Origin of the sequence: Nocardiopsis sp. CNT312, assembly GCF_000515115.1 — a bacterium.
Lineage (GTDB): Bacteria > Actinomycetota > Actinomycetes > Streptosporangiales > Streptosporangiaceae > Nocardiopsis.
On record NZ_AZXF01000010.1, the window covers coordinates 1 to 56890 of the forward strand.

The window sequence follows — 56890 nt, forward strand, 5'->3', positions numbered from 1 at the left end:
ACCCTCACACTCCGCTGATACGAAGTGTCGGGGCCAAAACAAACATGGCTTAAAGAAAATCAAACACGCGCTGTTGAGTTCTCAAGAAACAGCCGCTCTTCCCGTACAAGCCCCGGTCCCGGTATCCCGCTCCCGGTCGCTCTTCCGTGGAAGGCGCCCGCGTTTCCACCGCGTCAGCGGCTTTACGCTTTGTTGTGTTTCCACTTTATCAGCCGTTCCGTGTCCCCGCCAAATCCGGCGGTTCGTGCGAAACACCCGAACGGGGTGAATCCCGATTCGCTCCATACTTTTCCGACTCGAAGTCGAATTCGTACGAAGCGACTCCCCGACCTTACCGGACCCGAGCAGATACTCAGACCGCTACAGCCGAGAAAAGGTATGTGATCGCGGCTCGGCTCCCGAGCCGACTCCGTGGGTTCACACCCACAAGGAGGGCTCGCCGGTACCGCGGCGACTTGGTTACTATAGGCGTTGGGCCCGGCGGCGTCAACTCGCCTGTTCGATGGGGGGTATCCCCCACCTCTTCAGACGATCCGCCTCGGCTACCTCCAGCAGCTCTACCGCGGACGACGCCCCCGGGCGAGTCGATCTCCTCACGGAAACCGGCTGTCTGTGGTCCGACCCCAGGGCCGGGTAACCCTCATCGTCCCCCGGTTCCCCGGTGCCCAAACACCGGGGAACCGGATTCTTCGCAGAGGCCGAACAGACCCTGAGCAGCCGTCCTCCTAGCCGCTCGGAAACCGGGTCACAGCATGTCGGCCAGATCCCGGGCGAGCGCGCGGAACGCGATCCCCCGGTGGCTGATCGCGTTCTTCTCCTCCGACGACATCTCCGCCGTGGTCTGGCTTCCCCCCTCGGGAACGAACACCGGGTCATAGCCGAACCCGTTCTCCCCGCGGCGCTCTCGCAGGATCCGTCCGCGCAGCACCCCCTCGGTCACCGCCTCGACGCCGTCGGGCAGCACCAGCGCCGCCGCGCACACGAACCGGGCGCCCCGGCGCTCCGGCGGGGTGTCCGTGAGCTGGTCCAGCAACAGGTCCAGGTTGGCGCGGTCCCGGTCCGACCCACCGAACCTGCCGGCCCACCGGGCCGACAGCACACCCGGCATCCCGTTGAGTTCGTCCACGCTGAGGCCGGAGTCGTCCGCCACCGCGGGCAGACCGGTGTGCGACGCGATCGCCCGCGCCTTGAGCAGGGCGTTGCCCGTGAACGTGGGTTCGGTCTCGGGAACCTCCGGCGCGTCCGGAAAGGCGTCGAGCGCCCTCACGCGTGCTTCGACGCCGGCACCAGAGAGGATCTCCCGCAGTTCCGGGACCTTCTTCGCGTTCCGGGTGGCCAGGACGATCTGCACCGTTCCACCTCCTGTGGGCAGGCCGCCGATGCGCCTGCCGACACCGCTCTGCGTGGTCACTCCGCCAGGGCCTTCTTCTGGAGTGCGGTCAGCTCCTCACATCCGCCGACCGCGAGATCGAGCAGCGAGTCGAGCAGTTTCCGGTCGAAGGGGGCGCCCTCCGCGGTGCCCTGCACCTCCACGAACTCGCCGCCCCCGGTGACCACGACGTTCATGTCCGTCTGCGCAACCGAGTCCTCCAGGTAGTTCAGGTCCAGGCGGGGCTGGCCCTGGACCACGCCCACGCTGACCGCGGCCAGGGAGCCGGTCAACGGGTTGTTCTTGAGCTTGCGGCGCTTGCGCAGCCACTTCATCGCGTCGGCCATCGCCACGTACGCCCCGGTGATCGCGGCGGTGCGGGTGCCACCGTCGGCCTGAAGGACGTCGCAGTCGAGCGTGATGGTGTGCTCACCCATCGCCTTGAAGTCCACGACCGCGCGCAGGGAGCGGCCGATGAGGCGGGAGATCTCGTGGGTGCGCCCGCCGATCTTGCCGCGTACGGACTCCCGGGCGCCCCGGGTGTCGGTGGAGCGGGGAAGCATCGCGTACTCCGCGGTGACCCATCCCTCACCTGTGCCCCGGCGCCACCGTGGGACGCCGTCCTCCACTGTGGCCGCGCACAGCACACGGGTCTCCCCGAACTCGATGAGCACGGAGCCCTCCGCGTGGCGGAGCCAGTTTCGGTTGATGGTCACGGGTCGGAGTTGGGTCGGAACGCGTCCGTCAGGTCGAGCCATGCAAAGAGCGTATATCCGCGAGGTGCCCGTCGGCGCGGGAGTCACCGGGTGTGCGTCCGCGGAGCCCGAGGCCGGATGGGCTCCTCTGAGCGGCTTTCACGCGTGTCGTCCGGTTCCCCGGTCACTCCCCGAGCGTGTGGACCTGGCCGCTGCGCGCGAGGCCGATGGGTCCGCTGTAGGCGGAGCGCGCTTCCGCCAGGGTCACCTCGTCGTCGTTCCACGGCACCAGGTGGGTGAGGATCAGGCTCCGCGCCCGGGCCCGGCTGGCGTGCTCCCCGGCCTCGCTGCCGGTGAGGTGCATGTCCTTGGGGTGCTCGCGGTGGTCCTGGAAGGCGGCTTCGCACAGGAACAGGTCGGTGTCCGCTGCCAGCGCCACAAGGGAGTCGCAGGGGCCCGTGTCCCCGGAGTAGACCAGGCTCCGCCCCCGGTGCTCCAGCCGGATACCGAACGCCGTCACCGGGTGGTTGACCCGGTCCACGCGGGCGGTGAACGGGCCGATCCCGAACTCACCGGGGGCGAGTTCGTGGAAGTCGAAGGCCCCCGTCATACCGGGGTCGGCGTCGAGCCCGTAGGCCTCGGCCATCCGCGAGGCGACGCCTTCCGGGCCGTAGACCGGGATGCGGTGTTTGGGCCCCTCCGGGTGGTACGTCCTGGCGACCCAGTAGGAGCAGAGGTCGAAGCAGTGGTCGGCGTGCAGATGGCTCAGGTAGACGGCGTCCACGGAGTAGATGTCGATGTGGCGCTGCAGCGTACCGAGCGACCCGTTGCCCATGTCGAGGAGCAGGCGGAAGCCCTCCGCCTCGACCAGGTAGCAGGAGGCCGAACTGTCCGGTCCGGGAAAGCTCCCGGAGGACCCGATAATCGTGAGTCGCACGTCGTCGCCTTTTCGATGGGCCGCGCGGCGTCCTTGGCACCCCGTCGTCTGTCGACACTGAGCGCGGATGGCGGCTGGTTCTGCGGATGTACCCGTTGTTACGGGTCTACCCCAACGACCAGCCCGGTGGCACAAAATGTGGTGCGCATCTCAAGCGGGGCCCGTCACGTGCGCCCCCTCGTCCTGTCTGCCCAACTCCACCCGGTTCGCTCACCGCACTCCGGACCACCCCACGAACACGACGGAGGCCGGTGCCCGCCGGCACCGGCCTCCGCGGAGGTCTCCCGAACACGTGGAGGTCAGGCCCAGAGCTGCCCCTCCAGGCGCTCCTCGGCCTCTTCGAGCGTCCCCTCGTAGGCCCCCGTGGACAGGTACTTCCACCCGGCGTCGGCGATGACGAACACGATGTCGGCGCGCTCGCCCGCCTTCTCGGCCTTCTTCGCCATCCCCATGGCCGCGTGCAGGGCACCACCCGTGGAGATACCCGCGAAGATGCCCTCCTGGTCCAGGAGCTGGCGGGTCCGCTTGAGAGCGGCGTCCGAGGGCACGGAGAAGCGGGTGGTGAGCACGCTCTCGTCGTAGAGCTCGGGGACGAACCCCTCGTCCAGGTTGCGCAGGCCGTAGACGAGCTCGCCGTAGCGCGGCTCGGCGGCGACGATCCGGACGTCCGGCCGGTGCTCACGCAGGTAGCGCCCCACACCCATGAGAGTCCCGGTGGTCCCGAGGCCAGCCACGAAGTGGGTGATCTCCGGGAGGTCGGCGAGGATCTCCGGGCCCGTCGTCTCATAGTGGGCACGGGCGTTGGCCGGGTTGCCGTACTGGTACAGCATCACCCAGTCGGGGTGCTCCTCGGCCATCTCCTTCGCGACGCGCACGGCCTCGTTGGAACCGCCGGCCGCGTCGGAGAAGTGGACCTCGGCGCCCCACATCGAGAGCAGTTGCTTGCGCTCGGCGGAGGTGTTCTCCGGCATCACGCACACCATGCGGTAGCCGCGCAGCTTCGCGACCATGGCCAGGGAGATCCCGGTGTTCCCCGACGTCGGCTCCAGAATCGTGCAGCCCGGGGAGAGCAGCCCGTCCTTCTCTGCCTGCTCGATCATGAAGAACGCCGCGCGGTCCTTGATCGAGCCGGTGGGGTTGCGGTCCTCTAGCTTCGCCCACAGACGGACCTCCGGGGAGGGCGAGAGCCGGGGGAGCCCGACCAGGGGCGTACCGCCGAGGGAGTCGAGCAGCGAGTCGTAGCGCATGTCCCCGAACCCGGCCCTAGCGGCTTCCGCCGGCTACCGCCGGCAGGATGGTCACGCTGTCGCCGTCGGAGAGCTTGGCCTCCAGTCCGCCGACGAAACGGACGTCCTCGTCGTTCAGGTACACGTTGATGAACCGGCGCAGCTTCCCGCCGTCCACCAGGCGCTCACCGAGGCCGGGGTAGCGGCTGTCCAAGTCGGTGAAGAGCCCTCCGAGGGTGTCACCGGACCCCTCGACGACCTTGGCGTCCCCGGTCAGGTTGCGGAGGATGGTGGGAATACGGACCTCGATGGCCATGAAGATGTCTCCGTTAGCGGTGATGGTTGTGCGTTCATTCCCAACGGGCGCCGCGCCGGTCCCATTCCGGGCGGCGGCCCGCCGGTGCGGACCGGGCGGTCCGCGAAAGGACGGGCTACTCTCCGGTCCCGGCCCCGGCGACCTCGACCGGTTCCTCGGTGACCCGGCCGTCGACGATCCGGTAGGAGCGGAACTCGACGGTCTCGGGGTCGCGTGTGGACACCAGGACGTAGTGGGCGCCGGGTTCGGACGCATAGGAGATGTCGGTACGCGAAGGGTAGGCCTCGGTGGCGGTGTGCGAGTGGTAGATGACGACGGGTTCCTCGTCGTTGTCGTCCATCTCACGCCAGACCTTCAACTGTTCGAGAGAGTCGAACCGGTAGAAGGTGGGCGATCTCTCGGCGTTGATCATCTCGACGAACCGCTCGGGACGGTCGGAGCCCTCGGGCCCGGCCACAACGCCGCACGCCTCATCCGGGTGGTCGCGGCGGGCGTGGGCGACGATCTTGTCGTAGATCGAGCGATCAATCCTCAGCATGGTCCCAGGGTACCCACATCCCGTTCCCTACCAACCAGGTGGGTATTAATACGGACCTCGCCAGACTCGCCGCCGGTGGGGCACCCCCGCTCCACCGTGCCACACCGGACTAGGCTTTCGGACATGAACCAGGACAGCAGCGGGCTGCTCACCGACCACTACGAGCTGACGATGCTCCAGGGGGCCCTGTCCAGCGGCACCGCCGGACGGCGGTCGGTCTTCGAGATGTTCGGGCGCCGTCTGCCCGAGGGCCGCCGGTACGGCGTCGTCTCCGGGACCGGACGCTTCCTGGACCTGCTGGAGCGGTTCCGGTTCTCCCCGTCCGAACTCGACTTCCTCTCCGACCACGGCGTGGTGGACGAGGCGACCCTGGAGTGGCTGTCCACCTACAGGTTCACCGGAGACATCTGGGGCTACGGCGAGGGCGAGGCGTACTTCCCCGGCTCGCCGATCATGGTCGTGGAGGCCTCCTTCGCCGAGGCCGTCATCCTGGAGACCCTCGCACTCTCGGTGTTCAACCACGACAGCGCGATCGCCTCCGCCGCTTCGCGCATGGTGGCCGCGGCGGGCGAGAGGCCCATCATCGAGATGGGGTCGCGCCGCACCCACGAGCGGTCGGCGACGGCCGCCGCGCGCGCCGCCTACCTGGCCGGGTTCGCCAGCACCTCCAACCTGGAGGCGGGGCGCTCGTTCGGGGTGCCGACCGGGGGCACAGCCGCCCACGCCTTCACCCTCCTGCACGACAACGAGCGGCACGCCTTCGAGACGCAACTGGCGGCGATGGGCCGGCAGACCACCCTTCTGGTCGACACCTTCGACGTCCACCGCGCCGTGGGCACCGCCGTGGAGCTGGCCGGGCCCGAACTGGGTGCGGTGCGCATCGACTCCGGCGACCTGGGCACGACCGCCGCCAAGGTGCGTGAGCAACTCGATGACCTGGGTGCGCGCGAGACGCGCATCGTGGTCACCGGGGACCTGGACGAGTACGCGATCCAGGCGCTGGCGGTGGCGCCCGTGAACGGCTACGGCGTGGGCACGGCCCTGGTCACCGGTTCGGGCGCGCCGACGGTGGCGCTGGTCTACAAGCTGGTGGCACGGGCGCGCGGCACCGCGCCGGACTCGCCTCTGGAGCCCGTCGCCAAGCGTTCGATCGGCAAGCCGAGCCGGGGCGGACGCAAGTGGGCCCTGCGGCGGCTGGACAGCCGGGGAACGGCGGTGAGCGAGGAGGTCTACCCGTACGAGCCGCCGGAGGCGAAGGGGACGCGGCCGCTGCTGCGTCCGCTGGTGGAGGGCGGCGAGGTGGTCGGGCGCGAGAGCGTGCACCAGGCGCGCCAGCGCCACCGGGAGACCGTGGCCGAACTGCCCGAGGAGGCGCTGCGGATGTCGCGCGGCGACGCCGCACTGCCCACCGTCTTCCATTGATTCGCGAAGAGACGAGGAGGCCGTCATGAAGGCACTGATCGTGGTGGACGTGCAGAACGACTTCTGCGAGGGGGGCAGCCTGGCTGTGCGGGGCGGAGCCGGGACCGCCGCCGCCGTCACGGAGTACCTGCGCGCGAACGCTGACGACTACAACCACGTGGTGGCCACACGCGACCACCACATCGACCCGGGGGACCACTTCTCCGACGACCCCGACTTCGTCAGGAGCTGGCCCCGGCACTGTGTGGCCGGGACCGAGGGCGCGCGGTTCCACCCCGCCTTCGACGCCGCGGCCGCCGACGAGGTGTTCAGCAAGGGACAGTACTCCGACGGGTACAGCGGGTTCGAGGGCACCGGCGACGACGGCTCCTCGCTGGCCGCATGGCTGCGCGCCCACGACGTGGACGAGGTGGACGTCGTGGGGATCGCCACCGACCACTGTGTGCGCGCCACGGCTCTGGACGCGGCGGGCGAGGGGCTGCGTACCCGTGTCCTGCTCGGGCTCACCGCCGGGGTGGCGCGCCCGACGGTGGACGCGGCGCTGGAGGAGTTGCGCGCGGCCGGGGTCGCGCTTGAGGGCGAGCCCCGGATCGGCTGAGGCACGGGACCCGCGTGACGGACGCCGACCGGGGCCCGGCCGGCGTCCGCGGGTGCGCTCAGGCGACGCCGATGGCGTCGCGCACCCTGTCGACGGTGGCCCGGGCACGCTCGCGGGCGCGTTCGGAGCCCTCCAGCAGGATCGCGTCGATGCGCTCGGGCTCGGCCATGAGCTCCTCGTAGCGCTCGCGCTTGGGGGCGATCTCGGCGTTGACCGCCTCGAATAGTTCGTTCTTGAGTTCGCCCCAGCCCATCCCGCCCTTCTCCAGGCGCGCGCGCACCTCGGCGACCCGGACGGCGTCGGCGAAGTGCCGCAGGAGCTGGAAGGGGACGGAGCTGTCGGGGTCCTTGGGATCCTCGACCGGGGTGGAGTCGGTCGGGATCCGGCGGATCGCCTTCTTCAGCTTGTTCTCCGGCAGGAACAGCGGGATGTGGTTGTCGTAGGACTTGCTCATCTTGCGGCCGTCCACGCCGGGGAGGATGCTCGCTTCCCCCGCGTCGATGACGCCCTCGGGGAGCGGGAAGGTGTAGCCCTCCCCGAAGCGGTGGTTGAAGTACCCGGCGATGTCGACGGTGTACTCCAGGTGCTGTGTCTGGTCGCGGCCGACCGGCACGTGCGTGCTCTCCATGACGAGGATGTCGGCAGCCATGAGGATGGGGTAGTTGAACAGCCCCATGTTGATCCCGGCGTCCAGGTCGGTGATCCCGGCCTCGACGTTGCGGTCGCGGGCGGCCTTGTAGGCGTGCGCCCGGTTCATGAGGCCTTTGGGGGTGAGGGTACTCAGGATGGTGGTGAGCTCGAAGGTCTCGGGTACCCGCGACTGCTGGTAGACGACGGTCCGCCGCGGGTCGAGCCCGCACGCGATCCAGGTGGCAGCTCCGGACCGGATGCTGTGCCGGAGCTCCCCGGCGTCCTTGACGGTGTTGAGTGCGTGGTAGTCGGCGATGAAGTAGTACGTGTCGTACTGTTCGGCCGCCGCGAGGGCGGGCTTGATCGCACCGACGTAGTTGCCCAGGTGGAAGTCGCCGGTGGGCTTGATCCCGGTCAGGTAGGTGTTCGCTGCCATGGCAACAGACTATCGGCGCGCGGAGGCCTTCCCCGCGCGGAAGGCCGTCCAGTGCTGGACCATCCGGTCGGCCTGGCCCTGGGTGAAGTGGGTCATGCAGCCGTCGTGCGAGTAGTTCATGAAGTTGGTGACGGGGTCGGCCCCACGCCGCTCGCGGCAGCTGTCGCGCCCGCGCGGGCAGCCCGCGGCGGCCTCCCGCTCGTAGGGGGTGTCGTCGACGTAGTCCCCCGGCCGGGCGCAGCCATTCTGGAAGGTGTGGAACAGGCCCAGCCAGTGCCCGATCTCGTGTGTGGCGGTGTGGCCCAGGTCGAAGCCCCGGAGGGACCCACCCGGCAGCGACCTGTAGGAGATCACCACCCCGTCCTGCTCGGGCCGGTCCTGCTGGTCCTGGGGGAAGGTCGAGTATCCGAGGAGGTCGCCCGCCAAGTCGGTCGTGTAGAGGTTGAGCGTCTCGGCACCGCCCCGGTGCAGGTCTGCGCGGATCTCGTCGCGGTGGGCGGTGAAGTCGCCGAACCAGGTGTCGTCCACCGTGCGGGTGATCTCGCGCAGACTGAAGCGGAACCCGGTGTCGACGCCCTGGTCGGCGAAACCGCCGCCGTAGGCCTGGTTGAGCACATGGATCTGCTGTCGGATCCGGTGGTCGCTCACCCGCCCGCGCCCGTCCGAGGCGGAGACGACGTGCACCACGACCGGGACCTCGCGCGAGTCCGCGACCGCGGACCTCTGTCCGTGCATCGACGACAGGGCGTCTTGGAGCCGGCGTTCGTACTCGGCGGCCTGGTGCGGGGTGAGTTCGGAGCCGACAGGAAGCCGGGAGGCCGCGGCGGGGTCGGCCACACGCGCCGCCGCGGCGGGGTCGCACTCCTCGTGCCGCTCGCCCGGGTCGGCGGTGCCACTCCCGTTCCCGGGGGCCATCGCCACCGTTCCCGCCAGAGCGACGCCGCACAGCACCAGTCCCGACCACAACGCGGCTGATCCGCCGCCAGAGCATCGTGCCATCACCTCACTTAATGTATATGGGTGATTACTCTGGGTCGATACACCGTGCGCGGACTTGCGAACTGTTTGCTAACTACGGCCCACGGCCCAGTCGCGGATCTTGGCGATCCTCTCCCGGATCTGCGACGAGGAGGCCTGCGCCACCGGCGGGCCGCCACAGGCCCGGCGCAGCTCGTTGTGGATGACGCCGTGCGGCTTGCCGGTCCGGTGGTGCCAGGCACCCACGAGCCCGCTGAGCTCCTTGCGCAGCCCCGCCAGGACCTCGTGCGCGGCCCCCTCCCGCTCGGGTTCGGGCTCTCCGGTCTTCCTCGCCCTGATCTCCCCGGCCTTGAGGTCGGCCTTGCGCTTGCGCAGCAACTGAGAGACCTGTTCGGGTTCGAGCAGCCCCGGAAGGCCGAGGAAGTCCTCCTCCTCGGAGGAACCGGGCACCCTGCCGTACTCGGCCCCGTCGTAGAGCGCACGGTCGAACTCCGCAGCGGACTCCATGGTCTCGAACGGCAGCTCCTCCCCCGCCTCGGGGGTGTCGCGCCTCTTGTTCGCCTCCTTGAGCAGGTCCTCCTCGGGGAAGTCGTCCTCCGCGGGTGTCCTGTCCAAGACGTGGTCGCGCTCGCGCTCCATCTCACCCGCGTACTCCAGCAGGGTGGGCACCGAGGGCAGGAACACCGACGCGACCTCGCCGCGCTGGCGCACACGCACGAAGCGGCCGACCGCCTGGGCGAAGAACAGGGCGGTGCTGGTGGAGGTCGCGTACACGCCCACCATCAGACGGGGCACGTCCACCCCTTCCGAGACCATGCGCACCGCCACCATCCACCGGTCGTCGCCGTCGGCGAACCGGGAGATCTTCTTGGAGGCCGCAGGGTCATCGGACAGGACCACGGTCGCGCCCTTGCCGGTGATCTGGCGCAGGATGCGCGCGTAGGCGCGGGCGTTCTCGTGGTCGCTGGCGATGACCAGGCCGCCCGCGTCCGGGTGGGTCTTGCGAACCTCGGTCAGGCGGCGGTCGGCGGCGTGGAGCACCTTCTTGATCCAGTCGCCCTTGGGGTCGAGCGCGGCGCGCCACGCCTGGGAGAGGGCGTCCTGGGTGAGCGGCTCGCCCAGGCGGGCGGCGAGCTCGTCGCCCGCACGGGTGCGCCAGCGCATCTCACCGGAGTAGGCCATGAAAATGACCGGGCGCACCACCCCGTCCTCCAGCGCGGGAGCGTACCCGTAGCTGTAGTCCCAGGAGCACCGCCGCACCCCGGCCACGTCCTGGACGTAGTCCACGAAGGGGATCGGGTTGACGTCGGAGCGGAAGGGGGTACCGGTCAGGCTCAGCCGCCGCGCCGCCGGATCGAAGGCCTCCCGGACCGCCTCGCCCCAGGACAGGGCGTCGCCCGCGTGGTGGACCTCGTCGAAGATGACGAGGGTCTTGCGCGCCTCCGTGCGGTTGCGGTGCAGCATGGGGTGCGCCGCGACCTGGGCGTAGGTGACCGCCACCCCGACGTACTGGCGGCCCGGGGCGCCCTGCCCGTTCTTGAAGTCGGGGTCGATCGCCAGACCGAAGCGGGCCGCAGCCTGGGCCCACTGCTTCTTCAGGTGTTCGGTGGGGCACACGATCGTGATCGCGCGCACCGCGTACCGCTGGAGGAGTTCGCTCGCCAGGGTGAGGGCGAACGTGGTCTTGCCCGCCCCTGGCGTCGCCACCGCGAGGAAGTCGCGCGGCTCCCGGCGGAAGTACTCCTCGAACGCCTCCAGTTGCCATGCGCGGAGCCCGCGCAGGCGTTCCTCCGTCGTGGCCTGCGTCACCGTCATTCGATCGATCCCCCATCGCTCACCCGCTAGAGGTTAGCGTCCCCGACGGACCGAACCGGGGGCGTGTCCGTGGCACCCGCCACGTCAGCCCTCGGCGGCCTCCCCCGCGCCGGAGCCCCCGACCGGGGTTCCGGCACCCTCGGCCTCCACAGCGCCGTCGTTGAACGGCATGTGCGGCGAGATCTCGGGGAAGGCGAAGAACCACAGGAGGGCGAGCACCCCGAACAGCAGGCCGATCGCCATGATCAGCTTGGACGGCCACGGGCCGGGAAGCACACGCCAGATGAGACCGTACATCGCCCTACTCCTCCTCGGCTTCCGGTGCCATGTGCGCGATCTCCTCCGGCATGCCGTCGGACTTGGGGGTGGTCTCGGCGAGTTCGGCCCAGACGATCAGACGGTGCGTGTTGTTCAGCTTGGGGGCACAGGTGGTGAGCGTGATGAGGCTGCGCTCGGGGGCCTCGTCGGTGGCGTCGTCGAAGGGGTCGGGCTCGATGACCCAGACGTCCCCGGGAAGGACCGTCTGCTCCTCGAACACCCTGTAGGTGTAGAAGTTCTCGGCGTCCTCCAGGACCATCACGTCGCCGTCTTCGAGCTGGTCGATGTCCCAGAACAGGCCGGGGGTGCGGTGCGCTGCGACGGCGTAGTTGCCAACCGCGCCGGGCTCGCTGCCGTAGTCGGTGTAGTGCCCCGGGCTGTTGAGGATGTCGCCGGGCGTCGTCCCGTTGACCACGACCCAGTCCAGATCGAGGGAGGGCAGGTACAGGCGGCTGTCCGCGCTTCCGGGCAGGGGCTCGGACTCCGGCCCCGGCTCCGTGTCCTCCTCAGCCGAGGCCTCGGCGGCCCAGACCTCCTCCAGCCCCTGCGCCAGTTCCTGCTGCTCGCGCTCGGTCTCCCACTGGCCGCCGTACACCTCGTAGGAGGCGTAGAACAGCATCAGCAGACCAACGGTCAGCAGGACTTCACCAATGGTGCGGACGATGCCGCGCACCACGTCACCGGTGGTGTGCCGGGACGCGGGCGGTTTGCGGCGCCTGCCCGCCGAGCCCCGGCGCCCCCGCCGGGGTCCGGAAGCGCCGTGCCTGTGCCGTTCGGTTGTGGAGACCAATGAGGACCTACTCCTGTGGATACTCGCGCGGCCAGCCGTGGACGTCCGCTCCGTGTGGGACCGCCCACAGAACGGTACCTGCACAGGGCGGACTTAGGCGGCCGCATGCCCCAAATCGCGCGCGACCACGATAACCGTCCGGAGGGCGGGACGGGGACGGGAAACGCCAACGCGCAGGGCCCCGGCGCGGAGCCCGCCGCCGGGGCCCTGCGCACAGGCGGGCACCCGCCTCATGTCAGGCGTTCTTCATGAGGTCCTCGTAGGCCTTCTTGCAGTCCGGGCACACCGGGAACTTCTTCGGGTCCCGGTTGGGCACCCACACCTTGCCGCACAGGGCGATCACCGGGTTGCCGGTCACGGCGCTCTCGGTGATCTTGTCCTTCTGCACGTAGTGGGCGAAGCGTTCACGGTCACCGTCATCGTGGGAGATGTCCGGCTTGGTCTCGCTGTCCGGCAGAACCTTGTTCAGGACGTCCATCGACATGGTTCCTCACACCTTTCAAAGTCTGTGTCCCACGGTATAGGGTGCCACCCGCCCAGTGGCGGCTCAGTTGAGTTCGGGGTCGTCGGGATAGGTCGACAGCAGCGCCAGGGTGCCGCCCTGGCGGCGCAGCACCCGGGACCACAGCCTCTCCGGGGCGGCCGTGAACACGTCGGCGGCGGTGGCGGACACGACGAACCAGGCTCCCTCCTCGATCTCACCGGCCAACTGCCCGGAACTCCACCCCGCGTAGCCGTCGAAGACGCGCAGCGCCGTCAGCGAGGCCTCCGCCGTGTCCGGCGCGCGTCCCAGGTCCACCATCCCCACCGACTCCAGGCCCGAACGGGGACCGAGCCCCTCCAGCGGGGACCAGCCCTCCGGCCTGCCGTCAGGGGCCGCTGCGCCCAGGGCGAGCCCGGAACCGGTGCCGACGGGCCCTCCGGAGAACACGACCGCGGGCTCGCTGGCGCGACCGCCCCACTCGGTGACGACCGCACCGACGGCCGTGTCCGAGGGGCGGTTGAGGATCACGCCCAGGGTTCCGTCGGCGGTGTCGTCCACGACGAACACCACCGACCTCCTGAAGGAGTCCTCCCTCAGCATCGGAGCGGCCACCAGCAGGCTCCCCGTCAGCGTCGTCCGGTCCATGCTCCACCTTCCGGGTTCGGGCGCGGGCGCGCCTCACACGCCCCGGCCGCGCTGGGCCACTTCGCGCACGGCGGTGGCCACGTGGGCGGACAGGTCGGAGTGGAACACGCTCGGGATGATGTAGTTCGGCCCGAGTTCGTCCTCGGTCACCACGTCCGCCAGGGCCTCGGCCGCCGCCACCATCATGTCGGAGGTGACCTCGTGGCTCTGCGCGTCGAGCAGGCCGCGGAAGACCCCGGGGAAGACCAGCACGTTGTTGATCTGGTTGGGGTAGTCGCTGCGCCCGGTGGCCACCACGTCGGCGTGCAGGTGCGCGATCTCGGGGTCGACCTCGGGGTCGGGGTTGGCCAGGGCGAAGAGGATCGAGCCCTCGTTCATCTCGGCGATGTCCTCACCGCCGAGCACGTTGGGTGCGGAGACCCCGATGAACACGTCCGCCCCGGCCACGGCACCCCTGAGGTCGCCGGAGTAGCCCTCGGGGTTGGTGTGCTCGGCGATCCAGGCCAGGTTGTCGCCCAGCTCCTCACGGCCGGCGTGGACGGCGCCGTGCACGTCGCAGACGATGACGTCCTTGGCACCGGCGTGCATGAGGAGTTTGAGGATGGCCGTACCGGCCGCACCCGCACCGGACATGGCGATGCGGACCGCGCCGAGCTCCTTGCCGACCACGCGCAGGGCGTTGCGCAGGGCGGCGAGCACGACGATGGCCGTGCCGTGCTGGTCGTCGTGGAAGACCGGGACGTCGAGCAGCTTCCGCAGGCGGGCCTCGACCTCGAAGCAGCGGGGGGCGGAGATGTCCTCCAGGTTGATGCCGCCGAACCCCGGAGCGATCACCTGCACGGTACGGACGATCTCGTCGACGTCCTGGGTGTCCAGGGCGATCGGCCAGGCGTCGATGTCGGCGAAGCGTTTGAACAGGGCGGCCTTGCCCTCCATGACCGGCATCGCGGCCTCGGGGCCGATGTTGCCCAGGCCGAGGACGGCGGATCCGTCGGTGACCACGGCGACGCTGTTGCGCTTGATGGTGAGGCGGCGGGCGTCGTCCTTGTTCTTGGCGATGGCCTGGGAGACACGGGCGACACCGGGGGTGTAGGCCATGGACAGCTCGTCGCGGTTGCGCAGCGGCACCTTGGAGGACATCTCGATCTTGCCGCCCAGGTGCATGAGGAAGGTGCGGTCGCTGACCTTGTGGACCGTGACGCCCTCCACAGACCCCAGGGCGTCGATGATGGTCTGGGCGTGGTCGGTGTCGCGCGCGGCGCAGGTGACGTCGATCCGGATGCGCTCGTGTCCGGCTGCCGCGACGTCCAGCGCGGTGACCAGTCCGCCCACGTGCTCGACGGCGTTGGTAAGGCTGCCGACGGCGCTGCCTCCCGCGTCCAGTTCGAGACGGACGGTGATGGAGTAGGAAACGCTGGGAAGGCTGGCCACGTGTTGCTCCTCGGCTTTTCTTGGTGTCTCGCGCCGATGGGGCGGCGCCTCCCGCAGCGGCTCGCGGCACACGTGTCCACGGACGCGGAGGGTGGGACGGAGTCCGCTTCACACGGTGGTGTTCGCGGGTGTGCCGCGGTCGGCTTCGCCTCGCGAGGGGCCTGGCGGGCACGGCACGGGGCCGCGCTCCGCGGGTTCGGCGCTCACGAACGGGTCGCCTCAGCCTACCCGAGCCGGAGTCGAACCCATAAGCACAAAGTGACATTTACCCAAAAAGCAAAAAACATCATAATTTTCTACGGCACCCACCTTGCCAAGGTGCGACAGGTCCGGGTCAGGCCTGTTCCAGGCGGCTGTGCCGCCGTCCAGCCGCGGCCGCCCGGTCCCCGGCGGCCCTGGCCACGAGTTCAACGCAGGCGAACATCGACAGCACGGTTCCATCCAGCACCATGTGGTACAGGCTCGGCGAGGCCGGATCGGCCCGGTAGAACCTGCGCACGTAGGCGGTGCGCGCGCGGTCGTTGTCGTCGAGCGCCCTCGGGGTGGGCGGCTCGTCGCGCCGCCCCTCGCCGTCCTCTCCGAAGCCGGAGTCCCACAGGAGGCGCGCGTGGCGCAGCCGGTCCCGCCGGTCCCCGTCGAGGCGGACGTGCAGGGCGGCGGGGTGGTCGGCGAGCACCACCGCGGCGGCGCGCCCCAGGACCACGCCCCCGGTGCGCGCGAACCCGCCGATGACGCGCTCGGTCTCCTCGACGAACTCGTGGTCGCAGAGGAGGCGGCCGTCGCGGCCAGCCGTGCCGCTCGGGGGTGCGTCCCAGCCGCCGAGAGTGGCCAGGGGCAGGCGTGCCACACCGGCGAGGAGGTGTTCCAGCCGACCGGGATCACGGTCGTCATGCCGGAGCGCCTCCTCCAGGGAGCAGCCGATTTGGGCGGCCACGGCGGCCGGAATGGCGCGGTCGAGGAAGGGGACGCCGAGCCGGTCGGCGACGGCCGGACCGACCACGGCGCCCCCGGCCCCGAAGGCCGCCGAGACGGTGACCACGGGTGCGCCGCCACGGGGCACGTCGTCGCTGTCCACGGGCACCTGCCGAATCGTCGGGTATATCCCATCGATCCCTTGTTCGTACCCGTGAATACACTATTCACCCAGGAATTGCCTGAAAAGAAAGATGCGAAGAATGTCCATTTCGCATCCTCCTCGCCGTGATCGGGTCAGAACAGCGCCGAGGTGAGCCTGCGACGCGCGGCCGCCACGCTCGGGTTCCCCGGCGGCAGCAGCTCGAACAGCGAGAGCAGGTGGCCGCGCGCGGCGTCGCGGTCCCCGTCGGCCGTCCGCTTCACCGTGGCGATGAGCCGGTCGAAGGCCTCCTCGAACCTGCCGACGGACATGTCGACGTCGGCCGCCGTGCACTGGGCTGCCACGTCCCCGGGCCGGTCGGCCGCCGCTCGGAGCGCCGCCTCCCCGTCCACGCCCTGGACCCGTCCGGCCAGGCGGACCCGCCCCAGGCTGAGCTTGGCCTCCACGTCCGAAGGGTCGGCCTCGACGGCCTTGGCGTAGGCCGCCTCGGCCGCGGACAGGTCGCCGCGCTCCAGCGCCGCCTGCGCCTCGGCCTCCACCGGGTCCGCGGCGGGGGCCCGCTCCTCCTCTTCGAGGGGCTCGCCCTCGACGGTGCCGGGGTGGCCCGGGGGCAGCATCCCCTGTTCGGCGAGGGCCGCGAACACCTGGCCCAGCCAGTCGCGCAACTGGTCCTCGGTGGCGGGCCCGGTCGGGCCGGGCATGACCTGGCCCTGGACGGCCACGATGATCATCGGTGCGGTGGGCACCCGCAGGGCCTGCACCAGCTGCGGGCTCGCCTCGCTGTCGAGCTTGGCCAGGAACCAGTGGCCGCCCGAACGCGCGGACAGGCGGTCCAGGGCGCTTTCGACCTGCTTGGACTGCTCCGACCACCCGGCGAGCACGGCGAGCACGACCGGGACTGACATCGACCGCTCCAGGACCTGCTCCTGGAAGGTGGCCTCGTCGACGTTGGCTGCGTACGGGTTGGATCGACCGGCCGACTCCTCGGCGCGCTGCTTGGCCTCACGCTCCAGGGCCGCCTTGCGCGCCCCGAGGTCAACGGCACTGTTCGGTGAAAAGTCCGAAGGCTGCATACCTCCATCCTGCCCCATGCTCGGGAGAACGGGTGACGCACTCCGCCAACCCGGTGGGCCCCGTCCGGGCGGGGCCCGTCCGGACGGCTCAGAAGCGCGGGTCCTCCGTATAGGTCCCGAACACCTCGCCCATCGCCGCACAGATCTCCCCCAGGGTGGCCTCAGCGCGGGCGGCGTCCATGATGAGCGGTACCAGGTTGCCCCGCTCCGAGCGGCTCGCCTCCGTCAGGCGGGCTAGGGCGCCCTCGACCGCCGACCCGTCACGGCGCTCGCGCCTCAGCGCCAGCACCCGCTTCTGCTCGTGCTCGACCTCGTGGCCGACCCGGAGGATGTCCAGGCTCCCGGAGACGGTGTCGGTGTTGGTGGTCACACCCACGATGTTCTTGTCACCCTTCTCCAGCGCCTGCTGGTACTGGAAGGCCGACTCGGCGATCTCGGAGCCGAAGTAGCCGTTACCGATCCCGGCGAGGATGCCCGAGGTCATCGGCCCGACGGCGTGTTCGGCCCCCTCACCCCCGCCCATGCGCAGGATGCGGGCGAAGATCCGCTCGGCCTCCTCCTCCAGTTGGTCGGTGAGCGCCTCCAGGTACCAGGAGCCGCCGAGCGGGTCGGCGACGTTGGCCACACCGGTCTCCTCCCGGAGGACCTGCTGGGTGCGCAGGGCGATCTCGGCGGACTGCTCGGTGGGCAGCGCGAGCGTCTCGTCCAGGGCGTTGGTGTGCAGGGAGTTGGTGCCGCCCAGGACGGCGGCGAGCGCCTCCACCGTGGTGCGCACCACGTTGTTGTGGGGCTGCTGCGCGGTGAGGGACACCCCCGCGGTCTGGGTGTGGAAGCGCAGCCACAGCGCCTTCTCCGTCTTGGCGCCGAAGGTGTCTCGCATCCAGCGGGCCCAGATGCGGCGGGCGGCGCGGAACTTGGCGATCTCCTCGAAGAAGTCGATGTGGGCGTCGAAGAAGAACGACAGCCCCGGGGCGAACGTGTCCACGTCCAGCCCGCGCGACAGCCCCAGCTCCACGTAGCCGAACCCGTCGGCCAGCGTGTAGGCGAGTTCCTGCGCGGCCGTCGCCCCGGCCTCGCGGATGTGGTAGCCGGACACCGACAGCGGTTTGAAGGCGGGCACGGACCCGGCGCAGTACTCCATGAGGTCGCCGATGAGGCGCAGGTGCGGCTCCGGGGGGTAGAGCCACTCCTTCTGAGCGATGTACTCCTTGAAGATGTCGGTCTGGAGCGTGCCGTTGAGGGTGCGGATGTCGGCACCCTGGCGCTCGGCGGCGACCAGGTACATGCAGAACATGGGCACGGCGGGCCCGCTGATCGTCATGGACGTGGTGGTCCCGTCCAGCGGGATGCCGTCGAAGAGCACCTCCATGTCGGCCACCGAGTCGACGGCCACGCCGCAGTGGCCGACCTCGCCCAGGGCCTGCGGCGCGTCGGAGTCGTAGCCCATGAGGGTGGGCATGTCGAAGGCGACGGAGAGCCCGCCCCCTCCCCCGGCGAGGATCATCTTGTAGCGCTCGTTGGTCTGGTGCGCGTTGCCGAACCCGGCGAACTGCCGGATGGTCCACGCACGGCCCCGGTACCCGGTGGGGTGGAGACCGCGCGTGTAGGGGTACTCGCCGGGCCAGCCGATCCGTTCGAACCCTGGGGCCCGCGCGCCCGGCGGCGGCCCGTAGACGGGTTCCAGAGTGCGGCCCGACAGCGAGGTGAAGTCCGCGTCGCGCTTGCGTGCGGCGTCGTAGCGGCGCTGCCAGCGCTCGCGGCCCGCCGCGATCCCCTCAGGGGAGCCGTTCGTGGTGTTGGCCATACTGAGATAGTAGGACGTCCTACTAAACATGTACAGGACCGGACCCCGCGGCGGTTCGGGGCCGGACGGGGGTCAGCGATGCTCAGCCGCCTCCGTGACGGGCTCGGGGAAGTCCCCGAAGTCCACCCTGAGCCTGGTGAACATCTCGTGCATGCGCCAGAGCTCGTCCCCGGAGTAGCAGCCCAGCCCGAAGTCCATCTCCAGGAGGGCCCGGGTGGCCTCCTCGGTCACCTCCCGGCCGGCGTCGGTGATCTCGGCCAGGACCCCGCGGCCGTCACTCGGGTTGGGGCGGCGCCGCACGAAGCCCTGGTTCTCCAGGCGGTCGATGGTGTTGGTGACGCTGGTCGGGTGCACCATCAGCCGCTCACCGATCTTGCCCAGCGGCAGGGCCCCGGTGGAGCTGAAGGTGAGCAGGACCAGTGCCTCGTAGCGGGCGAAGGTCAGACCGAACGGCTTGAGGGCGCCGTCCAGCTCCCCGAGCAGGATCTGCTGGGCGCGCATGACGGAGGTGACGGCCGCCATGGCGGGGGCCGCACCCCATCTGCGCGTCCAGTTGTCGTGTGCGCGCTCGATCGGGTCGAACGGAAGATTCAACGGGTTTCCCACGCCGTCACTCTAGCCAGGCCCTGGCCCTTAGCACGCAAACGGTGGCGGAACAAGAAGAACACGGGTCCGCCTTCGGCCACTCCGGGGATGCCGTACCGGCCTGGTCCCCCAACTCGGAAAAACCGGTCGCACAGGGACTTCCGGCCTCTCGTGGGGCACGGTCGGCAGCAGAAGGCCCGCGCACCCTCATTGACTCGCGAAGAAACTGTTAGTTAAGTTTCCTAAAAATTAGATCGCCCCCGTCACCAGGGGACCGCATGGCCCGCGCACCACCCTCCGCCCCGTTCCGGCTCCACTCGCACGACTCCGCAAAGACCCCCTTCCGCCGACCGGAGCGACCCGCTCCCCTGCGGTCGGCCGCCCGCATCGCAACGACCTTGGAGAACCCCCATCGTGAGAGCACGCCACACCAGATCCCGACTCGCCGCGCTGGCCGCGGCGCTGTTGGCCGCCCCGCTCGCCCTGAGCCCGGTCCCGGCCGCCGCCGCGCCCGGCGAGGTGACCGTCACCTACGTCGAGACGTCCCGCTGGAACACCGGTTACGGCGGACAGCTCACCATCGAGAACGAGACCGACACCGACCTCACCGGCTGGACCATCGAGTTCGACACCCCCGACGGTGTGGACATCACCAGCCTCTGGAACGCCGTCCACAGCTCGTCGGGGAACACCCACACCGTGACCCCGCCCTCCTGGAGCCCCACCGTGCCGGCGGGGGGCAGCTACCGGATCGGCTTCAACGGCGTCCACGACGGCTCCGACACCACCCCCGCCGACTGCACGATCGACGGCGCCCCCTGCTCCGGCGGCCCCGGCGAGGACGACACCGAACCGCCCACCGTCCCCTCCGGCCTGACCGCCACCGGCACCACGTCGAGCACCGTGTCCCTGAGCTGGTCGGAGGCCACCGACGACACCGCGGTCGCGGGGTATGAGATCCTCTCCGACGATGCCGTGGTGCGCTCGGTCGAGGGGACCGAGGCCACCGTGGGCGGCCTGACCGCCGAGACCGAGTACACCTTCACCGTCCGCGCGTTCGACACCGCCAACAACCGGGGTGACGAGAGCACGCCCGTCACCGCCACCACCGACGCCGACGACGGCCCCAGCGGCCCCGTGGACGAGCGCCGGGTCGCCTACTTCACCCAGTGGGGCATCTACTCCCGGGGCTACCTGGTCAACGACCTGGTCACCTCCGGCACCGCCGAACACCTCACCCACATCAACTACGCCTTCGGCAACATCAACGCCAACGGCGAGTGCTTCATGGCCAACCAGCTCGGCCAGGGCGACGCCTGGGCCGACTACGGCCGCTCGTTCAACGACGCCGAGAGCGTGGACGGCGTCGGCGACGTCTGGTCCCAGGACCTGCGCGGCAACTTCAACCAGTTGCGCGAGCTCAAGGAGATGTACCCCGGCCTCAAGGTCAACCTCTCCCTCGGCGGCTGGACCTGGTCCGAGCACTTCTCCGACGCGGCCCTGACCCAGGAGTCCCGCGAGCGCATGGTCAGCTCCTGCATCGACCAGTTCCTGCGCGGCAACCTTCCGGTCATCGACGGCGCCGGCGGCCCGGGGGCCGCCTACGGGGTCTTCGACGGCATCGACCTCGACTGGGAGTGGCCCGGCAGCGCCGGACACGAGCACAACACGATCCGCCCCGAGGACAAGGAGAACTTCACCGCCCTGGTTCAGGAGTTCCGCGACCAGCTCGACGCTTTGGAGGCCGAGACCGGCCGGGCCTACGAGCTGACCGCGTTCCTGCCCGCCGACCCCGATAAGGTCGAGCTCGGGTTCGAGATGGACCGGCTCATGACCGACTTCGACTTCATCACCGTGCAGGGCTACGACTACCACGGAGGCTGGGAGCCGGTGACGGGCCACCAGTCCAACACCGTCCTGGACTCCGCCGACCCGGGCCCGGACCTGTTCTCCTCGGAGATCGCCGTCCAGGCCTACCTCGACCGGGGCGTGGACCCCGCCGACATCGTGCTCGGCGTGCCCTTCTACAGCCGCGGCTGGACCGGGGTCGCCCCCGGACCGAACGGTGACGGCCTCTTCCAGAGCGCCACGGGACCCGCGCCCGGCACCTACGAGAACGGCATCGAGGACTGGAAGGTCATCCAGGGCCTCCAGGGCTTCGACCTGTACCGCGACGACGCGCTGGGAACCGCCTGGCTCTACGACGGGAACACGTTCTGGACCTACGACGACGAGGTCTCCCTGACCCAGAAGACCGACTGGGCCCAGAGCAACGACCTGGGCGGGATCATGATCTGGTCCGTCGACGGTGACGACGCCGACGGCACCCTGATCCACGCCATCGACGCGGCGCTGGACGACTAGCAGTTTCCGCTTTACCCCTCCGCCCACCACCACCCTCAAACGACGCCTGCGGCGCGGTTCCTTCCCGAGCGTGTTCGGGCGCCCTGAGCACCGGGGCGGGCGGGCACACGTGCCCGCCCGCCCCTCCTACGTTCCGGAAGGGTCGGCGCCCAGGTCCTTCAACAACAGGTCCGCGGCGGTGTAGGGGTCGCACCGGCCCTCGGAGACCTCCTGGGCCAGGGAGTCCAGACCGCCGTCCTCACCCACACCGCCCATACGGGCGCGCAGCAGGTCGAGAACGATCCCCTGCACCTCCTCACGGGCGCGGGCGCGGCGGCGCTCCTCCAGGGCGCCCGAGGACGCCAGGTGGGCGGCGTGCCCGTCCAGCCGCTCCCACAGCTCCCCGATCCCCTCGTCCTCGGAGGCCACCGTCATGACGATCGGCGGCTTCCACTCGTGCTCGTCGCGGTCGACCATCGCCACCATCTGGCGCAGGTCCCGCAGGGCCGACCTGGCCCCCTCGTGGTCGGCCTTGTTCACCGCGAAGACATCGGCGACCTCCAGCACACCCGCCTTGGCAGCCTGGACCGAGTCGCCCATACCCGGCGCGCACAGCACCACCGTGGTGTCCGCCAGACCGGCGATCTCCACCTCGGCCTGGCCCACCCCGACCGTCTCGACCAGGACCAGGTCGAACCCGGCGGCGTCCAGGACGCGCAGCGCGTGCGGAGCGGCCCAGGACAGGCCGCCCAGGTGCCCCCGGTTGGCCATGGAGCGGATGAAGACACCCGGGTCGGTGGCGTGCTCGGCCATGCGCACCCGGTCCCCCAGCAGGGCGCCCCCCGTGAACGGGGACGAGGGGTCCACCGCGAGCACCGCCACCGACAGCCCGCGCCCGCGGGCCGCGCGCACGACCGCGTTCGTGACGGTGGACTTGCCGACACCGGGTGCACCGGTGAACCCGACCACACGGGCCCGGCCGGTGCGGGGGGACAGCCCCGCCATGATGTCGCGCAGCGCGGGCGCGCCGCTCTCCACCAGGGTCAGCGCACGCGCCAGCGACCTGCGGTCACCGCCCAGAACCCCCTCGACCAGGGGAGCGGTCTCCATCACGCGGCGGGGACCGAGAACAGCAGGGCGTCGCCCTGGCCACCGCCCCCGCAAAGCGCTGCGGCTCCGAACCCGCCGCCCCGGCGCCGCAGCTCGTGCACCAGGTGCAGGGCGATACGCGCCCCGGAGGCACCGATCGGGTGGCCGAGCGCGATGGCACCGCCGTTCACGTTGACCCGCTCCTCGGAGATACCGAGGTCCTTCACCGACTGGATGCCCACGGCGGCGAACGCCTCGTTGATCTCCACCAGATCGAGGTCCCCGACGCTCCTGCCCGCCTTGCCCAGTGCGTGGACGATCGCGTTGGAGGGCTGGGAGTGGAGGGAGTTGTCGGGCCCGGCGACGTTGCCGTGCGCACCGATCTCGGCGAGGACGGGTGCCCCCAGCTCCTCCGCCTTGGCGCGACTCATCACGACGACGGCCGCGGCTCCGTCGGAGATCTGCGAGGAGGACCCTGCGGTGATGGTGCCCTCGGCGCCGAAGGCCGGGCGCAGCCGGGCCAGGCTCTCCACGGTGGTGTCGGGGCGGATGCCCTCGTCGGCGTCGAAGACGACCGGGTCGCCCTTGCGCCGGGGAATCTCCACCGGCACGATCTCGTCGGCGAAGCGGCCCTCCGCCGCGGCCGCGGCGGCGCGCTGGTGGGACCGGGCCGCGAAGGCGTCCTGCTCCTGGCGGCCGATGCCGAGCTTGGCGTTGAACCGCTCGGTCGAGGCGCCCATGGACTCGTTGTCGAAGGCGTCCGTGAGACCGTCGTGCGCGGTGGCGTCGACGACCTCGACGGAGCCGTACTTGTACCCCTTGCGGGCCCCGGGCAGCAGGTGCGGGGCGTTGGTCATCGACTCCATCCCGCCCGCGACCACGATGTCGAACTCCCCGGCCGTGATGAGCTGGTCGGCCAGGGCGATCGCGTCCAGGCCCGACAGGCACACCTTGTTGATGGTGACGGAGGGGACCCCCAGGGGGATGCCCGCCTTCACCGCGGCCTGGCGGGACGGGATCTGCCCGGCCCCCGCCTGGAGCACCTGCCCCATGACCACGTATCCGACCTGTGCACCGTCGATACCGGCGCGCTCCAGCGCCGCCCTGATCGCCAGTCCCCCGAGGTCGACGGCGGAGAATCCGGCGAGGGAGCCGAGGAGTCTGCCGGTGGGTGTCCTGGCCCCACCTGCGATGACGGAACCGGGCATCGTGTCTGGCCTCCATGCGACGGGTAACGCTGCTGATCTGTCACGATACCCCTACAGCGTTCACCGACGCCTCGAAGGGAAGCGCATGAGCGACGTACCCGGCCCTGCCGCAGGCCTCACCAGGCTGGACCACGTGGGGATCGCATGCCGCGACCTCGACGCCTCGATCGCGTTCTACCGCCGCACCTACGGGTTCGAGGTCGAGCACGAGGAGGTGAACGAGGAGCAGGGCGTCCGCGAGGCCATGCTGCGGGTCAACGGCACCGACGACGGAGGGGCCACGTACCTGCAGCTGCTCGAACCCACCCGCCCGGACTCCCCCGTAGCGAAGTTCCTCGACCGCAACGGCGAGGGCGTGCACCACATCGCGTTCGGCACCCCCGACGTGGCGGACAGCGCCGGAGCCGTCGGAGCAGCCGGTGTACGCGTTCTGGACGCCGAGCCCCGCCGGGGCACCCACGGTTCGCGCATCGTGTTCCTGCACCCGAAGGACTGCGGGAGCGTACTCACCGAACTGGTGGAGAGCGCCGACCAAGCCGACTAAACTGTCCAGACCACGGCCTGGCCGGAGACCGGACATCACAGGGGCGTTCCGGACACATCACGGATTGGACCCCAAGGCGGGGACAGGACCCACCAGCCCACCGGAAGTTACCCGAAACCCTCTTCCCACGGCTGGCCCGCTTGATAAAGTCGCTTAGCCGCCGGAGTGCATTCCGGCGAGGTCCGTGTCTTGCGGTCCGACGGCCGCGCGCACCCCGAACCGCCCGCCCGCCGGGGGCGTCGCACCTCTCTCCTTACGCCCCGGACACTCGCAAGCCAACCGTCTCGCACCCGTTCAGGATCCCGCCACATGTCGTCAAACAACATTGACACCCAGCTCAACAACATCTTCAACGAGGACAACACCCCGCCCGAGTTCGACGTGGTGCTGCGTGGATACGACCGCGCCCAGGTGGACGACTACGCCGCCGGCCTGCGCAACGAGCTGGAGCAGTCCGCGAAACAGGCCGAGAAGTACAAGGCCGAGCTGAACGCGAAGAACCGTCAGCTCCAGGAGCGCGAGCGTCCCTCCTACTCCGGCCTGGGCTCGCGGATCGAGGAGCTGCTCCGCCTCGCCGAGGAGCAGGCCAACGAGCTCGTCCAGAGCGCGCAGATCGACGCCAACGACATCCGCTCCGCCGCCAAGATCGAGGCCGCGGAGATGCGGGCCGCCGCGGAGTCGGAGGCCACCGAGGTGCGCGCCCTCGCCCAGCGCGAGGCCGACGAGCAGCGCCAGTCCGCCGAGTCCGAGGCGGAGGAGATCTCCACCACGGCCCGCCGCGAGGCCGACGAGCTGACCTCCACCACCGAGCGCGAGGTGCAGAAGAAGCGCTCCGCGGTCGACCACGAGATCGCGGAGAAGCGCGCCACCTTCGAGGGTGAGATCGCCAAGCTGCGCACCACCACCGAACGCGAGTGCGCCCAGGCACGCGCCGCGGCCAAGCGCGAGCGGGACGAGACGCTCCAGTCGGCCAAGAGCCAGGCCGAGGAGACGATCAAGAACGCCGAGCGCGCCGCCGCCGAGTCCGAGGCCCGCCGGACCGAGGCCGAGGACCAGTTCGAGCTCCAGCTCGCCGACCGCCGCGCCGAGGCCGAGCGTCAGGACGCCGAGCGCCTGGCCGCCGCGCAGGCCGCCACCCAGAAGATGGTCAGCGAGGCCGAGGAGCGGGCCAACAGCGCCGAGCAGCGGGCCACCAAGGCCAGCCAGCAGGCCGAGCAGACCCGCCGCGACGCCGAGAACCACGCCAAGCAGCTGGTCGGCAACGCCAAGAAGAACGCCGCCCAGATCGACGCGGAGGCCAAGTCCAAGGCCGAGCACCGGGTCTCCGACGCCAAGGCGGAGGCCAACCGCATCATGACCGCCGCCAAGAAGGAGGTCGACGAGCTCAACGCCCAGCGTGACAGCATCCAGTCGCACCTCCAGCAGCTGCGCCAGCTCCTCGGTGGCGGCGGTGCCCCGGCCCCGGCCGCTCCTCCGGCCCCCGCCCCCGCGGCGATCCAGCAGGAGGCGCCCGCCGCCAAGCAGCCGGCCGCGGCCGGCAAGGGTGCCGAGGACGACGAGAACTGGTGGGAGGAGTAGGGACCCGGCCGCGCCGCGGCCGACCCTCCCCGGTCACCTGACGAAGGGCCCGCACCGAGCGTTCGGTGCGGGCCCTCACCGGTTCCAGGCCTTTCGTCAGGCCAGGGGCATGACGTCCCGCTCGTGGGGGCCGTCCCACTCGGTGGGCAGCGGGTGGGCCGCGGGGTTGACGCGCTGGACGATCTCGTCGAGCACGCGCCGGACGTAGGGCTCACCCACCCACAGGTGCTTGGCTCCGTCGACCCCGACGACCTCCGCCTGGCTGAGCGGCGCGAACCGCTTTCGGGCCTCGTCGGGCCTGAGGTAGTCGTCGTGCTCGGGGACAAGCGCCACGACCGGCTTGCCGGACGCGTCCCACACCGCCATGTCCGACTCGTCGGCGCGGTGCAGTGGAGGCGACAGCAGGATCGCGCCCCGCACCTGGGGGTCGCACCCCCACTTGAGGGCCAGTTCGGTGCCGAAGGACCAGCCGAGGAGCCAGGGACTGGGCAGTGCCTCGAACTCGGTGAACTCGATGGCCGCCAGCACGTCGTGCCGCTCGGTCTCCCCCTCGCCGAACGCACCCTCGCTGGTGCCGTGGCGCGAGGACGTCCCGCGGGTGTTGAAGCGCAGCACGGCGACGTTCGCCAGGGCCGGCAGGCGGAACGACGCCTTGCGCAGCACGTGGCTGTCCATCATGCCCTCGGCGGTGGGCAGCGGGTGCAGGCACACCAGCGTGGCGACGGGCTCCCCGCCCTCGGGCAGGGCGAGTTCGCCGACCAGTTCCAGCCCGTCGGCGGTGTGCAGCGTGATGGGCCGGCGCACGGCGGGCAGCACCGTGGTGGCTCGGATCTGCATGGTTCCTCGAATCTCCGGTGGCGGGCCGCGGTCAGTAGGGGGATCTTGGAGACCGGCGGGCGCGCCGGTCCCAGCAGGAGGAGTGCCAGTGGCGCCGGTCCCCGCCGCCGCCGTAGGGACGCCAGGCGACGACGTGGGGCGTACCGAGAGGGATCTCCTGGGCGCACCCGGGGCACCGGTAGACCTTGGTGGCCGACGCCCCGGGGATGCGGCGCGTCACCCACTCGCCGTCGGGGCCGGTCTCCCGGCGCTGGCCCCCGGTGATACGCAGCATGAGGGCGTCCTCGTCGGGCGGGCCTCCGGAGGCGCGGCGACCACGGGAGGACTTGCGGCGGGAAGAGTTTCGGCGCGGGCTCACACGTTCCAGGGTAGGAGAGACTGTGTTTTCTTTGCTCCTCCGCTTCGCTCAGGAGCGTGCTCGGGCGCCGGAGAGGCCGGCGCCCTCGCTCCGCTCCCGGCCGTCACCCGTCGGCCAGACGACAGGGCGAACGGACTCCGCTCCCGGGCGGTCTCAGCGGTGGTCGTGCTCGACGTCGGGCAGCCGGTCCATGAGCAGCGGTGCGGGGGCCGCGATCGTGGTCAGGCCGTACTCGCCCATGGCGACCAGGGTCGTGACGACGGACTCGGCACCGCGCTCCTCCAGGAGTTCGGTCGGCCCCTTGGGGTAGCCGCAGCCGAACCGCATGGCGGTGTCGACGTCGGCGGCCGTGGCGTAGCCGTCGCCGATCATGCGCAGGGCGTCGTCGATCTGCGGTGCGATGAGCATCTCGCCCAGGTCCAGGAGCTCCTCCTCGCGGACCATCTCCGCGAAGCGGCCGGTGCGGGCGGGCTCGGCGGGATCGTCCCCGCCCTCGTAGAAGCCCCGGCCGGCCTTGCGTCCGAGGCGGCCCGCGGCCACCATCCGGCGCAGCAGCGGAGCCGCGGCGTACCGGGGGTCGCGGAACTCCTCCCACAGCACGTCCATGACGGCCAGGCACACGTCCAGGCCGACCATGTCGGCGAGGGTGAGCGGCCCCATGGGCAGGTCCGCGGCCTTGCGGACGGAGGCGTCGACCTCCTCGCGGGTGGCCACGCCCCGCTCGTAGAGGCGGACGGCGTCGTTGATGTAGGGCACCAGGAGCGCGTTGGCGACGAACCCGGCGCGGTCCCCGACCGTGACGGGGGTCTTGCCGATGCGCTTGGCGACCTCGGTGACGACGGCGGTCGTCTCCGCCCCGGTGGAGACGGTGGTGACGACCTCGACCAGCTTCATGACCGGCGCCGGGTTGAAGAAGTGCAGGCCGAGGACCTTGTCGGGGCGGCTGGTGAGCGCGGCGATCTCGGTGACCGACAGCGAGGAGGTGTTGGTGGCCAGGATGGTTCCCGGCGGGCAGATCCGGTCCAGGTCGCCGAAGACGTCGCGCTTGAGGTCCATGCGCTCGGGCACGGCCTCGACGACGAAGTCCGCGTCCGAGAGGTCCTCGCGGGAGGTGGTGAACGTGAGTCGGGCGTCGATCGCGGCGCGCTCGTCCCCGGTGATCCGTTCCTTGGCGACCGCCCGGGACAGGGAGGTGTCGACGTGGCCGCGGCCGCGTTCGAGGGCCGCCTGGTCGATCTCGACTCCGGTGACGTCGAACCCGGCGCGGGCGAACACTTCGGCGATGCCCGCTCCCATCGTGCCGAGCCCGACCACTCCGACCTTCGTGAATTCCTGCAACATGAGCCCCACCCTAGACCGAAGGCCCCACCCGGAGGGTGGTGCCGCCTCTTGGACGCCACCAAGGCTACTGGCCAGTAACACAGGGCGGACCCCGCACACGCCGTTCCGGGCCCGCGAATCCGGACCCGCCCGCTTCCGGGAAGCGGTAACGTGACCGCCGTGCGTCTCGTCATCGCCCGGTGCAGCGTCGACTACGTCGGCCGGCTCACCGCACACCTGCCCATGGCCCCCCGCCTGATCCTCGTCAAGGCGGACGGAAGCGTGTCCATCCACGCCGACGACCGGGCCTTCAAACCGCTGAACTGGATGAACCCGCCGTGCAAGCTCCGTGAGGAGACCGTGGCCGACGGACCCGACGTCTGGACGGTCACCCACGGCAAGTCGGGCGAGAAACTCGTGCTGACCGTCGAGGAGGTCATGCACGACAGTTCACACGAACTGGGCCGGGACCCCGGCCTCCAGAAGGACGGCGTCGAGGCGCACCTCCAGGAGCTGCTCGCCGAGCACATCACCACGCTCGGGGAGGGTTACACCCTGATCCGCCGCGAGTACCCGACCGCCATCGGGCCGGTCGACATCCTGTGCCGCGACGCGGAGGGGGCCACGGTCGCCGTGGAGCTGAAGCGGCGCGGCGAGATCGACGGCGTGGAGCAGCTGACCCGCTACCTGGAACTGCTCAACCGGGACCCCACCCTGGCCCCGGTGCACGGGGTCTTCGCGGCCCAGGAGATCAAGCCGCAGGCCCGGGTCCTGGCCGAGGACCGGGGGATCTCCTGCGTGGTGCTGGACTACGACGAGCTGCGCGGGATCGAGCCGGACATCCTCCGCCTGTTCTGACGCTCCCGGCGTCCCGGGCCCGCACCCTCTCAGGGTCGCCTCAGGGCCCGCCCCCGATGCGCGCGGGGCTCCGAAGCCGGGAGGATCGAACTATGGTTGGAAGCATGAGCGAGATCCCCCCTTCGGACCACAGCCGGATGCGCGCCTCGGACGCCGACCGCGACTCGGTCGCCCACAGACTGCGGGAGGCCCTCGCCGAGGGCAGGCTCGACCCGGACGAGCACAGCGAGCGCCTGGACGCCGTCTACCGGGCCAAGACCCTCGGCGAACTGGTCCCCCTCACCGAGGACCTGCCCGCGCCGAATGGGGAGACCGGGTCCGTCGCGGTCCCGACCGACTTCCACTCGCCCCGCCCCGTCTACGCCGGGGGACGGATCACCTCCGCCGGACCGACCAGCCGCCTGGCGATCGCCATCATGGGCGGGGCCGACCGTGCGGGAAGCTGGGTGGTCCCCAAGCAGTTCTTCACCGCCGCGCTCATGGGCGGGGTGGAGCTGGACCTGCGCGAGGCGCACTTCACCTCGCGCGAGACGAGCATCTGGGTGGGTGCCGTCATGGGCGGGGTCGAGATCCGGGTGCCCGACGACGTCCAGGTGCGCGTCCACGGCCTGCCGATCATGGGCGGGTTCAGCGGCGGCCTGCGCCAGCCCAGCACGATGCCCGCCGACGCCCCGATCGTGCACATCCGCGGTCTGGCCGTGATGGGCGGCGTGGAGGTCAAGTACCGGAGGCGCGCCTACCAGCGCGAGGAGGACGAGGACTGATCCTCTCCCTTCGCCTGCCCGGCGGTCCGCGGGTGTGAGGGCGCATCAGATCACAGCGACGGGTGTTCTGTCAGCTTTGTGGCCGATTGTGGCAATCTCACGTAGAGGTACTTGTCGAGCGCGCTCCGTCGGTGTCGGATGGCAACGGTCCCATCACCCACCGAGGTGTCCGTCCCCCGCAAGGGCGTGACGGCCCCCGCACCGGAGGAGCACCGTTGCATCCGACCCACCCCCGCGCCCGACGGCGCCGGAAGGACCTCCCCGCCGGACGGCGCACGGCGGCCGTACTCACCGCCGTCCTGACGGCCGCCGCCTCCCTTGCCCTGGCGGCACCGGCCCAAGCGGACCCGCGGGGCAACGCCCCCGAGCACGCACACGACCGCGCCGGATGGCCTGAGCGGCATGACAGGCACCACAGGTCGCTCCCGGACCGGGTGACCGGTCGGCGGATCGAGGGCCACATGGCCAACCTCGCCACCATCGCCCGCTACAACGGCGGCAACCGCGCCTCGGGCACCCCCGGCTACGACGTCGCCGCCCTGTACGTGGAGAACCAGTTGGAGCGGGCCGGGTACGAGCCCTACCGCGACACCTACGAGTACACGGCCTGGGAGGAGCTCTCCGACGCGGTCCTGAGCCGGAGCGGCTCCGGGCCGGTCGACTACGAGGTCGGTACCGATTACATCAGCATGGCCTACTCGGCAGCCGGCGACGTGACCGCCCCGGCCGTGGCTGTGGACGCCGACAGCGGTGACAGCGGCTGCACGTCCGAGGACTTCGCGGGCTTCCCCGAGGGAGCCATCGCGATCACCGTGCGCGGTGCCTGCCCCTTCGCGCTGAAGACCCAGAACGCGGCCGACGCCGGGGCCGCCGCCGTCCTGGTCGTCAACAGTGCCGACGAGGTGTTCTCGGGAACCGTGTCCACCCCCTCCGAGATCCCGGTGCTCGGCGTCTCCGGCGCCGCGGGCGCACCGCTGCTCGCCGCGGGCGAGGGGCTGGAGCTGCGGGTGATGGTGGACTCCCTCACCGAGACCCGCGAGTCCTTCAACGTCATCGCCGAGACCGAGGGCGGGAGCGGTGACAACGTCGTGGTGGCCGGCGGCCACCTCGACAGCGTCGAGGAGGGGGCGGGCGCCAACGACAACGGCAGCGGTGTCGCCTTCCTCCTGGAGAGCGCCATCCAGTTGGCCCGGCAGGGCGAGCCGAACAACAAGGTCCGCTTCGCCTTCTGGGGCACCGAGGAGAGCGGCCTGGTCGGCTCCACCGAGTACGTCGAGGGGCTGAGCGCCGAACAGGTCGACGACATCGCCCTGTACCTCAACTTCGACATGATCGGCTCCCACAACTACGCCCGGTTCGTCCTGGACGGCGGCATGGAGCTGCCCGGATCGGGGCAGGCACCCTCCGGATCCGGGGCGATCGCCCAGGTCTTCGCGGAGTACTTCGAGGACCGGGGACAGGTCAGCGAACCGGGTGTGCTGAGCGGCCGCAGCGACTACGCGCCCTTCGCCCAGGCGGGGATCCCGGTCGGCGGCCTGTTCAGCGGTGCCGACGGCGTCAAGACCGAGGAACAGGCGGAGTGGTACGGCGGGGTCGCGGGCGAGACCTTCGACCCGTACTACCACACCGCCGAGGACACCCTGGCCAACGTCAACCGCGACTCCCTGGACGAGCTGTCCGACGCAGGCGCCCACGGGATCGAGTTCTTCGCCGAGAGCACCCTCCCGGTGAACGGTGTGCTGCGCAGGGCCGCGGGACCGGAGTTCGCGCGGCTGGGCCAGGAGTGGCTCCGCTAGAAACGGAGCGAAACGCCCCCTTCGGACAGACGGGGCGGACGGCGTGAACCCCCCGGTTCCACGCCGTCCGCCCCGCGCGGCGCCTCCCCCTCGCTGCACCCGGGCGGCCCCCTCACCAACCGCCTCGGATGCGCGACCGACGCCGCACGGAAACCACGTTGAGTAGTTCCCCGTGTGCGACACGCTACCAGTGACCCAGGGCACATGAACCCCCTGAGATCAAACGGTTATCCTCGGTCACAACACGCTCGGCTGAGCCCGGACACGGCCCGTGGACACCGTCCCGCACGGAACGCGCTCTAGGCTGGTGCCATGAGCAAACGGGACACGGACGAACCGGTCGTACTGTCGAGGATCTACACCCGCACGGGGGACGACGGGACCACCGCTCTCGGCGACATGAGCCGGACCGGGAAGAACGACACACGGCTCGCGGCCTACGCCGACACCGAGGAGGCCAACGCCGCCATCGGCCTCATGCTGGCCACGGGCGAGGTCCCCGACGACGTACGCGCGCTCCTGCGGCGCGTACAGAACGAACTGTTCGACCTCGGCGCGGACCTGTCCACACCGGTCGTACCGGACCCGGAGTTCCCGCCCCTACGCATCCTGCCGGAGTACGTCACCCGGCTGGAGGAGGCCTGCGACACCTACAACGCCGACCTGCCCACCCTGCGCAGCTTCATCCTGCCCGGCGGCTCCCCCACGGTCGCGCTGGCACACACCGCACGCATCGTGGTGCGCAGGGCCGAGCGCAGCGTGTGGGCGGCGATCGGCGAACACGGCGACACTGTCAACCCGCTCACCGCGCGTTACCTCAACCGCCTCTCCGACCTGCTGTTCATCCTCGGCCGCCACGTCGCCGGGGACGGGGACGAGGTGCTGTGGAAGCCGGGCGGAGAGCGTTAGCGCCGGCTATTCGGAGAGTTCGTGCTCCAAGTGCTCCACCTTCGAGGTGAGGCCGTCGGTCATCCCTTCGCGGATGTCCGCCTTCAAGGTGAGACTGACCCGGTGGGCACCCTCACCCGCGGCCTGCACGGCGCGCTTGACCACGTCCATCACCTCGTCCCACTCGCCCTCGACACTGGTGAACATGGCGGTGGTCTCGTTGGGCAGGCCGCTCTCGCGCACCACCCTCACCGCGCGGGCGACCGCGGGCGCGACAGACTCACCGGTACCGAGCGGGGACACAGAGAAAGCGACGATCATGGGTCCCACCCTAGGGACCGGTGACCGCCGCTGTGAAGACCGACACTCAGGCCTCCCACCGTGTCCCGGGCGGCATCGACTCCATCCAGGACAGGAAGCCGGTGAGGGCGCTGTCCCCCATCGCGATCTCGTACACGGCACCCTCGGAGGGCCCGCCGCCGTCCACGTCGCTCCAGGCGAGGCGGACGACGCTCACGTCACCCGGCAGGTGGGCACGGTCGGACCCGTCGGGCGAACGCCTGCCGACAACGGCAAGGCCGCGGCGCGACAGCTTTGCCGTCGGCCGCGGCCTGAGCGAGAAGACCGGGAACCACGCGAGGCTCTGCGTGCCGTACCTGGCGAAACCGATCCGCCAGGCCCCCCGGGGACCCCGCTTGCCCGGGACCCGGAGGTAGCACTCCACCGCGCCGCCCCGCCGGATGAGCACCCAGCGGCGCAGCGCGATCCACGACAGCACCGCCCCGAGGACCAGGAGCAGGCCGAGGGCCACCCACGGGGCGGTCCCCGTCCACGGGGCCATCCCCGCCTGCGCGGAGTACAGCCGCTCCATATCCACCTCTCGGTCGGCCGCCGGATGCGTTAGGCGACGTCCTCGCCCACCGCGCGCAGACGGCTGCGTGCACGGCCCAGGGCGTCACTGTCGCCCTCCTCGGCCGCCTCCGACAGCGCTCTGCGCGCACGGTCCACGTCGACGTCCTCGGCCAGCTCGGCGGTCTCGGCGAGGATCGACACGCGTCCCTCACCACTGACCGAGACGAACCCGCTGTGCGCGGCCGCCTTCACCTCACCGGTCTCCCGGGCCCCCAGGACACGGACGACGGCGTCCTCCGCGAGCAGGGCCAGCACCGGGACGTGACCGGGCTGGATACCGATCTCACCCTCGACGGTCTTGGCGATGACCATGTCGCCCTCGCCGGCCCAAACCTCACGCTCGGGCGAGACGATCTCGACGAACAGCTTCTTCGACACTGCCACAAACTCCTCGGCTCGTGGGCGGAATCAGGCAGGTCGGCCCCGCCGGGGCGGGGCCGACCGTCCGTCTTACTCGCCCTGCAGCTTCTCGGCCTTCTCGACGGCCATCTGGATGTTGCCGACGTCGAGGAAGGCCTGCTCGGGCAGGTGGTCGTACTCACCGTCGCACAGCGCCTTGAAGGAGGCGATGGTCTCCTCCAACGGAACGAAGACACCCGGGTTGCTGGTGAACTTCTCCGCCACGAACATGTTCTGCGACAGGAAGCGCTCGATACGGCGGGCGCGGTTGACGGTGATCTTGTCCTCTTCGGACAGCTCGTCCATACCGAGAATGGCGATCTGGTCCTGGAGGTCCTTGTTGCGCTGGAGGATCTCCTTGACCCGCTGGGCCACCTGGTAGTGCTCCTCGCCCACGTACTGCGGGTCGAGGATGCGGGAGGTGGAGGTCAGCGGGTCCACCGCCGGGTAGATGCCCTTCTGCGAGATCGGGCGGGAGAGCTCGGTCGTCGCGTCCAGGTGGGCGAACGTGGTCGCCGGCGCCGGGTCGGTGTAGTCGTCCGCGGGGACGTAGATCGCCTGCATCGAGGTGATCGAGTGACCGCGGGTCGAGGTGATCCGCTCCTGGAGCTGGCCCATCTCGTCAGCCAGGTTGGGCTGGTAGCCCACGGCGGAGGGCATACGGCCCAGCAGCGTGGAGACCTCCGACCCCGCCTGGGTGAAACGGAAGATGTTGTCGATGAACAGGAGCACGTCCTGCTTCTGAACGTCACGGAAGTACTCCGCCATCGTCAGAGCGGACAGCGCCACGCGCAGACGGGTGCCCGGGGGCTCGTCCATCTGGCCGAAGACGAGCGCGGTGTCCTGGAGGACCTCCATCTCGTCCATCTCCAGGAAGAGGTCCGTCCCCTCACGGGTGCGCTCGCCGACACCGGCGAACACGGACACACCACCGAAGTTGCGGGCGATACGGGTGATCATCTCCTGGATCAGCACGGTCTTGCCGACACCGGCACCACCGAACAGACCGATCTTCCCCCCGCGCACGTACGGGGTGAGCAGGTCGATGACCTTGATGCCCGTGACCATCATCTCGGTCTTGGACTCGAGCTGGTCGAAGGCCGGGGCCTCGCGGTGGATCGGCCAGCGCTCGGTGACGCCCAGCTCCGAGGTCGGCACGTCCATGGACTCGCCGAGGGTGTTGAACACGTGGCCCTTGACGACGTCGCCGACGGGCACGCTGATTGCCTCACCGGTGTCGCGCACCTCAGCACCGCGGACGAGGCCGTCCTGCGGGGCCAGGGAGATGGCGCGGACCAGGTTGTCCCCCAGGTGCTGGGCGACCTCCATGGTGATGGTCTTGGTGGTGCCGCCGACGGTGACGTCGGTGTGCAGGGCGTTGTAGATGGCGGGCATCGAGCCGACGGGGAATTCCACGTCGACGACCGGGCCGGTGACCCGGGCGATACGGCCGGTGGCGGTGCCAGCCCCAGCCGTCTCTTCAACAGTCGCAGTCACTTTTGTTACTCACTTCCCGCGCTGGCAGCAGCGAGCGCGTCGGCACCGCCGACAATCTCACTGATCTCGTTGGTGATCTCGGCCTGACGCGCCTGGTTGGCCAGGCGGGTCAGGGTCTTGACGAGGTCCTCGGCGTTGTCGGTGGCGGCCTTCATGGCCGCGCGACGGGACGCCCACTGGGACGCGGCGGACTCCAGGAGAGCGAAGTAGATGCGGTTGGTCACGTACTGCGGCAGCAGCCGGTCCAACGCCTCCTCCGCCGAGGGTTCGAACTCGTACAGCGGCAGCGGCTCGTCGCCGTACTCGGCCGCGAGCTCCTCCGGTGGAACCGGCCACACCGACAGCGGGAGCGTCCGCGTGGCGGTCGCCCTCTGGGTCAGCATGGACACGAACTCGGTGGAGACCACGTGGATCTCGTCGACCCCGCCCTCGGAGGTGTCCTGGGCGAAGCGCTCCATGAGGACGTCGGCGATGGCCTGGGCGTCGGCGTAGGTGGGGCGCTCGGTGATGCCCTCCCACTGGTCCTCGATCGCGCGATCGCGGAACCGGTAGAAGGCCACGCCCTTGCGGCCCACGGCGTAGGTGACGATCTCCTCGCGCCCGTCCTCGCGCAGGCGGGCCGCGAGGGACTCCGTCTCCTTGAGGACGTTGGGCGAGAAGGCCCCCGCCAGGCCCTTGTCACTGGTGATCACCAGGATGGCCGCACGCTTGGGCTGGTCGGCGTCGACCAGCAGGGGGTGGCTGTCCACCCGTCCCGCCAGCGCCGCGACGGCCCTCGTGATCTCCCGCGCGTAGGGCCCAGCAGCCTCAGACGCCCGCTGCGCCTTGGTGATGCGCGTCGTGGCGATGAGCTCCATCGCCCGGGTGATCTTCGCCATCGACTTCGTCGAGCGGATCCTCCGGCGATAGACGCGAAGCTGTGCACCCATGGGCTACTTCCCGCCTTCGGCGACCTTGATGGTCTCCTGGCCGACCTTGTCCTTGTCGAGCGCCTCGGCCTCGGCCTCGGTGCCGAGCAGGGTGCCGGCGGAGGTCTGGAAGCCCGACTTGAACTTGTCCAGAGCCGCGGAGAGGGACTCCTCGGTCTCCTTCTCGAACTTGCCGGTCTCGCGGATCGTCTTCAGCAGGCCCTCGTGCTCGCGGTCGAGGTGCTCCAGGAAGTCGCCCTCGAAGCGGCGCACGTCCTCGGTGGGCACGTCGTCGACCCGGCCGGTCGTGCCCATCCAGATGGAGACGACCTGCTTCTCCATGGAGAAGGGCGAGTACTGCCCCTGCTTGAGCAGCTCCATGAGGCGGGCACCGCGCTCCAGCTGCTGCTTGGAGACGGCGTCCAGGTCGGAGCCGAACGCGGAGAACGCCTCCAGCTCGCGGTACTGGGCCAGGCCGAGCCGGAGCGTACCGGAGACCTTCTTCATCGCCTTGGTCTGCGCCGAGCCGCCGACACGGGAGACCGACACACCGACGTCGATGGCCGGACGCTGTCCCTGGTTGAACAGGTCGGACTCCAGGAACACCTGGCCGTCGGTGATGGAGATGACGTTGGTGGGGATGTAGGCCGAGACGTCGCCCGCCTTGGTCTCGATGATCGGCAGAGCGGTCATCGAACCGGCGCCCAGCTCGTCGGAGAGCTTGGCGCAGCGCTCCAGGAGGCGGGAGTGCAGGTAGAAGACGTCACCCGGGTAGGCCTCGCGGCCCGGCGGGCGGCGCAGCAGCAGGGAGACGGCACGGTAGGCCTCGGCCTGCTTGGTCAGGTCGTCGAAGACGACGAGCACGTGCTTGCCCTGGTACATCCAGTGCTGGCCCAGGGCCGAACCGGTGTAGGGGGCGAGGTACTTGAAGCCCGCCGAGTCGGAGGCGGGGGCGGCGACGATGGTGGTGTACTCCATCGCGCCGGCCTCTTCGAGGGCGCCACGCACGCTGGCGATGGTCGAACCCTTCTGGCCGACGGCGACGTAGATGCAGCGCACCTGCTTCTCGGGGTCGCCGGACTCCCAGTTCTCCTTCTGGTTGATGATCGCGTCGACGCAGACCGCGGTCTTGCCGGTCTGCCGGTCGCCGATGACCAGCTGGCGCTGGCCGCGGCCGACCGGGGTCATCGAGTCGATCGCCTTGATACCGGTCTGCAGCGGCTCGTGGACGGGCTTGCGCTCCATCACGGTCGCGGCCTGCAGCTCCAGCTCGCGGCGGTCGGTCGACTCGATCTCGCCCTTGCCGTCGATGGGGGCACCCAGGGGGTCCACCACACGGCCGAGGAAGTCGTCGCCCACCGGCACCGAGAGGAGCTGGCCGGTGCGGCGCACCTTCTGCCCCTCCTCGATGCCGGAGAAGTCGCCCAGCACCACGACACCGATCTCACCGATCTCGAGGTTCTGGGCCATGCCCAGCGTGCCGTCCTCGAACTTCAGCAGCTCGTTCGCCATCGCCGAGGGAAGGCCACCGACGCGGGCGATGCCGTCACCGGAGTAGGTGACGGTACCGACCTCTTCAGCGCGGGTGGCGTCAGGCTCGTACGACTGGACGAAGCGCTGCAGCGCGTCCCGGATCTCATCCGGCCGGATCGTCAGCTCCGCCATCTCTACGTATGTCCTTGCTCTCAAATGGCGCCGGGCCGGCGCCGTGCGTGCTTGCCTTGCGTTGTCGGCGTGTCTCAGCCGGCCAGGCGGCGCTTGACCTCAGCGATGCGCCCGGCGATCGTGTCGTCGATGACCTCGTCGCCCACCTGGACGGAGAGTCCGCCGATGAGTTCGGGGACCACCTCGATGTTCAGGTGGATGTCGCGGCCGTACTTGCGGCTGAGCGCCGCCCGCAGGCGGTCCTGTTGGGCCTCGCTCGGGAGGTGGGCGGCCCGGACCACGGCGACGAAGTGCTGGGCGCGCTCGGCGACCAATTGGCCGAAGTGGTCGAGCGCCTGTTCCAGGGTACGTCCCCGGGGACGGGTGACCGCCTCTCCGACCAGGACCGACGTGGCGGGGTCGACCTTGCCCGACAGCAGGTCGTCGAGCAGCGAGCGCAGCGTGGCGGCCGGCACGCCCTCACGGGTGAGCGCGGCGCGCAGCTGCGGCTGGGCGGCGACGATCCGCTGGAAGCGGAACAGCTCGTCCTCGACCCCGTCGAGGCGGCCGCCCGCGACGGAGGCCAGGGTCGCGTAGACCCCCATGCGCTCCAGGGCGTCCACCATGTCGCGGGCGGAGGACCAGTCCTGTTGGAGGACGTCGCCCACAACGATCAGCGCGGACGGCGACACCCTCTGCTCCAGGAGCTGACCGGCCAGCGCGGTCTTGCTCTCGGCGGGGGTGGACTGGTCCGCCAGCCAGCGGCGGAGCGAGTGCTCGCCGCTGAGCAGGGCGACGACCTCGAAGAGCTCGCCGCCCAGCGCGAGGGCGCCGCGGGCGTCCACCGACGCCAGGACGTTGGAGTCCAGGCGCCGGGTGACCTCTGCCAGGGAGGTGCGGCTGGTACCACGCATCAGCGCACCTCGGCCTGCGTCGAACCCTCGGACCGCTCCAGCTCCTCCAGGAACCGGTCGACCACGCGGGTCTGCGCGGCACCGTCGGTGAGGGTCTCACCGACGATGCGAGACGCGAGCTCGGTGGACAGGGCACCGATCTCCGCGCGGAGCTGAACGACGGCCTGCTGCCGGTCGGCCTCGATCTGGGCGTGCGCGGAGTCGATGATCCGGCGCGCCTCGACCTGGGCCTCCTCGCGAGCTTCGGCGATGATGGCCGCCTTCTGCTCCTTGGCCTTCTCCAGCTCCTGGGCGTACTCGCGGTGCGCCTCCTCGAGCTTCTCCTTGTACTGCTGGCGGATCTCCGCCGCCTCCGCCTCGGCCTTCTCGGCGCGAGCGATGCCGCCCTCGATCTTGTCGGCACGCTCGTCGAGCGCCTTCGTCAGCCTCGGCCACATCTTGTAGACGACGCCGAGGATGAGCAGGAAGGCGATGGAACCGAAAACGAACTCGTCCCAGTGGATGCTGAGGACGTTGTACTCTTCAGCTGCCAAAATCACGGTTGGCATCCCCTTCGCGTTGAGTTGCCGAGTCGCTTAAACCGCGAAGGCGAGGACGAAGCCCAGGATGGCGAGGGCCTCGATGACGGCGAAGCCGAAGATCATCTGGCCCTGGAGGACGCCGCGGGCCTCGGGCTGGCGGGCGATCGCCTGGACGCCCAGGCCGAAGACGAGACCGACGCCGATGCCGGGGCCGATGGCGGCGAGGCCGTAACCGATGGTGTTGAGGCTACCGGTGATGTCCATACTGATTTTCCCTTTACTACACGCCGGCGACCATGGCTGACGCCGGACTGACGTATGCGAACCGGACGGGGTACGGGGTGCGCTATGGAGCGGGCACGGGGGCCGCGCTCCTAGTGCGCGCCCTCCAGGGCCTCACCGATGTAGATGGAGGACAGGAGGACGAAGACGTAGGCCTGCACCGCCATGATGAACAGCTCGAAGAGCGTGAACACCAGGAAGCCGAGCAGGGCGATTCCGGAGTAGCCCACCGAGATGGCGCCGAAGAGCGGGCCCATCGGGGAGGTGGGGTTGAACATGTAGAATCCGGCGGCCGCGAACAGTGCGAGCAGCAGGTGCCCGGCGAACATGGTCGCGAACAGACGGATCATGTGCGTGGCCGGGCGGATGACGAAGTTCGACAGCGCCTCGATCGGTACGACGATCGGGAGGATCCACCCAGGGACGCCGCCGGGGACCAGGCGGGCCTTGAAGTGGCCGCCCACGCCGTGGCGGCGGATGCCGATGACGTTCCACAGGACGAAGACGAAGATCGCCAGCACCGCGGGGAAGGCCAGGTGGGAGGTGACCGGCAGTTGGAGGCCCGGGATGAGTCCCATGATGTTCATACAGAAGATGAACAGGAACAGGGCGACCATCAGGGGGAGGTACCTGTCCCCCTCCTTGCCGATGGCGTTCCGGGTGACCTGGCCGCGCAGGAACTCGACCAGCATCTCGGCCATGCTCTGGCCCCGGCTCGGGACGACCTTGGCCTTGCGCGTGGTGAAGAACCAGAAGCCCGCCGCGATGAGCAGGGCGACGGCCAGCAGCAGGATGTACTTGCTCAGGCCGTAGGTCCCGGCGAGTCCGAAATCGACCCACGGCTCGGGGAAGAACAGGCTCGGCCCCGGGGCCTCGAAACCGCACCCGAAGTCGTTGAAAATGTGGCAGCCTGGCTCGGACGCCGCGACGACGTTCACGTCAGCACTCACGGCGTTCCCTTTCGTCGTGACGCAACTCAATCCTCAGGGTTGTGATCGGTACGCTCCCGCGTTCAGCGCAGGCAGACGCACCTCGATGTTCGGTCAGGACCGGACGTGCTGGGCGTAGATGAGGTACACGGCGCCGGCGAAACCGACGATCAGACCCACGGGCAGGAACAGGGCGGAGAACCCCAGTGCCCGGTCGGCGACCCAGCCGATGCCGCCCCAGAAGGCCATGCCTCCCAGCAGATACGAGACGAGCGTGGTCCCGTTGGCGTTCGACACCCGCGTGTCGCCGCCGTCGCGGTTCTCTCTCATCTCGCTCCGGAAGATAGCAGTAGGTCGACAGGCTCCGCACGCCGCCCCGTATCCGTGGGCTCACCGGTGTCCACCGGTGGCCGCGGCAGCGGTCTCGTCGGCCTCGCCCTCGGGGACGATGGTCGGCTGCTTGCTCCGCTTGACGGCCACGGCCTGGGCCCCGAGCCACACGATGACGCAGGCGAGCGCCGTCCATCCGAAGACGTCCGTGTCCAGGGCCGTGGTGCCCTTGAACAGGAGGAGGATGGCCAGCAGAATGCCGAGCTTGGTCGTGTAGACCAGGAACGCCACGGGCAGCAGCAGCTCCGGGCGCCGACCGCCGGTCCAGGAGATGACGAACGCCGAGGCGGCGAACGCACCGATGACCAGTGTCAGCCCGAAGAGTGCGCCGAAGAGTCCCTGGGTTCCGGCCAGAGCGAAGCCGACGATCAACGCGACCACGCCGACGACGGCCGTCGGAAGCGCGGCGCCTCGGAGAATCCGGGCGTCGTGTTCCTGCATGACGAAGCTCCGTGGGGTTCGGTGGGATCCTGCTCGTGAAAGCTATCACAAGGTTTTCGGTGCTGGATGCCGGGGTTCCTTAACGGACCCTTAACGCGCCGCGAAGCGTCCCCCGGCGTCGGCTTCGCGGTGCTTTGTCGTCTCGGCCAGACCACCACATGTCCGACCGGCACCGGTCCGCGGCCGGCTTTTCGGAACGCGGGCACCGTCGCGTGACGCCTGGTTCACTCATCAGATACCGAATGGTGATGTCCGGGCCGCTTCGCGGCCTTTCCGAGCCCCCAGGGGAGCAGCCCACGGCGGCGCAGCCGGGGCAGGGCGATGAGACCCACCGCACACACCGCGACTAGCGCCGTGATGGACAACACCATCGCCGCCGACCCGAAGATCGACAGCGACACCGAGGCGAACGCCACGATCCCGGCCCACAGGTACATGAGCAGGACCGCGCGAACGTGGCTGTGCCCCATGTCCAGCAGCCGGTGGTGCAGGTGTCCGCGGTCGGGGGAGAAGGGCGAGCGACCCGCCAGGGTACGCCGCAGCACCGCCAGGACCAGGTCCGCCAAGGGCAGGGCGATCACCAGCAGCGGCAGCAGGATCGGCAGGAACACCACCAGGCCCGAGGAGTTGAACTCCTCACGCGCGGTGTTGGCGTCGAACTGTCCGGTCACCGTGATGGTGATCGAGGTGAGCAGCAGGCCCAGCAGCATCGACCCGGTGTCGCCCATGAACACCCGGGCCGGGTGGAAGTTGTGACAGAGGAAGCCCACGCACGTGCCCGCCAGGATGATCGCGATCATCGCCGGATAGGACTGGCGCACGAACCCCTCCTCCACCGCCACCACGTAGTAGTAGGCGAAGAAGGCCAGAGACGAGATGGCCACGATCCCCGCTGCCAGGCCGTCCAGCCCGTCGGCGAAGTTCACCGCGTTGATCGTGACGACGATGAGCAGGATGGAGATCATCGCCCCCAGCCACGGCCCCAGCGAGAGCTGGGTGCCCGGCAGCGGCAGCCACAGAAGCTGCACGCCGTTAGAGACGAGGATGCCCGCGGCGGCCACCTGGCCCGCGAGCTTGCTGAGGGCGTCCATCCCCCAGCGGTCGTCGATCACACCGATGAGCGTGATGAGCCCGCCCGCCAGGAGCAGCCCCTGCCAGGTGTCGGCGACGAACACGTTCTGCAGGTGGGGAAGCTGCGCGGAGATCAGCAGCGCCGCCGCGAACCCGCCGTAGATGGCCAGCCCGCCCAGGCGCGGGATGGGCTCGGTGTGCACGTCGCGGTCACGGACGGGGGGCGTGGCCCCGAACCGGATCGCCGCGCGCCGCACCAGCGGCACGAGCAGATAGGTCACCGCCGCGGCGATGACGAAGGTGAGCGCGTACTCCCGCACGGCCGGACCCCTCTACTTGTCGGAGCGGTCGCCGTCCCGGGTCGGCTCCGCCTTCTCGGAGGGCTCCGCCTCCCGCCGGTCCGCCTCCGGCGGCACCGACTCCTCCCGCTCCTGTGCGGGCTCCGGAGCCGCGTCACCGGCCTGCGACGCGGGACGGCCCCTGCGCATCTCGCCGATGACCGTGCCGCACACCCCGCGCAGTTGGTCCATCGAGACCGCACCCAGCCTCAGGACGCGCGGCACCGTGTAGGTCAGGTCCACGATGGTGGAGGGGACCGGGTCCTCGCACTCACCGCCGTCGAGGTAGACGGCCACGGCCTCCTCGCCGAGCTGCTCGACCGCCTCCTCCACACGCGTGGCGGCAGGGCGGTCGGTCCTGTTGGCACTGCTCACCGCCATCGGACCGACCTCCTTGAGCAGTTCCAGGGCGACCGGGTCCATCGGCATGCGCACCGCAACGGTGCCCTTGGTGTCGCCCAGGTCCCAGGAGAGGCTGGGGGTGGCGGTGCACACCAGGGTGAGCGGCCCCGGCCAGAACTCGTCCATGAGGTCCCGGCCGAAGTTGCCCAGGTCCTCGATGAGCGCCATGGCGGCCCGCACCGATCCGACCAGGACCGGAGGGGGCTTCTCCCGGCCCCGGCCCTTGGCCGCGAGCAGGCCCGCGACGGCGGTGGGGCTGAAGGCGTCGGTGCCGATCCCGTAGACGGTGTCCGTCGGGAGCACCACGAGATCGCCCCGGCGCACCGCCGACGCGGCGTCGGCGATCCCGTCTCTGCGAGCGGTCTCGTCCGCGCAGTCGTAGGTGCGGCTCACCAGCGTTCACCTCTCATCAAACGTTCGGCAGTGGGGGCGGTTCAGTCGTCCGGTTCGGCCCGGCGCATGACGACGAAGCGGTCGCGCCGGGCCATGTCCTTGCGGTTGAGGACGTCGCGCCACCCGAGGTCCTCGGGGAACAGCCACGGGATATCGATCCCCTGGCCGTCGTGGTGCTCGACCGCCATCGCGCCGCCCGGGCGCAGCAGGCGGCGGCCGACCGCCTCCAGGGAGCGGATCATGTCGAGGCCGTCGTCGCCGGACCACAGTGCCGGCGCCGGGTCGTAGTCGCGCACCTCGGGCGGGATCACCGCAGCCTCGCGGATGGGTACGTAGGGCGGGTTGCTGATCAGCAGGTCGACGCGGCCGTCGAGTTCGGGGAGCGCGGTGCGCATGTCGCCGGCGTGGGGGGTGACCCGGCCGGAGTGGCCGCTGGCCTCGATGTTGCGCCGAGCCCAGTCCAGGGCGACGGGGTCGAGTTCGACAGTGTGCACCCGGGAGCGCGGCACCTCCTGGGCGATGGAGATGGCGATCGCCCCCGATCCGGTGCCCAGGTCGACGACGAGTGGGTCGGCGACGTCCATCGCCCGCAGGGTCTGGATCGCCCAGTCGACCATGATCTCGGTCTCCGGGCGGGGGATGAACACCCCCGGGCCGACCTGGAGTTCCAGGTAGCGGAAGTAGGCGCGGCCGGTGATGTGCTGGAGCGGTTCGCGTGCCTCGCGCCGGGCGACGCACTCCCAGTAGCGGGCGTCGAAATCGCCGTCGTGCACGGTGTGCAGCTCCCCCCGACGGACGCCGTGCACGGACGCGGCGAGCTCCTCCGCGTCCGCGCGGGGCGACGCCACACCCGCCTCAGCGAGCCTCAGCGTCGCGCGGGCCACCTCGTCGAGTAGGAAGTTCATCGTTTGTCGGGCGTCCTTTACGACGACTGCGCGGCTTCGAGCCTCTCCTCGGTGTCGGCGTCCACCAGGGCCTTGACGACCCCGTCCAGTTCGCCGTCCAGGACCTGGTCCAGGTTGTAGGCCTTGTAGCCGACCCTGTGGTCGGAGATGCGGTTCTCCGGGAAGTTGTAGGTGCGCACGCGCTCGGAGCGGTCCACAGTGCGAACCTGGCTCTTGCGCTCGGCCGCGGCCTCGGCGTCGGCGCTGGCCTGGGCCTCGGCGTAGATGCGGGCCCGCAGGATGCGCATGGCCTGCTCCTTGTTCTGGAGCTGGCTCTTCTCGTTCTGGCAGGAGGCCACGATACCGGTCGGCAGGTGGGTGATGCGGACCGCGGAGTCGGTGGTGTTGACGCTCTGGCCGCCGGGCCCGGAGGAGCGGTAGACGTCGACACGCAGGTCCTTCTCCTGGATGTCGACCTCGATCTCCTCGGCCTCGGGGACCACCAGGACGCCTGCGGCGGAGGTGTGGATCCGGCCCTGGGACTCGGTGACGGGCACCCGCTGGACCCGGTGCACACCGCCCTCGAACTTGAGCAGCGGCCACACGCCCGCACCGGGCTCGGGGGTGCCCTTGTTCTTGAAGGCGATGGTGATGTCCTTGTACCCGCCCAGGTCCGAGTGCGTGGAGCTGATGACCTCGGTCCTCCACCCCTGCCGCTCGGCGTAGCGCAGGTACATCCGGACCAGGTCGCCGGCGAACAAGGCCGACTCCTCGCCGCCCTCGCCTGCCTTGACCTCCATGATGAGGTTCTTGTCGTCGGCGGCGTCGCGGGGGACGAGCAGGACGCGCAGCCGCTCGGTGAGGGCCTCGGCGTCCCGTGTCAGGCGGTCGGCCTCCTCGGCGAAGGCGGGGTCCTCGGCGGCCAGCTCGCGGGCGGCGCCGATGTCGTTCTCGACCCCCTTGAGGGAGCGGTAGGCCTCGATGATCGGGGTGAGCTGTGAGTAGCGCTTGCCGAGCGTCCGCGCCCTGTTCTGGTCAGCGTGCACCTCGGGGTCGGCGAGCTGCTGTTCCAGCTCGTAGTACTCCCCCAGAAGGTCGTCCAGCTTCACGTGTGCCACGTCCCCGTCTCGATCGGTTGCCTCGCTCCTGCGGTCCTGGTCCGCGATGCGCCCCTGTGGTGTCGACCCGCGCGTGCCGGCACCACAGGGCGACGGACGGCGCTACTTGCGCTTGCCGAAGCGCTTCTCGAAACGGGCGACCCGGCCACCGGTGTCGAGGATCTTCTGCTTGCCGGTGTAGAACGGGTGGCACGCGGAGCACACGTCGGCGCGCAGCTTGCCCGAGGTGATGGTGCTCCGCGTCACGAACTGGGCACCGCAGGTGCAGGTCACCTCGGTCGGCACGTACTCGGGGTGGATTTCGGCCTTCATGTGTGTCTCCTCGTGAAGGCGGCCGCCGGACGCAGACCCGCCCGCGGATGCGGAAGGGGGGCCGTGCGCGAACCGGTGCCGCGTGGATCCAGGTGGTGGGCGGCGGGCTCCGTCGTCTGACGGGCAGGCCGCTCCCCTACCAGTTTGCCAGACTCACAACGCTGCCGGGACCAGTGCTGTTCCGGCCCCTCACCCGGAGAGCACGCGTCCCCCGCCCGGGCGGGGGACGCGTTCACACGGCAGGCTCCCGGTGTCAGGTGGTCTTCTGCACCTGGAGCAGGAACTCGGCGTTGCTCTTGGACTCCTTCATCTTGTCCAGGAGCAGTTCGATGGCCTGCTGGGTGTCGAGGGCGTGCAGCACCCGGCGGAGCTTCCAGACGATGTTCAGCTCCTCGGCCGACATCAGGATCTCCTCCTTGCGGGTGCTGGAGGCGTCCACGTCGACCGCTGGGAAGATCCGCTTGTCCGCCAGGCCCCGGCTGAGCTTGAGCTCCATGTTGCCGGTGCCCTTGAACTCCTCGAAGATCACCTCGTCGGCGCGTGAACCGGTCTCCACGAGCGCGGTCGCCAGGATGGTGAGCGATCCGCCGCCCTCGATGTTGCGCGCGGCGCCGAAGAAGCGCTTGGGCGGGTACAGCGCGGTGGAGTCCACGCCACCGGACATGATGCGCCCGCTGGCCGGGGCGGCCAGGTTGTAGGCGCGGCCCAGGCGGGTGATCGAGTCCAGGAGGACGACGACGTCCATACCCATCTCCACCAGGCGCTTGGCCCGTTCGATCGCCAGGTCGGCGACGACCGTGTGGTCCTCGGCAGGGCGGTCGAAGGTGGAGTGGATGACCTCGCCCTTGACCGTGCGCTGCATGTCGGTGACTTCCTCGGGCCGCTCGTCGACCAGGATCACCATCAGGTAGCACTCGGGGTTGTTCTCGGTGATGGCGTTGGCGATCGCCTGCATCACCATCGTCTTGCCCGCCTTGGGCGGTGAGACGATGAGCCCGCGCTGGCCCTTGCCGATGGGGGCGACGAGGTCGATGATGCGCGTGGTGAGCACGTTCGACTCGGTCTCCAGGCGCAGCCGCTCCTGGGGGTAGAGCGGAACCAGCTTGGAGAACTCCTGGCGGCCCTTGGCCTGGTCAGGGGACATCCCGTTGACCGAGTCCAGGCGCACCAGGGCGTTGAACTTCTCCCTGCGCTCGCCGTCCTTGGGCTGGCGGACCGCGCCGACGATGTGGTCGCCCTTGCGCAGCCCGTGCTTGCGCACCTGGGCGAGGGAGACGTACACGTCGCTCGACCCGGGCAGGTAGCCGGTGGTGCGCACGAAGGCGTAGTTGTCCAGGATGTCGAGGATGCCCGCGACCGGCAGCAGGACGTCGTCGTCGCCGATCACCGGCTCCTGCTCCTGGCCGCCGCCGCGACCCCGGCGGTCCCGGCGGTCCCGGCGGCGGCCTCTGCGGCGGCCGCCGCCGAAGTCGTCGTCACCGCCACCGCCACCGCCGCGGCCCTGGCTCTGGCCGCCACCGCCCTGCTGGGCGCTGCCGCCCGTGTTCTGGTCGTCGCCGCCGCGGCTGCGGTTGCGACGGTTGCGCTGGCGCTCTCGACCCTGCCCGGACCTGTGATCACGGTCCTCAGAGTTATCGGAGCCGTTCTTCTGGGAGGTACTCGATGTCTTGGTCACGCTGCTCGCGGAGGTAGAAGGGTCGGTGCCGTCCACCGATCGGGGCTGGTCACCGGAGTCGTCACCGCGCTTGCGGGACGAACGGCGGTTCTGGGCCGGCTGCTTGTCGCCCCGGCCACCCTGGGATTCGGCCACGGCCTGGTTCGACGGTCGCTCACCCGCGCCCGTCCGTGCGGAGTCACCGGCGTCCGAGCCCGCGGGGGTTGTGGTCTGGTCCGGACCGCCGGTGGACCCGACCTTACCTGTTGTCGGCTCCGCTTCGGCTTTCTTCGCCGTTTTGGCCCGCACCGGCCCCTCGACGGGGCCGCCCTGCTTCGCTTCGATCGCGGCGATCACGTCGCTCTTGCGCATGCGCCCCGTGCCGGTGATGCCCATGCTCGACGCGAGCTTTTGCAGCTCGGGCAGCCTCTGGGCGGCGAGCCCGGTCCCGCGCGCGGCCGCTCGGGACCGCGACGACGGCGGTGCCTCCGAAGGCGGCGAGCCGTCGGCCTCCGTTCCGGAGGCGCCGGTGGTGGTTGCGCTGTCGACCGCCGCGTCCGTGTGGAGATCGGTGGTGTCGCTCACTAAGGGTCCTTCCCAAGGAGCGGGCTTCGGCCGTCAGCGGGTGCTGTGACGGCCGGCCCGGTGTTGCGAACCGGCAGGGCCGGGTAGGGCGTGCCCCACGTGGATGTTGGAAACCGACGGCTCGACGGCCCCCCACCCGATCGCGGCGTGCTGAGTACAGCCAGACGTCAGGACGGATGGCTTGGTGGTGATGCCCGTCAACCGCGGTACCCGCTCATCCGGGGAGGGGTTGGCTTCGGTGACGTGGGCACAGTCGCGGGAGATCCGCGGAATCGACACATCGACCACCGCTTCCGGACGGTCGTGGGACCGACGGCCGGAACGAACGTTCACGGAGGCCGCTGTGGCGGATGAACACTCGCCCCGCGGGCGGGGCGCCTGGTGCTTCACCTAGCCTAACATCACCGGAGGCCACGGCTATTCCTCAACACAGGTGCTACGAATGGGGAGATGGGGTCCGCACCCCCGCCGGCTCGATCTGCAAGGGGCGTACGTCCCAATCATTACCCGCACTACGGCGGATCAAATCAATGTGCCGCAGGATTTCCGGTGAATCGGTATCCGCGTGCCCCTCCTTCACCGTGCAGAACACGAGCACCGTGGGTCCGGCGCCAGAGACGACGGCGGGCAGGCCCGCGTCGCGCAACCGGCCGACCAGGTCCAGGGTCCGGGGCATCGCGGCCTCCCGGTAGGGCTGGTGCAGCCGGTCCTCCGTCGCCGGGTACAGGGCCTCCGGGCGTCCGCACACCGCCGCCGTCAGGAGGGCGGCGCGTCCGGCACCGAAGGCCGCGTCGGCATGGGGGACCGTGTCCGGGATCAGCCCCCGCGCGCGTTCGGTGGACAGGCGCCAGCCGGGAACGCACAGCACCGGCAGGATCCTCGGATCCGGGGCGAGGGAGAGGGCCCCCCACCCTTCGGAGTCCCGGTAGGCGACGGTGTAGCCGCCGTACACGCAGGGTGCCACGTTGTCCGGGTGGCCCTCGACGTCCGCGGCGATCCGGTAGATCCAGTCCCGGTCCGGACCGCCGTCGGGCCCGGTCCGCCCCAGCAGGGCGGCGGCCGCCGCCACACCGCCGACGATCGCCGAGGAGGACGATCCGAGGCCACGGGCGTGCGGCACGCCGTTCTCACACGACAAGTCGAGGCCGGGCGGCCGCTCCCCGGCGCGTTCGAACGCCTCGCGCAGGGCGCGCACGACGAGGTGGCGCCCGTCGAGGGGCACCTCCCCAGCGCCCTGCCCGCCGACCTCAACACGGACCCGGCCGTCGTCGCGCACGGCGACGTCGAACCGGTTGTACAGCCCTACCGCGAGCCCGAGGGCGTCATAGCCCGGGCCGAGGTTGGCGCTGGTCGCGGGTGCCCGGACGGACACCCGCGAGGGGCGCTGTGGGGTCATGGCGCTCTTCCTAGTCCAACGGGGGTCAGGCCAGGTCCAGGGCCTGGGCCGCGGCGCGGGCGTCGACCGGGACCGTGGTGGCCGCGGCGGCCCCGGCCAGGGCCCAGTCCGGGTCCTTGAGTCCGTTGCCGGTGACGGTGCAGACCACACGGCTGCCGCGCTCCACGAGTCCGGCCTCGGCGGCCTGGAGGAGACCGGCGACGCTGGCGGCGGAGGCGAGTTCGACGAACACGCCCTCCTCCGCGGCCAGGAGCCGGTAGGCGGCCATGATCTGGCGGTCGGTCACCTTGTCGATGAGGCCGCCGGAGTCGTCCCTGGCCTGCTCGGCGAACTTCCAGGAGGCCGGGTTCCCGATGCGGATGGCCGTGGCGATCGTGCTCGGCCCGGTGACGGGGGCACCGTCGACGATCGGCGCCGCGCCGCTGGCCTGGAAGCCGAACATGCGCGGGGAACGGGTGGAGATCCCGTCTTTGGCGTACTCGGTGTAGCCCATCCAGTAGGCGGTGATGTTGCCCGCGTTGCCCACCGGGACGCAGTGGATGTCGGGGGCGTCGCCGAGGGCGTCCACGATCTCGAAGGCCGCGGTCTTCTGCCCCTGGAGGCGGTACGGGTTGACCGAGTTCACCAGGGCGACCGGGTAGTCGACGCTGAGCTTGCGGGCGAGTTCGAGGCAGTCGTCGAAGTTGCCGTCCACCTGGAGCAGGCGGGCGCCGTGCACCAGTGCCTGGGCGAGCTTGCCCATGGCGATCTTGCCCTGGGGCACCAGCACCGCGCAGGCCATGCCCGCGCGGATGGCGTAGGCGGCGGCGCTGGCGCTGGTGTTGCCGGTGGAGGCGCAGATGACGGCCTTGGCACCGTCCTCGGCCGCCTTGGTGATGGCCATGGTCATCCCCCGGTCCTTGAAGGAGCCCGTGGGGTTGAGCCCCTCGACCTTGAGGAAGACCTCGCAGCCCGTCAGCTCGGACACGCGCGTGGCCGGGAGCAGGGGGGTCCCCCCCTCCTGGAGGGTGACGACCGGGGTGTTCTCGTTGACGGGGAGGCGGTCGCGGTACTCCTCGACGACCCCTCGCCACGCCCGTGCCATGCTCACGAGTGTGTCCTTTTCGGGTGAATGCGATTTCGCTTGACGCGCGGATGGGCGGGCGGTCGACCGCCCCACCTGGTGCGAGTCTAGGGCCCCGGCCGGGGTCGGCCGTATCACGGGCCCGCGGTCGGGGTGCGGCGACCGTCCGGGGCGGGTCAGTCGGCGAAGGTCTCCACGCGCATGACGCTGGCGACCTCGCGGACCAGCTCGTGCTCGCGCAGCCGTTCGACCGTGCTGCTCAGCGCGGCGTCCGGCGCCGGATGGCTGACCAGCACGAGCTGGGCGTCCTCGCCGCTGCCCTCCTGGCGCACGTTCTTGATGGACACCCCGTGGTCGGCGAAGACCTCGGCCACCTTCGAGAGCACGCCGGGCCGGTCGGCCACGTCCAGAGCGACATGGTAGCTGGTGATGGTGTGACCCATGTCATGCACCGGCAGACCGGTGTCGTGCGCCCCCTCGGCCACGAAGGTGCCCGCGAGGCGGTTGCGCGCCACGGCGACCACGTCGCCCAGGACCGCGCTGGCGGTGGGGGTGCCCCCGGCGCCAGCTCCGTAGAACATCAGCCGCCCGGCCGACTCGGCCTCCACGAAGACCGCGTTGTAGGCCTCCTTGACCCCGGCCAGCGGGTGTTCGACCGGCAGCATCACCGGGTGGACGCGCACCCCCACCGAGGCCCCGTCCTGCGAACGCTGGCAGATCGCCAGGAGCTTGACCACACAGCCCATGTCGCGCGCGCTGGCGATGTCGGCCGCCGACACCGAGGTGATCCCCTCGCGGTGCACGTCGGCCGCGGTGACGCGCTGCGTGTGGAACGCCAGCCGGGCCAGGATCGCCGCCTTCGCGGCGGCGTCGAAGCCCTCCACATCGGCGGTGGGGTCGGCCTCCGCGTACCCCAGCGCCTGGGCCTCCTCCAGGGACTCGGTGAACCCCGAGCCCAGGGAGTCCATACGGTCCAAGACGTAGTTGGTCGTGCCGTTGACGATGCCCAGCACCCGGTTGACGCGGTCGCCCGCCAGCGAGTCGCGCAGCGGACGCAGCAGCGGGATCGTCCCCGCCACGGAGGCCTCGTAGTACAGGTCCACCCCGGCCTCGCGGGCCGCGGCGTGCAGCGTCTGGCCGTCCTCCGCCAGCAGCGCCTTGTTCGCGGTCACCACGGACTTGCCGGCCTTGATCGCGGCGAGGATGAGCGAGCGGGCCGGTTCGATCCCGCCGATCACCTCCACCACGACGTCGATGTCGGGCCGGGTCACCAGGGACATGGCGTCGGTGGTCAGCAGCGCCGGATCGACACCGCGGTCCCGTTCCATGCGCCGCACGGCGATCCCGCCGATCTCGATCGGCGTGCCCAGCCGCGCGGCCAGCTCATCAGACTGCTCCTCGATCAGGCGGACGGCCTCCGCACCCACCACGCCGCATCCGAGCAGCGCCACCTTCATCGCCATTGGGGCCCGACTCCAGTTCTCTCGTCTCCTACCACCACACGGTGCGCCTGTGCCCAGCGCCGGTTCAGCCTACGTCCAGACGCAGGAGGTCCTCCTCCGTCTCCCTGCGGACGATGGTCCTCGCCCGCCCCTCCCGGACCGCCACCATGGCGGGGCGGGGCAGGTGGTTGTAGTTGCTCGCCATGGAGTAGCAGTAGGCGCCGGTGGCGGCGACCGCCACCAGGTCGCCCGGCCTCAGGTCGGCCGGCAGGTAGAGGTCGTGCACGATGATGTCACCGCTCTCGCAGTGCTTGCCGACCAGGCGGGAGAGCATCGGCTCGGCACCGCTCTCCCGGGAGACCATCTGGCTGGTGTACTCGGACCCATAGAGCGCGGTGCGGATGTTGTCGCTCATGCCGCCGTCGACGCTCACATAGGTGCGGATGCCCTCGACGTCCTTGACCGTACCCACCTCGTAGAGGGTGATCCCGGCCGGACCGGCGATGGCGCGCCCGGGTTCGACGGCGATGCGGGGCATGGGCAGACCGCCCTCCTCGCACTCGCGGCGCACGATGGCGGTGAGGCTCTCGGCGATGCTCTTGGTGTCCAGCGGGTCGTCCCCGGAGGTGTAGGCGATGCCCAGGCCGCCACCGAGGTCGAGTTCGTCGAGGGTGACCCCCAGCTCCTGGTGGATCCCACTGAGGAAGCGGGCCACCCGGCGGGCGGCGACCTCGAAGCCGGAGGTGTCGAAGATCTGCGAGCCGATGTGCGAGTGCAGGCCGACCAGCTCCAGATGGGGCGCGTCGAGCACCGCGCGGACGGCTCCGCCGGCGGCACCCGTGCTCAGCGCGAAGCCGAACTTCTGGTCATCGTGCGCGGTGGCGACGAACTCGTGGGTATGGGCCTCCACCCCGGTGGTGACCCGGATGAGCACCCTGGGACGGCGGTCGAGCCCGGCCGCTACGGCCTCCAGCCGCTCGATCTCGTCGAAGGAGTCGATGATGATCCGCCCGACACCGGCCTCGACCGCGCGGTGCAGCTCCCGCTCGGACTTGTTGTTGCCGTGCATGCCGATGCGCTCCACCGGGACGCCCGCCGCCAGGGCGACCGCGAGCTCGCCGCCGGAGCACACGTCGAGCTTGAGCCCTTCCTCGACCACCCAGCGGGCGACGGCCTTGTTCAGCAGTGCCTTGCCCGCGTAGTAGACGTCGGCGTCGGCAAAGGCCTGGCTGAAGTCACGGGCGCGCCTGCGGAAGTCCTCCTCGTCCATGACGAAGAGCGGCGTCCCGTGGGCGGCGGCGAGTTCGCGCACACCGATACCGCCGACGCTGACCTCACCGCCGTCGCGGCGCGCGGTGGCGGGCCACACCCGCGGGTCGAGGGCGTTGAGGTCCTCGGGGGGCATCGGCGGGTTGTCCTCGGGCAGGATCTCCGCGTGGCGGGATCCGGCGGGGTGGGCGTAGCGGCTCATGGCGGACTTTCGACTGGGATACGGCTTGTACTGGGGCTGGCCTGCCCGTCACCGCTGTGGCGCGGGGGTCGGCACCGCCCGTGCGCGGGCGGCCCGGATGTCTACAGCCTCGTGGGTGCCGACACGCCGAGCAGGAAGAGCCCGGTGCGGAGGGTCCCGGCGACGGCGGCTGGCAGCGCCGGGTCCGGGGCGTCCTCCGCCGGGTCGGTTCCGGCTGCGGGACAGGACCACCACTCATCGTAGGCACGGGCCAGTGCTTCCAGGTATCTGACCAGGATATGGGGTTCCTCTCGGCGCGCGGCGGCGTCCACCGCGCTGGTCCCGTCGAACAGCAGCCCCCGCACCGCGGCGGCGTGCCCGGCGCAGGCGCTGCGGGCGGGCGCCCCCTCCGCCCTCCAGCGGACCCGGCTCACCGCGTGCGCGTGGACCCTGCGCAGCAGGAAGGCGGGGTTGTCGTCGGTCAGCCGCACCCACGCGCCGGGGTGCTCAGCGGAGGGCAGCACGGGCAGGCCGTTGCCGGTGGTCTCGGTCTCCCTGGGGCGTTCGGGGACCGAGCGGCAGAACGCGATCCGGGCGGCGGCCTCCCCGATCGTCCCGAGCACGCGCGTGGCGGGGGTGGGCGGCTCCACGGCCGCGCCGTCGAGGTAGGGGTCGCGCCAGAGGACCTCGGCGTCCCCGGGACCGGGCGGCGGGGCCGGTCCGTCCACGGCCGCGGTGAGCCGCAGCCGGGCGTCCGCCCTGGCCAGGCGGCGCGCCTGGGCCACCGGTCCGGCCTCGTGCAGGGGGGAGAGCGGCCACCGGCCCGCCCCGTCCCAGGGGCGTCCGGTGAGGAAGCGGGGACCGTCGGCGGCGGCGGCGAGCAGCGCGGCGCGCTGCTCGGCGGTGAACACGGCGCTGACGAACCCGCGCGCGTCAGCGACGGCCGCCACCGAGTCGACCCGGCCTTCCTCACGCATCGCGCCCAGGCGGGCCGCGATCCGCTCCGCCGCCCTCATGCCGGGTTCCGGCCCGCGGCCGCGTTCCCCCGCCAGGTGGGCCAGCCTCGGCGGCAGCGCGCTCGCCGCGTCGGCTCCGTCGGCGGCACCGGTGCCGCGCGGCCACACCAGGGGGATGTCGCCGGGTTCCAGGGAGAGCGCCTCGGCGGCGGCCCGGCGCACCAGGGATTCGAGCAGCCAGGGGGTCACGGCGCTTCCCCGCCTCCGCCGACGAGGTCGCGGATGAGGTCGACCAGGGCGTCGGGGTCGAAGGGCTTGGTGACGTAGGCGTCGACGCCGAGATGCTCGCCCCGCAGCCGGTCGTCCTCCTGTGCCCGGGCCGTCACCAGGACGATGCGGCAGTCGCGCCGGGCCCGGTCCGCGCGCAGGCGCTCGACCGCGGTCCAGCCGTCGACGCGCGGCATCATGACGTCGAGGGTGACGATGTGGGGGTCGATGTACCCGACCCGGTCGAGGCAGTCCTGCCCATCGACCGCGGTGAAGACCTCGAACCCCTCCAATTCGAGGTTGAGGCGGATGAGTTCCCGGATCACCTCGTCGTCCTCGACGACGAGAACCCGTACGGGTAGGGCGTTCACGGACGCGACACTATCCCCGTGGGGCGACGGTGCACCAGCGGGAGACGGCGATCCGCGGCCCGGAGCGCCGTTTTCCCGTTGGACGAAGCGCGCGGGGCCCCTGCTAGAGTTGTTCTCGCGAACGGGCCCCCTTAGCTCAGGGGATAGAGCAACGGCCTCCGGAGCCGTGTGCGCAGGTTCGAATCCTGCAGGGGGCACTCCACACGGACCAGCACCACAGCAGTGCTGACCAAGCGATATGGCGCCCTTCGGGGCGCCTTTCGTGTGTCGGGTCGCATGACCTTCCCTCGTGTCTCCCGAGCTTGCGCGGTCAGGCTGTGGTCAGGGCGCAGAAGACACAAAGGGTGGAAACCACATGGAACTGGTGCACTCCGGCAAGGTCCGGGACGTCTATGCCGACGGCGACGACCTCATCCTGGTCGCCTCGGACCGGGTCAGCGTCTACGACGTCGTCCTACCCACCCCCGTCCCGGACAAGGGCAAGGTCCTCACCCAGCTCTCCTTGTGGTGGTTCGACCAGCTCAGCGACATCATCCCCCACCACGTCGTCTCCGCCACCGACGTCCCCGCCGAGTGGGCCGGACGCGCCGTGCGCTGCCGCAGGCTCACCATGCTCCCGGTGGAGTGGATCGCCCGCGGCTATCTCGCCGGCCTGGGCCTGAAGGAGTACCAGAAGCAGGGCACCGTCTCCGGCGTCCCCCTGCCCCCGGGCCTGGTGGAGGCCTCCAAACTCCCCGAGCCGATCTTCACACCCACCACCAAGGCCACCGAGGGACACGACGAGTTCATCACCTTCGACGACGTCGTCGAGGAGATCGGCCGTGAGACCGCCGACCGGCTGCGCGAGACCACCCTGGAGATCTACACGCGGGGTGCCCAGATCGCTGCCGAACGCGGCATCGTCATCGCCGACACCAAGCTGGAGTTCGGCCGAGCCGCCGACGGCACGCTCATGCTCGCCGACGAGGTGCTGACATCGGACTCCTCCCGGTTCTGGCCCGCCGCCGACTGGGAGCCCGGACGGCCCCAGCACGCCTTCGACAAGCAGTTCGTCCGCGACTGGTCCAGCAGCGTCCCCGGCTGGGACCGCACACCCCCCGGCCCGGAGATCCCCGACGAGGTCGTCCAGATCACCCGCGCCCGCTACATCGAGGCCTACGAGCGCATCACCGGCCAGACCTTCCGACCCTGACCCGGGCCCGCTCCCCGCGGGGAGCGGGCGGCTTCACAGAACGTCGCGCCCGGGTTCGTGCTCCACATCCCAGTACTGGATGAATCCCTCACCGCAGTCGAATTCATAGAAGTCCATGTTGGCGGCGGAGAGGTTGTTCTCAATCGCCTGGATCGCGCCCGGCGCGGCGCGGAAGGACTTTCCGGGCTGTTCGCACAGGTCCACCACCAGCAGCGGATGCCGGGGGTCGCGCATGGTCAGCTCATCCGCGACCATCAGGAACGAGTGGGACTCACAGGGTGTCAGGGCCATGAGCTGTTCAAAGGTCAGACCGCTGTGGCTGGTGTCGTCCACTGTGTCAACGTAGGCCTGGGGCGCGTCCGGGTCGTCCTCGGGCGGTTCAGCACCCTCGTCGAAGACGGGAAATCGCAC

General features: G+C 70.4%; 58 protein-coding genes and 1 tRNA gene (1 of these 59 cut by a window edge). 11 read left to right on the plus strand and 48 right to left on the minus strand.

The window, feature by feature from the left end:
- Positions 1-745: 745 nt before the first annotated feature.
- The 6 genes from rdgB to B042_RS0101770 form a co-directional block, all read right to left on the minus strand.
- Positions 746-1351 (minus strand): RdgB/HAM1 family non-canonical purine NTP pyrophosphatase, encoded by a 606-nt coding sequence (gene rdgB, locus B042_RS0101745; RefSeq protein ID WP_028646775.1) that lies wholly within the window; start codon positions 1349-1351, stop codon positions 746-748.
- A gap of 56 nt (positions 1352-1407) precedes the next feature.
- Positions 1408-2127, minus strand: a complete 720-nt coding sequence (rph, locus tag B042_RS0101750) for a ribonuclease PH (protein WP_081748546.1) — start codon at positions 2125-2127, stop codon at positions 1408-1410.
- A 121-nt stretch (positions 2128-2248) separates the two neighbouring features.
- A complete protein-coding gene (locus tag B042_RS0101755; RefSeq protein WP_028646777.1) occupies positions 2249-3001 on the minus strand; it encodes an MBL fold metallo-hydrolase in 753 nt (250 codons plus the stop codon).
- A gap of 299 nt (positions 3002-3300) precedes the next feature.
- Positions 3301-4248 carry a PLP-dependent cysteine synthase family protein gene (locus B042_RS0101760; protein WP_028646778.1) on the minus strand — a complete coding sequence of 316 codons (948 nt, stop codon included), beginning with the start codon at positions 4246-4248 and terminating at the stop codon, positions 3301-3303.
- A 16-nt stretch (positions 4249-4264) separates the two neighbouring features.
- Entirely contained in the window at positions 4265-4543 is a 279-nt protein-coding gene (locus B042_RS0101765) for a MoaD/ThiS family protein (RefSeq protein WP_028646779.1), read from the minus strand.
- Between the two features lie 115 nt (positions 4544-4658).
- Positions 4659-5081 carry a Mov34/MPN/PAD-1 family protein gene (locus B042_RS0101770; protein WP_028646780.1) on the minus strand — a complete coding sequence of 141 codons (423 nt, stop codon included), beginning with the start codon at positions 5079-5081 and terminating at the stop codon, positions 4659-4661.
- A 123-nt stretch (positions 5082-5204) separates the two neighbouring features.
- Between B042_RS0101770 and B042_RS0101775 the strand changes: the two genes are divergently transcribed.
- Together B042_RS0101775 and B042_RS0101780 are read left to right on the plus strand one after the other, a co-directional pair.
- Complete coding sequence (locus B042_RS0101775) at positions 5205-6503, plus strand: nicotinate phosphoribosyltransferase (protein WP_028646781.1); 1299 nt, start codon at positions 5205-5207, stop codon at positions 6501-6503.
- Between the two features lie 25 nt (positions 6504-6528).
- Entirely contained in the window at positions 6529-7101 is a 573-nt protein-coding gene (locus B042_RS0101780; RefSeq protein ID WP_028646782.1) for an isochorismatase family protein, read from the plus strand.
- A 58-nt stretch (positions 7102-7159) separates the two neighbouring features.
- Here the strand turns inward: B042_RS0101780 and B042_RS0101785 are convergent, their stop codons facing one another.
- The 12 genes from B042_RS0101785 to B042_RS0101840 all read right to left on the minus strand — a co-directional run bounded on the left by B042_RS0101785 (position 7160) and on the right by B042_RS0101840 (position 19174).
- Positions 7160-8167, minus strand: a complete 1008-nt coding sequence (locus B042_RS0101785) for a tryptophan--tRNA ligase (RefSeq protein ID WP_028646783.1) — start codon at positions 8165-8167, stop codon at positions 7160-7162.
- Positions 8168-8176: 9 nt separating this feature from the next.
- Complete coding sequence (locus B042_RS0101790; RefSeq protein WP_197024150.1) at positions 8177-9166, minus strand: zinc metalloprotease; 990 nt, start codon at positions 9164-9166, stop codon at positions 8177-8179.
- A 69-nt stretch (positions 9167-9235) separates the two neighbouring features.
- Positions 9236-10960 carry a DEAD/DEAH box helicase gene (locus B042_RS0101795; protein ID WP_028646785.1) on the minus strand — a complete coding sequence of 575 codons (1725 nt, stop codon included), beginning with the start codon at positions 10958-10960 and terminating at the stop codon, positions 9236-9238.
- Between the two features lie 84 nt (positions 10961-11044).
- Complete coding sequence (locus B042_RS0101800) at positions 11045-11257, minus strand: hypothetical protein (RefSeq protein WP_028646786.1); 213 nt, start codon at positions 11255-11257, stop codon at positions 11045-11047.
- Positions 11258-11261: 4 nt separating this feature from the next.
- Positions 11262-12068 (minus strand): class E sortase, encoded by an 807-nt coding sequence (locus B042_RS0101805; protein ID WP_028646787.1) that lies wholly within the window; start codon positions 12066-12068, stop codon positions 11262-11264.
- A 235-nt stretch (positions 12069-12303) separates the two neighbouring features.
- Positions 12304-12552, minus strand: a complete 249-nt coding sequence (locus tag B042_RS0101810; protein ID WP_028646788.1) for a DUF3039 domain-containing protein — start codon at positions 12550-12552, stop codon at positions 12304-12306.
- A 63-nt stretch (positions 12553-12615) separates the two neighbouring features.
- A complete protein-coding gene (locus B042_RS0101815; RefSeq protein WP_028646789.1) occupies positions 12616-13197 on the minus strand; it encodes a YqgE/AlgH family protein in 582 nt (193 codons plus the stop codon).
- Positions 13198-13230: 33 nt separating this feature from the next.
- Entirely contained in the window at positions 13231-14628 is a 1398-nt protein-coding gene (locus B042_RS0101820) for an NAD-dependent malic enzyme (RefSeq protein WP_028646790.1), read from the minus strand.
- A gap of 334 nt (positions 14629-14962) precedes the next feature.
- Positions 14963-15709 (minus strand): AAA family ATPase, encoded by a 747-nt coding sequence (locus tag B042_RS0101825; RefSeq protein WP_369797655.1) that lies wholly within the window; start codon positions 15707-15709, stop codon positions 14963-14965.
- Between the two features lie 128 nt (positions 15710-15837).
- Complete coding sequence (locus B042_RS0101830) at positions 15838-16776, minus strand: tetratricopeptide repeat protein (RefSeq protein ID WP_028646792.1); 939 nt, start codon at positions 16774-16776, stop codon at positions 15838-15840.
- Positions 16777-16864: 88 nt separating this feature from the next.
- Entirely contained in the window at positions 16865-18580 is a 1716-nt protein-coding gene (locus B042_RS0101835; RefSeq protein WP_028646793.1) for a methylmalonyl-CoA mutase, read from the minus strand.
- Positions 18581-18652: 72 nt separating this feature from the next.
- The gene (locus tag B042_RS0101840; protein WP_028646794.1) at positions 18653-19174 is read right to left on the minus strand and encodes a MarR family winged helix-turn-helix transcriptional regulator; all 522 of its coding nucleotides are present in this window, start codon (positions 19172-19174) and stop codon (positions 18653-18655) included.
- A gap of 405 nt (positions 19175-19579) precedes the next feature.
- On the opposite strand from B042_RS0101840, the gene B042_RS0101845 reads away from it, so the two are divergent.
- Positions 19580-21529, plus strand: coding sequence for a glycoside hydrolase family 18 chitinase (locus tag B042_RS0101845; protein WP_028646795.1), 1950 nt, complete (start codon positions 19580-19582; stop codon positions 21527-21529).
- A gap of 126 nt (positions 21530-21655) precedes the next feature.
- On the opposite strand, the gene meaB is transcribed toward B042_RS0101845, so the two are convergent.
- Together meaB and B042_RS0101855 are read right to left on the minus strand one after the other, a co-directional pair.
- Positions 21656-22618 (minus strand): methylmalonyl Co-A mutase-associated GTPase MeaB, encoded by a 963-nt coding sequence (meaB, locus tag B042_RS0101850; RefSeq protein ID WP_028646796.1) that lies wholly within the window; start codon positions 22616-22618, stop codon positions 21656-21658.
- Positions 22618-23805 (minus strand): acetyl-CoA C-acetyltransferase, encoded by a 1188-nt coding sequence (locus B042_RS0101855; RefSeq protein WP_028646797.1) that lies wholly within the window; start codon positions 23803-23805, stop codon positions 22618-22620. The genes meaB and B042_RS0101855 overlap by 1 nt, the downstream gene beginning before the upstream one ends.
- 85 nt (positions 23806-23890) lie before the next feature.
- On the opposite strand from B042_RS0101855, the gene mce reads away from it, so the two are divergent.
- Complete coding sequence (gene mce, locus B042_RS0101860; RefSeq protein WP_028646798.1) at positions 23891-24349, plus strand: methylmalonyl-CoA epimerase; 459 nt, start codon at positions 23891-23893, stop codon at positions 24347-24349.
- Between the two features lie 309 nt (positions 24350-24658).
- Positions 24659-25927 (plus strand): DivIVA domain-containing protein, encoded by a 1269-nt coding sequence (locus B042_RS0101865; protein ID WP_028646799.1) that lies wholly within the window; start codon positions 24659-24661, stop codon positions 25925-25927.
- Positions 25928-26023: 96 nt separating this feature from the next.
- Here B042_RS0101865 and B042_RS0101870 read toward each other — a convergent pair whose 3' ends face one another.
- The 3 genes from B042_RS0101870 to B042_RS0101880 all read right to left on the minus strand — a co-directional run bounded on the left by B042_RS0101870 (position 26024) and on the right by B042_RS0101880 (position 28463).
- On the minus strand, positions 26024-26764 hold the full coding sequence (locus tag B042_RS0101870; RefSeq protein ID WP_028646800.1) for an alpha/beta hydrolase: 741 nt from the start codon (positions 26762-26764) through the stop codon (positions 26024-26026).
- A 31-nt stretch (positions 26765-26795) separates the two neighbouring features.
- The gene (locus tag B042_RS0101875; RefSeq protein WP_197024151.1) at positions 26796-27122 is read right to left on the minus strand and encodes an ATP/GTP-binding protein; all 327 of its coding nucleotides are present in this window, start codon (positions 27120-27122) and stop codon (positions 26796-26798) included.
- A gap of 153 nt (positions 27123-27275) precedes the next feature.
- Complete coding sequence (locus B042_RS0101880; protein ID WP_028646802.1) at positions 27276-28463, minus strand: 3-hydroxybutyryl-CoA dehydrogenase; 1188 nt, start codon at positions 28461-28463, stop codon at positions 27276-27278.
- Positions 28464-28622: 159 nt separating this feature from the next.
- On the opposite strand from B042_RS0101880, the gene nucS reads away from it, so the two are divergent.
- From nucS to B042_RS0101900, 4 genes are all read left to right on the plus strand, one after another.
- Entirely contained in the window at positions 28623-29300 is a 678-nt protein-coding gene (gene nucS, locus B042_RS0101885; RefSeq protein ID WP_028646803.1) for an endonuclease NucS, read from the plus strand.
- 92 nt (positions 29301-29392) lie between these two features.
- Entirely contained in the window at positions 29393-30064 is a 672-nt protein-coding gene (locus B042_RS0101890; RefSeq protein ID WP_028646804.1) for a DUF1707 domain-containing protein, read from the plus strand.
- A gap of 215 nt (positions 30065-30279) precedes the next feature.
- Positions 30280-31860: a M20/M25/M40 family metallo-hydrolase gene (locus B042_RS0101895; RefSeq protein WP_051415402.1), complete on the plus strand. Its 1581-nt coding sequence runs from the start codon at positions 30280-30282 to the stop codon at positions 31858-31860.
- A 312-nt stretch (positions 31861-32172) separates the two neighbouring features.
- Positions 32173-32769: a cob(I)yrinic acid a,c-diamide adenosyltransferase gene (locus B042_RS0101900; RefSeq protein WP_028646806.1), complete on the plus strand. Its 597-nt coding sequence runs from the start codon at positions 32173-32175 to the stop codon at positions 32767-32769.
- A 6-nt stretch (positions 32770-32775) separates the two neighbouring features.
- Here the strand turns inward: B042_RS0101900 and B042_RS0101905 are convergent, their stop codons facing one another.
- The 24 genes from B042_RS0101905 to B042_RS0102020 all read right to left on the minus strand — a co-directional run bounded on the left by B042_RS0101905 (position 32776) and on the right by B042_RS0102020 (position 55287).
- Complete coding sequence (locus tag B042_RS0101905; protein WP_036553663.1) at positions 32776-33069, minus strand: MTH1187 family thiamine-binding protein; 294 nt, start codon at positions 33067-33069, stop codon at positions 32776-32778.
- A 46-nt stretch (positions 33070-33115) separates the two neighbouring features.
- Complete coding sequence (locus B042_RS0101910; protein ID WP_051415403.1) at positions 33116-33619, minus strand: DUF2550 domain-containing protein; 504 nt, start codon at positions 33617-33619, stop codon at positions 33116-33118.
- Positions 33620-33648: 29 nt separating this feature from the next.
- A complete protein-coding gene (locus B042_RS0101915) occupies positions 33649-34038 on the minus strand; it encodes a F0F1 ATP synthase subunit epsilon (protein WP_028646809.1) in 390 nt (129 codons plus the stop codon).
- A 72-nt stretch (positions 34039-34110) separates the two neighbouring features.
- Entirely contained in the window at positions 34111-35556 is a 1446-nt protein-coding gene (gene atpD / locus B042_RS0101920; protein WP_028646810.1) for a F0F1 ATP synthase subunit beta, read from the minus strand.
- Between the two features lie 5 nt (positions 35557-35561).
- The gene (locus B042_RS0101925; protein ID WP_028646811.1) at positions 35562-36485 is read right to left on the minus strand and encodes a F0F1 ATP synthase subunit gamma; all 924 of its coding nucleotides are present in this window, start codon (positions 36483-36485) and stop codon (positions 35562-35564) included.
- Positions 36486-36488: 3 nt separating this feature from the next.
- Positions 36489-38129: a F0F1 ATP synthase subunit alpha gene (gene atpA, locus B042_RS0101930; protein WP_028646812.1), complete on the minus strand. Its 1641-nt coding sequence runs from the start codon at positions 38127-38129 to the stop codon at positions 36489-36491.
- Between the two features lie 74 nt (positions 38130-38203).
- The gene (locus B042_RS0101935; RefSeq protein ID WP_028646813.1) at positions 38204-39022 is read right to left on the minus strand and encodes a F0F1 ATP synthase subunit delta; all 819 of its coding nucleotides are present in this window, start codon (positions 39020-39022) and stop codon (positions 38204-38206) included.
- A complete protein-coding gene (locus tag B042_RS0101940) occupies positions 39022-39570 on the minus strand; it encodes a F0F1 ATP synthase subunit B (protein WP_036553669.1) in 549 nt (182 codons plus the stop codon). Before B042_RS0101940 ends, B042_RS0101935 begins: the two co-directional genes overlap by 1 nt.
- A gap of 27 nt (positions 39571-39597) precedes the next feature.
- Positions 39598-39807: an ATP synthase F0 subunit C gene (gene atpE, locus B042_RS0101945; RefSeq protein ID WP_028646815.1), complete on the minus strand. Its 210-nt coding sequence runs from the start codon at positions 39805-39807 to the stop codon at positions 39598-39600.
- Between the two features lie 110 nt (positions 39808-39917).
- A complete protein-coding gene (gene atpB / locus B042_RS0101950; RefSeq protein ID WP_028646816.1) occupies positions 39918-40775 on the minus strand; it encodes a F0F1 ATP synthase subunit A in 858 nt (285 codons plus the stop codon).
- A 93-nt stretch (positions 40776-40868) separates the two neighbouring features.
- Positions 40869-41084, minus strand: coding sequence for a hypothetical protein (locus tag B042_RS0101955; protein WP_028646817.1), 216 nt, complete (start codon positions 41082-41084; stop codon positions 40869-40871).
- 60 nt (positions 41085-41144) lie between these two features.
- Complete coding sequence (locus B042_RS0101960; RefSeq protein WP_028646818.1) at positions 41145-41585, minus strand: hypothetical protein; 441 nt, start codon at positions 41583-41585, stop codon at positions 41145-41147.
- A 224-nt stretch (positions 41586-41809) separates the two neighbouring features.
- A complete protein-coding gene (locus B042_RS0101965; protein WP_028646819.1) occupies positions 41810-42976 on the minus strand; it encodes a glycosyltransferase family 4 protein in 1167 nt (388 codons plus the stop codon).
- Between the two features lie 12 nt (positions 42977-42988).
- Positions 42989-43789, minus strand: coding sequence for an L-threonylcarbamoyladenylate synthase (locus tag B042_RS0101970; protein WP_028646820.1), 801 nt, complete (start codon positions 43787-43789; stop codon positions 42989-42991).
- A gap of 41 nt (positions 43790-43830) precedes the next feature.
- Positions 43831-44694, minus strand: coding sequence for a peptide chain release factor N(5)-glutamine methyltransferase (gene prmC / locus B042_RS0101975; RefSeq protein ID WP_028646821.1), 864 nt, complete (start codon positions 44692-44694; stop codon positions 43831-43833).
- Between the two features lie 17 nt (positions 44695-44711).
- The gene (gene prfA, locus B042_RS0101980) at positions 44712-45782 is read right to left on the minus strand and encodes a peptide chain release factor 1 (RefSeq protein ID WP_028646822.1); all 1071 of its coding nucleotides are present in this window, start codon (positions 45780-45782) and stop codon (positions 44712-44714) included.
- Positions 45783-45893: 111 nt separating this feature from the next.
- A complete protein-coding gene (gene rpmE / locus B042_RS0101985) occupies positions 45894-46103 on the minus strand; it encodes a 50S ribosomal protein L31 (RefSeq protein ID WP_028646823.1) in 210 nt (69 codons plus the stop codon).
- Between the two features lie 253 nt (positions 46104-46356).
- On the minus strand, positions 46357-48342 hold the full coding sequence (rho, locus tag B042_RS0101990) for a transcription termination factor Rho (RefSeq protein ID WP_028646824.1): 1986 nt from the start codon (positions 48340-48342) through the stop codon (positions 46357-46359).
- A gap of 436 nt (positions 48343-48778) precedes the next feature.
- A complete protein-coding gene (thrB, locus tag B042_RS0101995) occupies positions 48779-49738 on the minus strand; it encodes a homoserine kinase (protein WP_081748547.1) in 960 nt (319 codons plus the stop codon).
- A gap of 25 nt (positions 49739-49763) precedes the next feature.
- A complete protein-coding gene (gene thrC, locus B042_RS0102000; RefSeq protein ID WP_197024152.1) occupies positions 49764-50822 on the minus strand; it encodes a threonine synthase in 1059 nt (352 codons plus the stop codon).
- 155 nt (positions 50823-50977) lie between these two features.
- Positions 50978-52264: a homoserine dehydrogenase gene (locus B042_RS0102005; RefSeq protein ID WP_028646827.1), complete on the minus strand. Its 1287-nt coding sequence runs from the start codon at positions 52262-52264 to the stop codon at positions 50978-50980.
- A 64-nt stretch (positions 52265-52328) separates the two neighbouring features.
- On the minus strand, positions 52329-53714 hold the full coding sequence (lysA, locus tag B042_RS0102010) for a diaminopimelate decarboxylase (protein WP_028646828.1): 1386 nt from the start codon (positions 53712-53714) through the stop codon (positions 52329-52331).
- A gap of 101 nt (positions 53715-53815) precedes the next feature.
- Complete coding sequence (locus B042_RS0102015; protein WP_028646829.1) at positions 53816-54898, minus strand: DALR anticodon-binding domain-containing protein; 1083 nt, start codon at positions 54896-54898, stop codon at positions 53816-53818.
- Positions 54895-55287 carry a response regulator gene (locus tag B042_RS0102020; protein ID WP_028646830.1) on the minus strand — a complete coding sequence of 131 codons (393 nt, stop codon included), beginning with the start codon at positions 55285-55287 and terminating at the stop codon, positions 54895-54897. The genes B042_RS0102015 and B042_RS0102020 overlap by 4 nt, the downstream gene beginning before the upstream one ends.
- Positions 55288-55412: 125 nt before the next feature.
- Here B042_RS0102020 and B042_RS0102025 point away from each other — a divergent pair.
- A tRNA-Arg gene (locus B042_RS0102025) sits at positions 55413-55484 on the plus strand.
- Positions 55485-55642: 158 nt separating this feature from the next.
- A complete protein-coding gene (locus B042_RS0102030) occupies positions 55643-56479 on the plus strand; it encodes a phosphoribosylaminoimidazolesuccinocarboxamide synthase (protein WP_028646831.1) in 837 nt (278 codons plus the stop codon).
- A 33-nt stretch (positions 56480-56512) separates the two neighbouring features.
- Here the strand turns inward: B042_RS0102030 and B042_RS24205 are convergent, their stop codons facing one another.
- Positions 56513-56890 carry the 3' portion of a DUF6924 domain-containing protein gene (locus tag B042_RS24205; RefSeq protein ID WP_155988829.1) on the minus strand. The gene runs 666 nt beyond the window's last position, so only the last 378 of its 1044 coding nucleotides appear in the window; its start codon lies beyond the right edge, outside the window; the stop codon is at positions 56513-56515.

Bases quoted from the DNA above. Each gene is read 5' to 3' on its own strand.
- B042_RS0101855 (WP_028646797.1), bottom strand. From the start codon at position 23,805: ATGCCCGGTTCCGTCATCGCAGGTGGGGCCAGGACACCCACCGGCAGA.
- meaB (WP_028646796.1), bottom strand. From the start codon at position 22,618: ATGGAGACCGCTCCCCTGGTCGAGGGGGTTCTGGGCGGTGACCGCAGG.
- B042_RS0101935 (WP_028646813.1), bottom strand. From the start codon at position 39,022: ATGCGTGGTACCAGCCGCACCTCCCTGGCAGAGGTCACCCGGCGCCTG.
- B042_RS0101830 (WP_028646792.1), bottom strand. From the start codon at position 16,776: ATGCAGCCTTCGGACTTTTCACCGAACAGTGCCGTTGACCTCGGGGCG.
- B042_RS0102005 (WP_028646827.1), bottom strand. From the start codon at position 52,264: ATGGCGATGAAGGTGGCGCTGCTCGGATGCGGCGTGGTGGGTGCGGAG.
- lysA (WP_028646828.1), bottom strand. From the start codon at position 53,714: ATGAGCCGCTACGCCCACCCCGCCGGATCCCGCCACGCGGAGATCCTG.
- B042_RS0101870 (WP_028646800.1), bottom strand. From the start codon at position 26,764: ATGCAGATCCGAGCCACCACGGTGCTGCCCGCCGTGCGCCGGCCCATC.
- B042_RS0101835 (WP_028646793.1), bottom strand. From the start codon at position 18,580: ATGGCCAACACCACGAACGGCTCCCCTGAGGGGATCGCGGCGGGCCGC.
- B042_RS0101770 (WP_028646780.1), bottom strand. From the start codon at position 5,081: ATGCTGAGGATTGATCGCTCGATCTACGACAAGATCGTCGCCCACGCC.
- B042_RS0102030 (WP_028646831.1), top strand. From the start codon at position 55,643: ATGGAACTGGTGCACTCCGGCAAGGTCCGGGACGTCTATGCCGACGGC.
- B042_RS0101890 (WP_028646804.1), top strand. From the start codon at position 29,393: ATGGTTGGAAGCATGAGCGAGATCCCCCCTTCGGACCACAGCCGGATG.
- B042_RS0101760 (WP_028646778.1), bottom strand. From the start codon at position 4,248: ATGCGCTACGACTCGCTGCTCGACTCCCTCGGCGGTACGCCCCTGGTC.
- mce (WP_028646798.1), top strand. From the start codon at position 23,891: ATGAGCGACGTACCCGGCCCTGCCGCAGGCCTCACCAGGCTGGACCAC.
- B042_RS0101940 (WP_036553669.1), bottom strand. From the start codon at position 39,570: ATGCCAACCGTGATTTTGGCAGCTGAAGAGTACAACGTCCTCAGCATC.
- B042_RS0101900 (WP_028646806.1), top strand. From the start codon at position 32,173: ATGAGCAAACGGGACACGGACGAACCGGTCGTACTGTCGAGGATCTAC.
- B042_RS0101795 (WP_028646785.1), bottom strand. From the start codon at position 10,960: ATGACGGTGACGCAGGCCACGACGGAGGAACGCCTGCGCGGGCTCCGC.
- B042_RS0101925 (WP_028646811.1), bottom strand. From the start codon at position 36,485: ATGGGTGCACAGCTTCGCGTCTATCGCCGGAGGATCCGCTCGACGAAG.
- atpE (WP_028646815.1), bottom strand. From the start codon at position 39,807: ATGGACATCACCGGTAGCCTCAACACCATCGGTTACGGCCTCGCCGCC.
- B042_RS0101905 (WP_036553663.1), bottom strand. From the start codon at position 33,069: ATGATCGTCGCTTTCTCTGTGTCCCCGCTCGGTACCGGTGAGTCTGTC.
- prmC (WP_028646821.1), bottom strand. From the start codon at position 44,694: ATGAACTTCCTACTCGACGAGGTGGCCCGCGCGACGCTGAGGCTCGCT.
- B042_RS0101815 (WP_028646789.1), bottom strand. From the start codon at position 13,197: ATGGACCGGACGACGCTGACGGGGAGCCTGCTGGTGGCCGCTCCGATG.
- B042_RS0101865 (WP_028646799.1), top strand. From the start codon at position 24,659: ATGTCGTCAAACAACATTGACACCCAGCTCAACAACATCTTCAACGAG.
- atpA (WP_028646812.1), bottom strand. From the start codon at position 38,129: ATGGCGGAGCTGACGATCCGGCCGGATGAGATCCGGGACGCGCTGCAG.
- B042_RS0101780 (WP_028646782.1), top strand. From the start codon at position 6,529: ATGAAGGCACTGATCGTGGTGGACGTGCAGAACGACTTCTGCGAGGGG.
- rph (WP_081748546.1), bottom strand. From the start codon at position 2,127: ATGGCTCGACCTGACGGACGCGTTCCGACCCAACTCCGACCCGTGACC.
- B042_RS0101785 (WP_028646783.1), bottom strand. From the start codon at position 8,167: ATGGCAGCGAACACCTACCTGACCGGGATCAAGCCCACCGGCGACTTC.
- B042_RS0101955 (WP_028646817.1), bottom strand. From the start codon at position 41,084: ATGAGAGAGAACCGCGACGGCGGCGACACGCGGGTGTCGAACGCCAAC.
- thrB (WP_081748547.1), bottom strand. From the start codon at position 49,738: ATGACCCCACAGCGCCCCTCGCGGGTGTCCGTCCGGGCACCCGCGACC.
- thrC (WP_197024152.1), bottom strand. From the start codon at position 50,822: ATGGCACGGGCGTGGCGAGGGGTCGTCGAGGAGTACCGCGACCGCCTC.
- B042_RS0101960 (WP_028646818.1), bottom strand. From the start codon at position 41,585: ATGCAGGAACACGACGCCCGGATTCTCCGAGGCGCCGCGCTTCCGACG.
- B042_RS0101775 (WP_028646781.1), top strand. From the start codon at position 5,205: ATGAACCAGGACAGCAGCGGGCTGCTCACCGACCACTACGAGCTGACG.
- B042_RS0101765 (WP_028646779.1), bottom strand. From the start codon at position 4,543: ATGGCCATCGAGGTCCGTATTCCCACCATCCTCCGCAACCTGACCGGG.
- rpmE (WP_028646823.1), bottom strand. From the start codon at position 46,103: ATGAAGGCCGAAATCCACCCCGAGTACGTGCCGACCGAGGTGACCTGC.
- B042_RS0101810 (WP_028646788.1), bottom strand. From the start codon at position 12,552: ATGTCGATGGACGTCCTGAACAAGGTTCTGCCGGACAGCGAGACCAAG.
- B042_RS0101790 (WP_197024150.1), bottom strand. From the start codon at position 9,166: ATGGCACGATGCTCTGGCGGCGGATCAGCCGCGTTGTGGTCGGGACTG.
- B042_RS0101800 (WP_028646786.1), bottom strand. From the start codon at position 11,257: ATGTACGGTCTCATCTGGCGTGTGCTTCCCGGCCCGTGGCCGTCCAAG.
- B042_RS0101880 (WP_028646802.1), bottom strand. From the start codon at position 28,463: ATGTTGCAGGAATTCACGAAGGTCGGAGTGGTCGGGCTCGGCACGATG.
- B042_RS0101910 (WP_051415403.1), bottom strand. From the start codon at position 33,619: ATGGAGCGGCTGTACTCCGCGCAGGCGGGGATGGCCCCGTGGACGGGG.